Genomic DNA, 56,237 nt, shown 5'->3' with positions numbered 1-56,237 from the left:
CGGTCGAGAACTCGCGGCTCGAGTGGGACGAACTGACCGAAGGTGACCACGCGACGGTGCTCAAGACCTACAAGGCGCTCATCGCGTTGCGCCGCTCCCGCCCGGAGCTGGCCGACCCGCGGTTGAACAGGTTCGTGGTGGAACAGGACGGGGCGTGCTTCGTGCTGCACCGCGGGAGCACCCGCGTGGTGGTCAACCTCGGCACGACCCCCGTCCCGCTGCCTCAGGGGGACGTGGTGCTGACCTCCTCGGCGAACCCTTCGTCGCTGTCACCCGAGTCGTTCGCGGTCGTCGCGTCGACGTGATCCCACAGCACCTGGTCGGCCAGGTTGACCGGCCGTCCGAGGTGAGCGCGCACGAACGCCGCGACCAGCCGGTCGGCGGCGACGTGCAGCTTGATGTTGTGGTGCTGCGACATGTGCACCAGCAGCTGGAACGCCTGCTGGGGTGTGCAGGGTTTACGTGCGGCGATCAGGCCCGTGGCCTGCCCGATGACGGTCCGGGACACCAGGGCTTTGCGCAGCCCTGCCACCTCGGCCTCGAGGGCGGTGATTCTCGCGGACGACACCGCCGGCTCCTTTCGCGTCGTCATGCTCACAGCGGCATGCCGGTGTGACGACGGTGCTCTGGAGCTGTCTTGCGAAGGGCGGGCACACCCAGAGCAAGCCGTCACATCGGCTTGCGGCTGGGTTCTCAACCGCGAGTGATCACCTTATCAACTGTTTCGGACGGTGCTCGCCGGGTAACCAGTCCACGTAGCTGACCGACACTGAAGGAGCCTGATCCATGGGTGCCGACGACAAGTTCAGCAACAAGGCTGAAGAGATGAAGGGCCGCGCCAAGGAAGCTGTCGGCGACGCCACGGACAACGAGCAGTGGCAGGCCGAGGGCCGCGCCGAGCGCGCCAAGGCCGACATCAAGCAGGCGGGCGAGAAGGTCAAGGATGCCTTCCGCTCGGACAAGTAAGTCAGCCGACGCCGCCCAGTACGTCCCGGAAGGGGCGGACTGGGCGGCGTTGCGTTCTGCCTCGTGCGGCTGCCGCGGGTGTGACCTCTACAAGGACGCGTCACAGACGGTGTTCGGCGAGGGACCGGTGCCGGCGCGGCTCATGATGGTGGGGGAGCAGCCCGGCGACCGCGAGGACGTCGAGGGGCACGTGTTCGTGGGGCCGGCCGGGCGGTTGCTGGACAAGGCGTTGGCCGCGGCCGGGATCGACAGGTCGCAGGCGTACCTGACGAACGCGGTGAAGCACTTCAAGTTCACCGAACGCGGCAAGCGCAGGATTCACCAGCAGCCTCGGCGGGGCGAGGTGGTGGCGTGCTTCCCGTGGCTGCGCGAGGAGATCCGGGTCGTGCAGCCCCGGCTGGTGGTCGTGCTGGGGGCCGTGGCGGCGAAGGCGTTGCTGGGAGCGTCGTTCACGCTGACCACGCACCGCGGTGAGGTGCTGGAGCAGGACGGGCTGCGGGTCGGGGTGACCGTGCACCCGTCGGCGGTGCTGCGGGCCGAGAACCGTGACGAGGCTTACGACGAGTTCGTCAGGGACCTCAAGGCCTTGAAGAAAGCACTGTGAACAAAACCCCGTAGAACGGGACAACCCCCGGACGACTCCTGCGCGAGCAGGCCGAGCGGGACCAGCGCTCGAAATCCGGGGGTCGGGTGGCTGCCTGGGTTTGGCTGTGACATCAGCCCTGCGGCGTCACCGAGGGCGGTCCTAGCGGACAGCCACCTCACGAGTCCTGTAGCTATACAACTTTGGACCACCTCCTCTCTTGTGTACGACGAAACCTATGTCGTGATCGGCAGGGCTCGCAACGGAGTTTCGCCGAGAGCTTGACTTGCCTGTTTCGCGTAGAATCCACAGGCATGGTGCGCATCCCACTGACGTCGCTGGAACGGGAGCGCGGCAGGCGGCTCGGGCAGTTGCTGCGGGACGCCCGCGGCGAGGAGAGCATGGTCGAGATCGCGGCTCGCGCCGGGTTGTCCGCCGAGACCGTGCGCAAGATCGAGACGGGTCGTGCCCCCACGCCGTCGTTCTTCACCATCGCCGCACTCGCCGGCGCACTCGGCATTTCGCTGGACGCCATCAACGAGCTGCTGGCCCCGCAGAGCCGATCAGCCTAGGGCTCACACGATCGTGGTGTATTCGCTCGGACGAGTTATCTAAACCTCTTACCTCCCTTTTTCGGTCGTGTCCCGGTTGAATGACGAGGTCAGCGCACCGTCACCAAGTGACCGGCAGAGCTAGCGGTCCGCGCATGGCCATGCCGGTTCGCCATTCGACGTCACCAGCCAGGCGCAGGTCCGGAAAACGGCCGAGAATCGCCGTCAACGCCACCTGGAGGTCCATCCGCGCCAGCTGCGCGCCTATGCAGTGGTGCGGTCCGTGCCCGAACGTCAGGTGCCCCTTGGCGTTGCGCGTCACGTCGAACCGGTCGGGGTCGGGGAACTGGCGTGGATCACGGTTGGCGGCGTGCTTGGCGAGCAGCACCGGCTGGCCCGCGCGCACGGTGCCGCTGCTGAGCTCCACGTCCTCCAGCGCGTACCGGGGCAGGATGTCGGAGATCTCCTGGGCGGGAATCCAGCGCAGCAGTTCCTCGACGGCGGCGGGCATCAGTTCGGGGCGGGAGCGCAGCAGTGCGGCCTGGTCGGGGAACTGCAGGAGCGTGTACACCGAGTTGACGATGTGGCAGGCGGTCGAGTCGTACCCGGCGCCCAGCAGCAGCACCGTGAGCTGCACCAGTTCCTCGGCGGTGAGCCGGTCACCGTCCTCCTGCGCTACGACCAGAGCGCTGATCAGGTCGTCTTTTTGGTGCTCGCGGCGTTGATCGGCGAGCCCGGCGAGGTAGCCGGCGAGCTCTCCCAGTCGCGCGATCTTCTCGTCGTCGGTCATCGCCGTGACCGACATGAACGCGGCGGCGAGGTCCTGGAAGTGGTCGCGGTCGGCGTACGGCACGCCGAGCAGGTCGCAGATCATCAGTCCTGGCAACGGAATCGCGTACGCGGTGAGCAGGTCGGCCGGTGGCCCGGCCTTCTCGACGTCGTCCAGCAGCCGCGAGGCGAGCCTTTCGGCGTTCGTTCGAAGCTGCTCGACGCGGCGCATGGTGAACGCGTGGGCGAGCAACCGGCGCAGTCTGGTGTGCTCCGGCGGGTCGAGGTCGGTGAGGATGGCGCCCATGCGCTGCGGCCCCATCCGGGGCGTGTCGCGCACGGCGGCCTGCGCGAGGCTGAACCTCGGATCGCTGAGCGCCACGCGGACGTCGTCGTACCTGGTGAGCAGCCATCCCTCCTCGCCGTGGGGGAGTTGGACGCGGGCCAGCGGTTCGTCGTCACGCAGCCTGCCGTACGTCGGGTCGATCTCGAGCCCGTCCACCGGACCGAACGGGTAGGAACGCGCAATCATGAGCATCCTCCAGGGTTCGCGGCGCCTGCATCATAGGGCCGGTAAACGCTTTCATCCGAGGCTTGACTGGGCTTGACCGCATTTGACTGCGGTCCTACGCTGCGACCTGAGGTACACCTCCGATCTTTGGTTGCCGCCGCCGCGGACCTGAAAGGTGTTCTGTGGATCTGTCGCGGCGCGGACTGCTCGGTGGGGTTGTGGCTGGGGCGGCGCTCACGGCGTTGCCGGTGACTGGTGCGAACGCGGACCCGGACGGCACGACGAGGATCGACTGGGAGAGGTTCCTCGGCGAGCAGGACCTGGTGTGGCAGCGAATTCCACGTGCCTGGTACGAGGGTCCGTTCCTGGGCAACGGTTTCCTCGCCACCGCTGTCTACCGGGAGCCCGGAGCGAACGCGGTCCGGTTCACCGTCGACCACGCGGAGGTGCAGGACCACCGGCCCCAGTACGGCAACGAGTGGGGTGTGGCGCGGTTGCCGGTCGGGCGGCTGCAGCTGACTCCGGTCGGCAAGCTCACCGGCGTCGACCTGCGGCTCGAGCTCTGGAACGCAGAGCTGCGCGGCAAGATCATCACGGACCGGGGTGAACTCGCCATCAGGATGTTCGTGCACGCCGAGAAGTCGTTGCTGCACCTGGAAGTTCGTCCTTCTGCCGGTGAAGCCGCTTTCAGGCTGGAGTTCCAGGCACTCGACGCGGTGAGTCCGCGCACGATCCGTGAACCACCGCCCGCCGCGTTGCAGCCCAACCCCAAGCCCGTCACCCGAACCGAGAACGGGATCACGCTCGTCACCCAGGAGATGGTCGCAGGCGGCCAGACCGCCACGGCACATCGGACGCGGAAGTCCCACGGCCGCACGGAGTTCCTGCTGTCGGTCGACCACTCGTTCCCGGAACGCACCGCGGAGGCGACGGTCGAGGACACGATCGCCAAGGCGTCCCCGGCGCTGCGATCCGAGCACCAGCGGTGGTGGCATCGCTTCTACCGCAAGAGCTTCGTGTCCGTGCCGGACGCGTTGATGCAGAGCTTCTACTGGATCCAGCTGTACAAACTCGCGTCCGGCGCACGGGCCGAAGCACCGATCATGCCGACGACCGGGCCGTGGCTGGAGCCGACACCGTGGCCGTCGGTGTGGTTCAACCTCAACGCACAGCTCGAGTACTGGCCCGTGCACGCGTCGAACCACCTCGAACTGGACCCGATCCCGCGCACGATCTCCCAGAACCAGCAGATCCTCGTCGACGCGTTGCGGCCGGAGTTCCGCGCGGACTCGATGGGGTTGCGGCGCAGCACAGATCCGACCTTCTCCGACGCCGGGTTCGTCGGCTCGCCGCTGCACCCCTCGCCGGACCCGGAGATCGGGAACCTGCCGTGGCTGCTGCACAACGCTTGGCTGAGCTACCGGCACACCATGGACGAACGGATCCTGCGCGACACCGTCTTCCCGGTGCTGCGCCGGTCCACCAACTACTACCTGCACTTCCTGCGCAAGGGCAACGACGGCAAGCTGCACCTGCTGCCGACCTACTCGCCCGAGTACGGCGTCGCGCCGGACTGCAACTTCGACCTCGCGCTGCTGCGGTGGTCCTGCCGCACCCTGATCGAGTCGGCGAAGATCCTGAAGATCGACGACCCGTTGGCGGCGAGGTGGCGGGAGGTGCTCGACCAGCTCGTCGACCACCCGGTGGACGCGGGCGGGTTCATGATCGGCGCCGGGGTGCCGTTCGCGAAGTCGCACCGGCACTACTCGCACCTGCTCGCGGTGTACCCGTTGCACGAGGTGAACTGGGAGCAGCCCGAGAGCCGCGACCTCATCGAACGGTCGCTGCGGCACTGGCTGAGCTTCGAGGGGTCGTTGCGCGGCTTCACCTTCACCGGCGCGGCCTCGATCGCCGCCCAGATGACCCGCGGCGACGACGCGCTGAGGTACCTGCGCGAGTTCGTGGCCAGGTTCGCCCAGCCCAACACGATGTACTTCGAGGCGGGCCCGGTGATCGAGACTCCCTTGTCCGCCGCGAAGTCGTTGCAGGACATGCTGATCCAGAGCTGGGGAGGGCTGATCCGGATCTTCCCCGCGGTGCCGGCCGCCTGGCAGGACGTCACGATCCACGACACCCGCACCGAGGGCGCGTTCCTGGTCAGCGCGGTCAGGCGGGGTGGCAGGACGCGGTTCGTGCGGGTCCGCAGCGAAGCAGGTCAGCCGTGCCGCGTCCGCACGGGCATCGAAGGCCCGCTGACCGTCAGGGGATGTTCCCGGTGGAGCGTGCGGGACGGCGTGGTCGAGCTCGGGCTCGGGCGCGGTCAGGAAGCCCTGATCCACGCGAGGGGCGAGCGGGACTTCACCATCGCGCCGGTCCGGATCACCGAACCCGCCAGGCGCTGGGGCCTGCCCGCGTTGCCGCCCGGTGGCAGCGCGGTGCCCGTGGACCTCGGCGCCGCGCTCGACAACGACGGTCTGTCCAACGAGTTCACCAGCCGTGACGGCGACTTCGACGGCCTGGGCAACACCTACCCGGCCGCCCAGCTGCCGCAGACCGGTTCGGTCACCGACGACGGCGTCCTGTTCGAGTTCCACAACGGCGACGAGGCGAGCAAGAACAACGTGATCGCCGGCGGCCAGACGCTCGCCGTCCCGGCCGGCAGGTACGTGAAGCTGCACCTGCTCGCCGCCGCCGACACCGGCAACGTCGAGGCGGACGGCGCGCTGGGGTACGCCGACGGCCCGGTCCCGGTGAGGTTCCGGGTGACGGCGTGGCAGCAGCGCCCGCAGTTCGGCGAGTCGGAACCCGTTGCCACGACGTTGATGCACACCCCCGCCGGTCCGGTCGCCAAGCAGGTGTCGATCTTCCACCAGGTGGTCGACCTGGACGCCGCGAAGGAGCTCTCCGCCGTCACCTTGCCCAGGACGGGCGGGCCGCGCCTGCACGTCTTCGCGATCACCTTGGAGAAGCCGAAGTGAGATCACTGCTCACCGCGCTGGCGCTCGTCGCAGCGTCCGTGGTCGTACCCGCGTCACCTGCCATCGCCGCAGACCCGTCGTTGGCGCTCACACCGCCGATGGGGTTCAACAACTGGAACACCACCGGCTGCGACATCAACGAGCAGATGATCCGCGACATGGCGGACATCTTCGTGACCAAAGGGCTCAAGGAGGCGGGGTACCAGTACGTCAACGTCGACGACTGCTGGGCCGACGCCACTCGTGACCCCGCCACGGGCCGGTTGCGCAACCACCCGACCCGGTTCCCGAGCGGTATGAAGGCACTCGCGGACTACGTGCACGCCCGCGGACTGAAGTTCGGCATCTACACCAGCGCGGGCACGCAGACGTGTGCCAAGACGATGCCTGGGGCGCTGGACCACGAGGAGATCGACGCGCAGACGTTCGCGGACTGGGGCGTCGACTACCTCAAGTACGACAACTGCAACAACCAGGGCCGTCCCGCTCTGGAGCGCTACACGAAGATGCGGGACGCGCTGAAGAAGACCGGGCGGCCGATCGTCTACTCGATCTGCGAGTGGGGCCAGAACAAGCCGTGGGAGTGGGGCAAGGGCGTCGGCCACCTCTGGCGCACCACCGGCGACATCAACGACACCTGGTCGAAGACCGTCGAGATCCTCAAGCTGAACGCGCCATTGGACGCCTACGCCGGGCCGGGGCACTGGAACGACCCCGACATGCTGGAGGTCGGCAACGGCCGGCAGACCACGACCGAGTACAAGAGCCACTTCGCGCTGTGGTCGATCATGGCGGCTCCACTGCTGATCGGCGCGGACCTGCGCAAGATCTCGCAGGAGCACCTGGAGATCCTGCGCAACAAGGAGATCATCGCGATCAACCAGGACAAGCTCGGCGTTCAGGGCAAGGTGATCTCCCAGAAGGACGGGCAGTGGGTGTTCGTCAAGCCGTTGGCGAACGGCGACAAGGCGGTGGCGCTGTTCAACGAGTCAGAGGTGAACGCGACCATCTCGACCACGGCCCGGGAGATCGGACTGCCGCGCAGCATCGGCTACACCGTGCGGGACCTCGACCAGCACCGGAACTTCCAGTCGGCGGGCAAGATCTCGGCCGCGCTGCCGCCGCACGGCACCGCGATCTTCCGGGTGAAGGCCTCACAGGACTGGTACCGGTACGAGCCCGCTTTGGACACCTCGCTGGACGTCGCCGCGCAGATTCCCGGCATTCCGAGCACGATCACGCCGGCCGGTGAGCCGTTCGTGGCGACCGTGACGGCGACCAACCAGGCGCCGATCCCCGTCCTCAACGCGGCCGTGACCTTGACTGCGCCGGCGGGGTGGAAGGTCGAGCAGCTCTCGTCGGAACACGCGCCCGTTCTGCTGACTTCGCAGTCGGTGCAAGGGAAGTGGCGGGTCACGCCACCTGCTGGAGTGGCTCCGGGTGCGCACGTGTTGAACGGCTCGCTGGGAGTCACATGGGTGGGGCACGGACGCCTTGCCAGGCCGGTTGATGCTTCTGTGCTGGTGCCGGTCGCGCCGCCGTCCGGGGCTTCGTTGTGGGCCAGTGATGTTGTTTTCACGACCGAACGCAGTGGTTACGGCCCGGTCGAGCGCGACAGGTCGAACGGCGGCTACGTCGGTGGCGACGGAAAGACGTTGACCATCAACGGCAAGACGTACGAGAAGGGACTCGGCGCGCACGCCAACGCCGAGCTGATCCTCTACGTCGGCGGGCGCTGCACCTCGTTCTCGTCCGACGTCGGCATCGACGACGAACGCGACGTGAACCAGCAGGGTTCGGCGATCTTCGAGGTCTGGGCGGACGGCACGAAGGTCGCCGACAGCGGGCTGCGCACGTGGAAGGACGACGCGGTGACGCTGACGGGTTCGTTGACCGGCGCCAAGTTCCTGCGCCTGGTCGTCAACGACAGCGGTGACGGCGTCAGGTACGACCGCGGAGACTTCGCCGGCGCGAAGCTGACCTGCTGAGCGCGACCGCGGTGACGACGGCGACGAGCACGCCCGTGGACAGGATCTGGACGCGGGCCTGCTCGTCGCTCAGCATCAGCAGCATGATCGCGACGATGGCGGCGAACGCCAGCCAGGACAGGTACGGGTAGCCCCACATCCGCACCACCGGGTTGTTAGTGGTGCGGCGCAGGCGGATCTGGGAGATCGCGATGAACCCCCACACGACCAGAATGACCGAGCCGACGGCGTTGAGAAGCACGAGGAAGACCGTGTCCGGCCACAGGTAGTTGAGGACCACGGAGAAGAACCCGAACGCGGCCGACGCGAGCACGGCGTTGCGCGGGACGCCGTTCGTCTTGTCCAGCAGGGCTTTCGGCGCCTCGCCGCGTTCGGCGAGGGAGCAGAGCACGCGGGCGGCGCCGTAGAGGGTGGCGTTGATGGCGCTGAGAAGTGCCACGAAGATGACGACGTTCATGATCTGGCCGGCCGCGGGGATGCCGAGGCGGTCGAGGACTGCGACGTACGGGCTGGCGCCGACCTGGGAGTCGTTCCACGGCAACAGGGTCACGACCACGGCCATCGAGCCGAGGTAGAAGACGAGCAGGCGCGTGATGGACGTGCGGACTGCCTTCTTGATGGCCTGCTTCGGGTCTTCGGCGTCGGCTGCGGCGATCGTGACCACTTCGAGGCCGCCGAACGCGAACACCACGGTCATGAAGCCGGCCAGCACTCCGGACCAGCCGTTCGGCAGGAAGTCCTCGAGGTTGGTGACACCTGGGGATTCGATTCCGGGGAACACCCCCGCGATCGCTGCCGCGCCGAGTGCCAGGAAGAGGACGATGGCGGCGATTTTGAGGCCGGCGAACCAGAACTCGAACTCGCCGAAGTTGCGGACGTTGGTGAGGTTCACTCCGGTGAGGACTGACATGAAGATCAGGACCCAGGTCCATTGCGGGACTGCCGGGATCCAGCCTGCTGCGATTTTGGCTGCTGCGGTGGCTTCTACTGCCAGGACCACGCCTACTGCCGACCAGTAGAGCCAGCCGACCGTGAAGCCTGCCCACGGGCCGATCGCCTTTTCGGCGTGTACTGAGAAGGCGCCGCCGCTCGGGTGTTCGGCCGTCATCTCGCCGAGCATGCGCATGATGAGGAGGGCCAGCAGGCCGGCTGCTGTGAAGGAGATCAGGACTGCTGGGCCTGCGAGGGCAATGCCCGCGCCTGTTCCTACGAAGAGACCGGCGCCGATCACGCCGCCCAGAGCGATCATGGTGACGTGTCGGGGGTGTAGGTGGGTCACGCGGCTCCAGCCTCGTTCGAGTGTGCCTTTGGCTGGCCGATAGTGAGTTGATGGCGGGGCAGAGTCAAATCGTGTGATCGGAGTTACAACGCCACTTGGACTTGGTTCGGTGAGAGTGAGGGTGAGATCTGTGAGCTCGCCTGAAGGAGTGTTGCCGTCACTCGAGACGCTCTGTGGTGCGGTGGAGCGTTATTCGGAGTGGGGATGGCTGGTTCTGCGATCTGAGAATCGCGTTTTGCTGACCACTGATCATCAGGTGTCCGCTGTGGAGATGGCGGGTGGGGTCGGGGCGGAGGTGCGGACCTACCTCGGGTTGCGGATGCTGGGTGGGCCTGTGGTGGTGTTGCCCGGGGGCGCTGGGGGATTTGAGGGCTCTGGGCGGTGGATGTTTCTCACGTCTTCCGCTGATGAGGCTTCGCAGGTGAATCTGATTCGGTTGCGGGCGCGCGGGGCGTTGACCCATCGACTGGGGACCTTGGTGCCGCTGCCGCCTTCCCGGACAGACCGTGGTGGGGTGGGGTGGTTGGACTCGTCTCAGGAGTTCTCCGGGGAGAGGCCGTTCCTGCCTCCGTTCTCGGCTGTGGTGGCGGCTTTGAGGGCGGTTACCGAGACCAGGTGATGGATCTCCGCTCGGCGTGCGGTCCGCGGGTCGTCCCCTGGGGCGTTGGCGGCTTCCTGTTTCGTTTCCGTAGGTGTCTTGTTGCGTACGTGCGTGCCGGTGCGCAGGCGTGAGGTTCGGGTGGGTTGGTCCCGGCCCTTCGGCCTCGGCCTTGGAAACCAGGGATTTCCGCAGTGTTATGGGATGACTCCATGAACCCATTGGGTTACCTGTGGCTCGCCCGGTTGCGACGGAAATTCACTCCACAGGACGTCGGAGACGCTCTAGGTTTGTGAGGTCAGCCACCTCCACGGAAGGAGCCGGACATGGACCGCCACGACATTCTCGCGGACGAGGATGGCCACGTTCGCGGTTACGACTAGAGCGCTCCTCGGCCGCGCGAGGGAGCCGGTGGGCTCCCTCGCGGCTGGAGTGACTAACTTGCTCGTGCCAGTTGTTCGTTCATGATGAGAAATGCGCCCAGGCCGTGGAAGTCGTTCGTGTTTCGCGGGCGGGCGTAGTAGTAGTCGGCGTTGCCGACGTTGGTGCCCTCGGAGATGTCCTTGATGTTGGTCAGGCCGTCCGTGCCGATCGACGCCTTGGCCAGGACTCCCTGGTAGCCCTTGGCTGCCACCGGTTTGTAGGACGCGTCGATGTAGCCGCGCTCTACTGCCCGGGAGAGCATGAAGGTGTACATCGACGAGGCCGAGGTCTCGGTCCAGTTCTTGGAGTTCGAGCACTTGTCGACGATCTGGCACCAGCGGCCCGTCGCGGCGTCCTGGTAGCGCGTGTAGCCCGTGGCGAGGTGTTTGACGATCGCGATGAGGTCCGCCCTGCCGGTGTGGTCGCTGGGGAGGATCTCCAGGAGGTCCACGGCGGTCATGCCGAACCAGCCGATGGCTCGGGCCCAGTGTTCTGCCGAGTGCTTGCCCGGGTTCTTGGCCCAGGATTCCGAGCCGTCGGCGTCGTAGGCGTGCCAGAGGAGGCCGTCGTCTGATTTCAGGTGGGTGAAGTAGGCCTTCATGTTGCGGACGGCTTCGTCGTAGCCGTAGGGCTGGTTGTAGGCCTTGGCGTACATGGCGATGAAGGGTTGCGCCATGTAGACGCCGTCTGCCCAGAGTTGGCCCACCTTGCTGGTGGCGTGGAACATGCCGCCGTCCGAGGTGCGGGGGTAGGTGGTGAAGCGGGCGCGGAGCTTGTCGGCCGCCTTCTTGTACTTCTGCTGGCCCGTTTCCTGGTGCAGGAGGATGAAGAGGGTGGCGGAGCGCATGGCGTCGAGGTTGTTGAAGCTGTTGTCGATGGTGCCGTCCGCCTTGACGAAGCGGTCCACCCAGGCCTTGATGTAGTCGAGGTACTTCTTCTCGCCTGTGCGCTTGTAGACGAGGTACTGGCCGTAGAGGTAGAGGCCTCGGGTGTAGCCCCAGCCGCCGAGCTTGTCGGGGGTGAAGCGTTTCATGGTCGAGTCGACTACGGCTCTTGACCAGTCTGACGGGGGTGGGGCCGCGGTGGCGGTTGCCGGGGCCATCAGCGTCAGGGAGATGGCGATGACGCCTAGGAAGCGTGCTGTCCTCATTGCGTGCTCCTCCTGGTGCCTTGGGCGGCGGAGGCAGGACGAGCATTCCGCTTGGTCTGGACCTCTGTCAAGCTAACATCGGATGTTTCTGGTGCTTGCACGGATCACGAGCTTTGTCGGGAGTTCGCGGGACTCCGGCGGTGCGCCTTCCAGGCGGGCGGCCAGGAGGTCCACGGCGACCTTGCCGGCCTCTTCTGTTGGCATGGCGACTGTCGTGAGGGCTGGGGAGCACATGGCGGCGTAGATGATGTTGTCGAAGCCCGTCACGCTGATCTGGGCCGGGACCTTGATGTTCTGCTCTGCCAGGTGGCTCAGGACGCCCAGGGCCATGAGGTCGTTGTAGGCGATGAACGCCGTGGCGCCGGTTTTCAGGGCTTCTTGGGCGGCGGTGAGGCCGCCGGTGAAGTTCGGTTCGAACGGGCCCAGCATCGGGGCTCGGTCGCGGAGGCCCTGGAGTCTGCGCTGGTGCGACCACGCTGTCGCTGGGCCGCCCAGGTAGACGTAGTCCTTGTGGCCCAAGGACTCCAGGTGCGTGATGATCTGGTCCATGCCGGAGCCGCTGTCCATCAGGACGGACGAGACGCCTGGGACCGTGCGGTTGATGAGGACCAGTGGGGTGAGGTCCGCGAGTTCGGCGATCACCTCGTCGGACTGGAGTGGGGAGCAGAGGACCACGCCGTCCACCTGAGCCGCCATCGTGCGGACCAGTTCCGCCTCGGTTTCCGGGCCTTCCCTGCTGTCGCAGAAGAAGACCGAGGTGCCCGCCTCACCTGCCCGTGTCTGCACGCCGCGCAGGACTGCCGGGTAGAAGGGGTTTTCGAGGTCGGGCACCACGATGCCGAGGTTGCCGGTGCGGCCGGTGATCAGGCTCCTCGCGGCTCGGTTCGGCTGGTAGCCGAGGCCTGCCACGACGTCCAGCACGCGTTGTCTGGTCGTCTCCTTCACCAGGCCCGGCGCACTCAGCGCGCGCGAGACCGTGGAGACGGAGACCTGAGCCTGGCGAGCGACATCCCTGATGGTGACGGCCACTCGTGAATCATCTCAGCCCAGGTCCGCCCTGACCCATTCATCGGATGAGTGGGCTCACAGCTCCAGGCCGGTCAGCACCAGCACGCGCTGTTCCGTGAGGTCGTCCATGGCCGCGCGCAGGCCCTCGCGGCCGATGCCGGACTCCTTCACGCCGCCGTACGGCATCTGGTCCGCGCGGTAGCTCGGCACGTCGCCGACGATCACGCCGCCCACCTGGAGCCGTTGCGCGGCACGGAAAGCCAGTCGCACGTCGGTGGTGAACAGGCCCGCCTGCAGGCCGTACTTCGAGGCGTTGACGCGGTCGAAGGCCTCCTCGACGCTGTCCACCCGCGTGAGGGTGACGACGGGGCCGAACACCTCCTCGGCGTTCACCTTCGCGTCCTCCGGGACGTCGGTGAGCACGGTCGGCGCGTAGGTCAGGCCGTCGCGGGTGCCTCCGGTGAGCACGGTCGCGGACGACTCGCTGACCCACGCCTCGACGCGGGCCGCGGCGGCGTCGTTGATCAGCGGACCGACGTCGCCTGCCACGTCGAGCTTGTTCACGTGCTGCACCACGGCTTCCGCGACGGCGTCGTAGACGTCGGTGTGCACGTAGACGCGCTGCACCGAGATGCACGACTGGCCTGCCTGGTACATCGCGAACGTGGCGATGCGCTGCGCGGCGAACTCGACGTCCTGCCAGTCCGGGGCGACGATCGCGGCCGCGTTGCCGCCGAGCTCCAGCGTGACGTGCTTGCGCGGCACGCGTTCCTTGATGCCCCAGCCGACCGGGCCGGAACCGGTGAACGAGACCACCGGCAGCCGCGGGTCCTCGACGAGTTTTGCGGTGTCCTCATTGGACAGGTGCAGCACCGCCCACGCGCCCGCGGGGAGGTCCGTCTCGGCCAGCAGCTCGCCGAGCAGGAACGCGACCTTCGGGGTGGCGGGCGCGGGCTTCAGCACGATCGGTGCACCGACGGCGAGCGCAGGGGCGACCTTGTGCGCCACCAGGTTCAGCGGGAAGTTGAACGGCGCGATGCCCAGCACCGGACCGCGCGACACCCTGCGCACCAGGGCGAGACGGCCCTCGGCGGACGGGTCGGTGTCGAGGCGCTGCAGCTCGCCGGAGAACCGGCGGGCCTCCTCGGCGGCCCAGCGGAACGTGGAGATCGCGCGGGTCACCTCGACGCGCGCCCACTTCAGCGGCTTGCCCGAGTCGTCGTTGATGGCCTGCGCGAACTCCTCGGCGCGCTCGGCCAGGCGCCGCGACACGTGGTCCAGCGCGGCGGCACGGCGGTGTGCGGGCAGGGCGGCGAGTTCCGGGGCGACGGCGTGGGCCTTGGCGACGGCGTTCTCGACGTCTTCGGTGGTGTGAAAGGGAATCATGCGAGCAGGGCTCCTTCGAGCACGTCGAGGCCTTCGGCGAGCAGGTCGTCCGGGATGACCAGCGGGGGCAGCAGACGGATGACGTTGCCGTAAGTACCGCACGTCAGCACGACGACACCCTGATCGTGGCACGCCTTGGCGACGCGGGCGGCGACTTCGGGCGTGCGTTCGGTGAACTCGATCGCGAGCATCGCGCCGCGGCCGCGGATCTCCGCGATGATGTCGGTCTTCTCAGCGACGGCCTTCAGCCGGCCGACGACGGTCTCCTCGATGTGACGCGCACGAGCGTTCAGGTCGCGCTCGCGCATTGTGCGGATGGCGCCCAACGCAGCGGCACACGCCACGGGGTTGCCGCCGTAGGTGCCACCGAGCCCGCCCACGTGCACGGCGTCCATGATCTCGGCGCGGCCCGTCACGGCGGCGAGCGGCAGGCCGCCCGCGATGCCCTTGGCGGTCGTGATCAGGTCCGGCACGACGTTCTCGTGGTCGGAGGCGAACCACGAACCGGTGCGGCAGAAGCCGGTCTGGATCTCGTCGGCGACGAACAGCACGCCGCGCTCGCGGCACCACTGCGCGATCGCGGGCAGGAAACCGGGGGCGGGGGCGATGAAGCCGCCCTCGCCCTGGATCGGCTCGATCACGACCGCGGCGGTGTTGTCGCCGCCGACCTGCTTCTCGATGGCGGCGATCGCGTTGCGAGCAGCCTCGGCGCCGGTGAGGCCGTCGTGCAACGGGTAGGACGCCGCCACGCGGTACACCTCGGGCGCGAACGGCCCGAACTTGTGCTTGTACGGCATGTTCTTGGCGGTCAACGCCATCGTGAGGTTCGTGCGGCCGTGGTAGCCGTGGTCGAACACCACGACGGCCTGCCTGCCGGTGACGTGCCGGGCGATCTTGACCGCGTTCTCGACGGCCTCGGCGCCGGAGTTGAACAGCACCGAGCGCTTCTCGTGGTCGCCGGGCGTGAGCTGGTTCAGCTCCTCGCAGACCTCGAGGTAGCCCTCGTACGGCGTGATCATGAAGCAGGTGTGGCTGAACCTGTCGATCTGCGCGTGCACCGCCTCCGCCACGGCGGGCGCGGGGTTGCCGACGTTCGTGACGGCGATGCCGGAGCCGAGGTCGATGAGCTGGTTGCCGTCGACGTCGACCAGCAGGCCGTCGTCGGCGGAGTCGATGTACACGGGCAGCGTGCTGCCGACTCCCGCGGCGACGGCGGCCTTGCGCCGCGCCTGGAGTTCCAGCGATTTCGGGCCGGGGATCGCCGTTCGCAGTCGGGTCATGTGCTCAGCATGACCCTGGTCAACGCCCTGCGCAGTGTCTGAAATGGCGATCTGTGGTGCTTTGGTTGTACAAAGTGGCGCATGCCCATCACGCTGCACGAACTGGCGCGGACGCTGGCCCTGCCGGTGCTGGCGGGCGACCTGTCGAAGCCCGTCGGATGGGTGCACGGCACCGAGCTCGCGGACCCGACGCCGTTCCTGGAAGGCGGCGAGCTGCTGCTGACCACGGGCCTGAGGCCGCTGGACGACGACTACGTCGAACGGCTCGTGCGCGCCGGCGTGGTCGGGCTCGGCTTCGGCACGGGGCTGGGCCACGAGGTCGTGCCGCCCGCGTTGGTGCGAGCGGCTTCGAACGCCGGGCTCGGGCTGGTCGAGGTGCCGCGGGACGTGCCGTTCATCGCGATCAGCAAGGCCGTGTCGAAGGCCCTCGCCGCGGACGAGTACGCCGCGCTCACCAGGACCAGCGAGGCGCAGCGCGCACTCACGAGAGCCGCGGTCAGGTCGGGTGTCGGGGGAGTGGTGCGCAGGCTCGGCCAGTGGATCGACGGCTGGGTGGTGCTTCTCGACGCGTCCGGCAGTCCCGTCCACGCCCACAACCCGCGCCTGGTCCCGGACCTGACGGCCGAGCTCGCCCGGTTGAAGACCGCGGGCGGTCTGGGCAGCGTCGCGTTCGAGCTCGACGGCGTGCACGTGTTCCTGCAGGTCCTCGGCAGCCGCGCCCGAGGTGTCCTGGCGGTCGGAACCGCGAAGCCCGATCCGGGCATCGTCAACACCGCCGCGTCGCTGCTGGTCCTCGCGCTCGCCCAGAACGACGAAGCCACGGCGAGGGAACTGCGCACGTGCCAGTTCCGGTTGTTGCTGGCAGGTCTTCCGGTCGAAGGCCTGCCTGAGAGGTTCCGGGTGTTCCTCGCCGACTCTCCACCGGACGACGTCTTCTGGGCCGAGCACGAGGGCAGGATCGTGGTGCTGGCTCAGGAGTCCGATGGCTTCGCATCATCCGAAGTGGACATCAGCCAGGTCGCGCGGGGTTACCGCGAGGCCCAGCAGGCGCGGGCGGCGGGCATCCGGAAGTTCGAGGACTTCGCCGGGCACCTGCCGCTGCCGGAAGGGTTCGCGGACGCACTTCTGCGGCCGCTCGACACCGAAACCAGGGAGACGCTGCGGGTCTGGCTGGCCCACCACGGCGCGTGGGACCCGGCGTCGGCCGAGCTGGGCGTGCACCGGCACACCCTGCGCAACCGCGTGCGCAAGGCCGAGCAGGCCCTGAACCGGTCGCTGGACTCGCCCGGCCTGCGCGCGGAACTGTGGCTAGCCCTCCACAGCGAAGACCAGTGAGGCGGTGTAGCCGGACCCGACGTTGCCGGACATCGTCGCCATCTGGTGGTCGACGCCGTCGCGGAACACCATGTCCTGCTTCAACGACGTGCGCGCCATGTTCTGCACGCTCTGCGTGTACCCGGTCGTGCCGTAGACCTCCTTGCACGTGGTCTCCGGCAACGCGAGCTGCGAGGTCGTGATCTTGTTGCCCGCCTTGGTGGCCTCGGCGAGGCTCGGGTAGACCTCGAAGTGGATGTGCGGCCAGCGGCCCGAGTACGCGCCGGGGAAGACGCTCACGAACTTCAGCTTGCCGGACGCGTCGGCTTCCTGGACGCCGCGCAGGAAGTTCTCGTTCTTCACGCGGTCCGAGTACATCGAGTAGTCGCCGTTGATGTCGCAGTGCCACAGGTAGACGGCGGCGCCCGCGTACGGCTTTCCGTCCTCCTTCTGGACCGTCAGCTCAACGGTCAGCTGCACGCCCTCTGCCGTGCGCGTCGACGAGCCGAAGCTCGACCGGATGTCCTGGCGGACGATGCCGCTCTGGGTGAGGGCGTTCGGACCGTTGGAGCCGTCGCCGGGGTACGGGCCGGCGGTCTCCTCGGGGATGGCTTCCAGCGGGGAGCCGTCAGCTGTGGAGGTGCTTGGGGTCGTCGTGGTCGAGCTCGCGGTGGTGGTCGTCGACGGAGCGCAGGCCACGAGGGTGAGGCCTGCGCCGCCGAGCAGCGACAACGCCCGCCTGCGCCCGATGAGCGTGGCGAGGTCGAACTGGAGGCCGCGGTCGTGGTTGTCCGTCATGGGGACCAGATTGGGCCCGGTTCCTGTGAGGTGCCTGTGCGGCGCCTGTCAGGAAGCTAGCGGCAAATCGAATGTTGTGAACATCCGGATGTTCTGAGTATTTTGATGTCATGGCAACTCGGCACCTCTACGTGGTGCGGCACGGTGCGGCGGATCCGTTCGGCGAGCTGACCGAGATCGGGCAACGGCAGGTGGAACTGCTCGGTCAGCGACTGGCGGGCCTGCCGATCGACGCGGTGTGGCATTCGCCGCTGGCCAGGGCGGTGCGGTCCGCGGAGATCATCGGTGGGTGCCTGCCGGGCGTCGCGGTGGGGGAGGCGGCCGAGCTCGTCGACCACGTGCCGCACGTGCCGGACGAGATCCCTGCCGCCTGGGCGGGATTCTTCGACGGGTACGACGCCGAGGAGGCCGCCGCGGGCGCACGTGTCGCCGCGGCGCTGATCGATCGCTTCGCCCGCCCCGCCGACGTCGAGACCCACGAGGTGCTGGTCACCCACGCGTATCCGGTGGCGTGGCTGGTGCGGCACGCCCTCGACGCCCCACCTGCCCGGTGGCTCGGGCTGAACTGCGGCAACACGGCGCTCACGGTGATCGAGCACCGGTCCGGCACGGCCCCGTCGTTGGTGCTGTACAACGACATGGGCCACCTTCCGCCGGACCTGCGCTGGACGGGGTTCGGGCCCGGCGTGCGGCCCTGATCAGCGTCCAAGCACGGCGTGGGCGGCGCTGAGACGGTCGGCGTCAGCGCGCGGTGAACGGTCGCCCGCCACGTCGTCCGCCCAGCCCAGCAACCGCTGCAGGTGCGTGTCCGCCGTGCTCGTCACGACGCGAGGGCTGCCGAGGACGACCTCGCCGCTGGTGCCGTCGATCGTGATGAGGGTGCCTTCGTCGAGGGCGAGGCCGGAAACTCCTACGACAGCGGGCTTTCCCATCGCCCTGGCCACGACTGCGGCGTGGCTCGCAGGCCCGCCGCGCGCGGTGAGGATGCCGGTGGCGGCGGCCAGGCCGCGCATGTCGTGCGGTGACGTTTCCGGGCGCACCAGGACGACCGGGCCGTCCACGGCCATGCGGACCGCGGTGTCCGCTGTGGTCGCCACCCGGCCGGTCGCGACACCGGGGCACGCTCCGAGCCCTCTGGCCACCACGGCCTCGCCCGGTGCGATCCGGGGTGTGCGGACGTGCCGGAGGTGGTGCGGCGAGACCCTGAGCAGTGCTTCGCGCCGGTCGAGCACGCCTTCCTCGGCGAGGTCGGTCGCCACGCGAACCGCGGCGGTGCCACCGAACCGGCCCGGCCGGACCTGAAGCAGCCACAGCTCACCGGCCTCGTAGGTGAACTCGACGTAGCACGCGTCGCGGTAGTGCGCCTCGACCCGGCTCAGCGCGTCGAGCAGACCGGCCCACACCGCCGGCTCCCGGTCGGCCAGTTCCCGGAGGGGAAACGTCGAAGTGGAACCCGAGACGACGGCGTCTCCCCGGCGTCCGAAAAGGACGTCGCCGAACGGAACCTTCGCACCGGTGTTGGGATCACGGCTGAACGCGACCCCGGTACCGCTGTGCTCGTCGCGGTCGCCGAACACCATCCTCTGCACGACGGCGGCGGTGCCCAGATCGTGCGGGATGTCGTTCAGTTCCCGGTAGGTGCGTGCGCGTGGCGTGTTCCACGACGAGAACACGGTCTCCACCGCCGACCGCGCATCGTCCGCGGACGTGAGTTCCAGGTTGAGGATCGTGTTCATCATGCCCGGCATCGACACGGGTGCCCCGGAGCGAACGGACACGACATCGAAACCGGCGACGGCCGTCGCGAGCTCCTCGTCGAGCCCGTCGGGCAGGCGTCCGTCGTGCAGGAACGCGCGACAGGCCTCCGTGGTGACGACGAACGCCTCCGGCACCGGCAGTCCGAGCCGGTGCAGCACGACCAGGCCGTGAGCCTTGCCTCCCAGCACTTCCGCGGTCTCGTCGACCTCGGCGGAGAGCCGCCGGATCCACCTCATCGCGGAATTCCCAGCGTGGCGAGCAGATCTTCGTGCAGCTCCGCCCAGATGGCGTGGTACGACGAGGTGCTGTCGGCCAGCTCTTCCAGCTTCCCCGCCCTGGTGCGGTCGAGGGCTTCGGTCAGGCGGACGTGGTAGCGGCCGAACCGGGACAACGCGGCGGACAGCTCGGCGCAGACGACAGCGGCACGCCGGTGGAAGTCGGCGAACCTGTCGAGGACGCGGGCGTCGTAGGACAGGTCGCGGTGGTCGTTGGCGATCATGACACCGTCAGCGGGCCGCAGCTGCCACGCCGTGCAGAGGTCGAGCAGTTCCGGGTTGAGCACGAGGAAACCGTCGAACGCCGTGGTGAGGGCGGGACGGGCGGCGGCGGACTCCAGCTCGTCGGTGATCCTCTCGACGTCCGCCGCGCGGCCGGCGTCGGTCAGGCTCCACACCGCGAAGTCGGCGTTGCGCGTGGTGAGGCCGGCGACGGCGAGGTCGATCAGCTCGGACTCGACGTCCGGCTCGGTGAGACCCGTGGTCGCCGCCAGCCTGGTGAGCCCGGCCGTGCCGACGCAGCGCAGGGCGTGCAGCACCAGCAGATCCGGCCCGCTCACGGCGTGGCCTTCCGGGCACCCGACACCGCGTGGCCGGCACCGCGCCCACCGGAGCGGGCGACGATCAGGCCGTCCTGGACGCGCACCGCGACCTCGGTCTCGTCACCGGGGTCCGCGACGCCGAGCGCCGAGGCCACCAGCGCGTCGTCGTCGAGGACCACCCGGACGTGCTGCCAGCTCTCGAGTGCGAACACCCGCCGCAGACAGGCGACGAGGTCGGTGATCCTGAGCCGGACGAGGCGGCCGGTCTCGGCGGGATCGCCGGTGACGACCACGATCGTCACCGGCTCACCCGAGCGGACGGCTTCCTCCGCGGCGCCCAGCCGACCGGCTCCCAGCACCGCGACCAGGCCGTCGGAGGTGAGGTCGACCGGCCGGCCGGTGATCTGGTCGACGAGCCCTTCTGGTGCGTCCCAGGTGTCCGCACAGGGCTTCGCCGGGGTGACGAACGGCAGGTGCGGCGGAGCCCAGGTGTCCCCGAACTTGATGCCGGCGAGGTGCACGCACGCGTGGGTGACGTCGAAGGGATCACCGAACCCGGGCGCGATCTCGGCCCGGTGGCTCGCGCCCTCCAGCAGGGTGAGCGCCAGTTCGGCGAGCCGCACCCGGCGTGGTGGTTCGCCCGCTTCGAGTGCGAGGGCGAGCAGCAACCCCTCCAGCCGGGCGACCTGCGCCAGGACCTCGCGGGAGTGCTCGTCGTCGAGGACCCCGTCCAACGAGCGCAGCTGCAGGCGCCCACCCCACGCCGAGCCACCCAGCGGCAGCCGTTCGAGCCAGACCCTGGCGAAGTTCTCCAGGGCGTCGTCCAGCGACTCGGGCGGCGTCGGAGACTCTCCGCCACCAGCCTCGACCAGGTCGATCAGCACCGCCAGGTACAGCGCGCGTTTGCTCGGGAAGTTGGAGTACACCGCGCCACGGGTCAGCTCGGCCCGTTCCGCGATCCGGTCGACCTTCGCCAGGGCGTAGCCGCGCTCGGTGAACTCCGCCTTCGCCGCAGCCAGCACTGATGCTCGCGTGCGTTCCTGCTGTTGTGCTCGTGTCAGCCGAACCATGAACATCAGGATACTCACAAAATCCGGATGTTCTGAACATCTACTTCAGGGTGAGCAGCACGGTGCTGGAGCCGTGTCGGGGATTGAGCTTCAGCACCGTGCCGCCGAACGTGCCGGGCGTTGAGGAGACGGACGCCCAGCCCGTTGCTCTGCCGCGCAGCTCTTCGGCGGTCGACGCCGGCAGCGGCTTGCCGTCGATCACCACGCGTTTCACGTTGGCCGGCACCATCAGCTGCGACTGGGCGGGAGCGCCGGTGAGCCGGACGAGGAGGTGCTTGCCGGACGAGTGGACCCCGACGTTGCCGAACCTGCCGTCCGCCGTCGGTGACACGAGCCAGCCCGCGCGGTCCTCGCGATCCAGGTCGTTCACGCCCCACGGCTGTGACCACACGTCCGGCGTGCGGAAGTTGAACGGCATCGCGGAAGACGCCCGCAGGTACAGCGGGAACTCGTCCAAGGTGGTCTCCCGGGTGATGGTCCGCCCGCCGGTCACCCGAGCACCGGAGAACAGGTCGATCCACTCACCGCGCGGCAGCCACACGTCGACCGGGGTCGGCTTCCCCGCCGCGCCGTCGGTCTCGGCGCGGTCCGCGGTCACGGGAGCCGCGAGCAGGTCCGGCCCGACCATGAACTGCTGGTCCGCCTTCCACGCCTCGGCGTCGGCGGGATACCGGAACGCCATCGGCTGGGTGATCGGCGTGCCGTCCCGGTGCGCGCGGACGGCCTGCGCGTACAGGTACGGGAACAGTTCGTAGTGCAGCACCGCGGCACGCTTGAACCGGTCGAACGTCGCCGCGTCGTACACCCACGGCGTCGAGTTGCGGCCCGAACTGCCGACCTGGAACACCGGCGTCACGGCGGACTGCTGCGCCCACCGCACGAACAGCGACTCGGACGGGCCGCCACCGAGGTTGCGGTAGCCGCCGATGTCCGAGCCGTGCACCGGGTGGCCGGAGATCCACGAGTTGATCCCCCGGCGGGTCGTGAGCCGCAGGCCGTCGAAGCTCATGTCCGCGTCGGCCTGCCAGAACCCGTGCAGGAGCCCCGGCATCCCGTCGCCGCCCGCGCGGAACAACGTCGTGTAGTCGTCGCCGTACACCTTCCGCAGCGTCTTGACCACGGATTCGGCGTACAGCAACGGGTACTGGTTGTGGATCAACGTGCCGGGCCCGCCCGCGAACGTCGTCTCCTCGAAGTTGTGCTCCTCGCCCCGGTCGCCCTTGACGAAGTTCACGCCCATCCGGAACACGGCTTCGAGCTTCGCCTCGTAGTGAGCGCGCGCCACCGGGTTCGTGAGGTCGATGTCCCAGACGTTGGTGCGGTCGGACTGGGCGAACGAGCCGGCGGGGTAGTCGTGCGGGCACTCCTTGCCGTCCGACATCTTGTTCAGGAACGGCGCCACCCACACACCCATGTTCACGCCGCGAGAACGCATCCAGTCGATCGTGCCCTGCGCGTCCGGGTACATCGTCCGGTCGAACTTCAACGCGCCGATGCACGCGTAGGTCGGCCGCGCGCCGACCGGACCCTGCTCCCACGGGTTGTCCACCCACAAGGTCGACAGCGGGACACCCCGTGCCTGGAACTGCGTGACGTCCTCGACGACCTCGTCAGAGTGGTTGTACTTGTCCCGCCACTTCGTCAACGCGAACTGGCGCGCCGGTGGCAGGGTGGGTGTGCCGACGCGCTTGAAGTACGCCGAGTTCACCTGCTGCGGCGAACCCGCGTAGACCTCGTAGTCGAGCCGCGAGGTCTTGAAACACAGCTGGATCCGGTCCGGCACGCCGAACGTGACGGGGCAGGGCGCGGGCTTGTCCGCGCAGTGGTCGTCGGCGAGAGCGCCGGGGAACGCGGTCCTGCCGATCGCCTTCGTGTCCGCGTACACGCCGTAGCCCGCGCTGGAGATGAAGAACGTCGACGGCGCGCCGTTCTTGTTGCACTTGCCGAAGTTCGACGCTCCGACGAACACGGCCTTGTTCAGCAGCACGCGCCGTTGCAGGTCGACGAACATGGTGTGCGCGCCGCCGCCGAGGAAGTGCTCTTCCAACGACCCGGTGAGGTTCGCGGAAACCTGGGCCACGCCGAGAGAAGGCTCCAGCGTCCACCCGACCCGCAGGCCGCGCTCGGTCCGCGTCACGACAACAGAAGCGCTCCTGGATGTCTCGGTGGTCGCCACGACGTACCGCACACCACCCGGAACCCGTTTCTGCGCAATGACCTTCGTCAACGAGTGCTGCGTACCGTCCGCGAGCCGGTACGACGTCTCGCGCTGGCCCGTCAGCGTGCGGCGGCCGTCCTGGAAGTCCAGCGAGAACGGGTCGTTCACCGCCTTCCACGACAGGCCGGATCCCGCGAGAGCGACCGGCGCGCCGGCGGAGAGCCCGGCCGCGACCAGGAGAAGTGCCAGCAGGTACCTCATGCCGGCACCACCCCGTTGATCGTGGTGTTGCGGAACACCAGGCCGTCGGTGTGCTCGATCAGGTTCGGCGCGGTGATGCCGGTGAACGTCGAGTTGGTGATCCGTACGTTCCTGATGTGCTGCTGGGGAAAGCCCCGGAACGTCGCCGCGACCTTGCCGCCGTTGATCCGCATGCGGTCGATCGTCAGGTTGTCGATCCGCGGGAAGAAGCCTTTGGTGCCGCCGTTCTGGTAGTACATCGAGACGAACAGGACCTCCCGCTCCACGTTCTGGCCGAAGACGTTGCGCAGGTGCACGCCGTCGATCACACCCCCGCGGTCCTGGTTCGTCTTGACGTACAACGCGTGCTTGACCGGATATCGGCCGGGGTAGTCCGGCGCGTTGATCTCGCAGTCGCGGCAGAAGACCTTCCGCACACCACCGGACATCTCGCTGCCGATCGTGATCCCGCCCCAGCGGCCGGAGAACTTGCAGCGCTCCACCACGATGTGGGTGGACGGGATGCCGACCCGCCGTCCGTCGGCATCCCGTCCGCTCTTCACCACGACGCAGTCGTCGTTGGTGTTGAACTTGGAGTCGTGCACGTGCGCGTAGGAGGACGAGTCGAGGTCGACGCCGTCGCCCTGCGAGTTCGTCGAGTAGATCTCGATCCGCCGCACGGTGATGTTCTGCGAGAACACGAAGTGCAGCGACCACATGGCCGGGTTCTTGATCAGCACGTCCTCGACGAGCAGGTTCCGGCAGCGGAAGAACTGGATCATGTTCGGCCGCATGTTCTTGCCGACGCCCATGATGCGTTCCTCGACGGGGACGCCGTCCTCGCCCCACTGCCGCAGCAAGGCCGTCGAGCCGGCTCCCCAGCTCGCCCACTTGCCGCTGACGGCGTCCCCGTCGAGGGTGCCGCGACCGGTGATCGCGACGTTCTTCTGCTCGAACGCGTAGATGAACGGTTGGTAGTTGTGGCAGAGCGTGCCTTCCCAGCGGGTGAGCACGAGCGGCAGGTAGTCGTCGGGATCGGTGGAGAACTTGATCGTGGCGCCCTCGCTCACGTGCAGCTCCACATCGGACAACAGTCTGACTCCGCCGGTGAGGAACGTTCCCGGTGGAACGACTACACGTCCGCCGCCCGCGTTGTGGCACGTCGTGATCGCCTTGTGGAACGCCTCCGTGTTCTTGGTGATGCCGTCACTCTTCGCGCCGAACGCGGTGACGTCGTAGTCCTTCCTGCGGAACCGCGGCGGGCAGATGCGGGCCAGGATCAACGGGACCTCGCGCCACGGGTCCGGTGCGGCGGTCGCCACGCCCGCCGGGAGCAGGAGACCAGCGGCCGTCAGGCCCGACACGCGCGCGAAATCACGACGGGACAAGGACATCTCAGACCTTCTTCCCGTTGATGGTGACGTTCGTGAACGTGGTGCCGTCCGCGTTCTTCACGCTCGGCTTGGCCGTGGTCACGTTCGTGAACGTGCTGTTGGAGATCGCGACGTTCCTGATGTGCGACTCGCTCAGGCCGTCCAGCGTGACCGCTGTCTTCTTGACCCCGTTGACGGTGAAGCCGTCGGCGGTGATGTTCTGCACCTTCGGGTTCACGACCGGGCCGTAGCCGGGGCCGGTGAGGCTGTAGTTCAGCGTCACCATGATCGCCTCGCGGTCGACGTCGGTCGCCTTGATGCGCCGGGCGTGGATGTTCTCGACGGTGCCGCCGCGCCGCTTGTTCGTCTTGATGTACAGGACGTGGAACGGTTTGTACGACGAGCCCTTCTTCACCGTGCAGTCCTGGAAGAACACGTTGCGCACGCCGCCGGACATCTCGCTGCCGACCGTCAGCGCGCCCCAGCGGCCCTCGAACGAGCAGTTCTCGATGACGATGTTCTCGCTCGCCACCCCCACGCGCCGGCCGTCGGCGTCACGGCCAGCCTTGATCGCGATGCCGTCGTCGCCGCAGTCGAACCGGCACCCGGTGATGTGGACGTACTGCGAGGACTCGGGGTCGCAGCCGTCGACCATGCCGCCGCGGCTGTAGACGAAGATGCCGCGGATCGTCACGTTCGTGCACAGCACGGGGTGGACGTTCCACATCGCCGAGTTCCGCAGCTGCACGCCCTCGACGAGGACGTTCCTGCACTCGTACAGCGTGATCATGTTCGGCTTGAGGTAGTGACCCATGCCGAACTTCCGGTCCGTCACGGGCTTGTTGTCGACTGCCTGCTTCTGCAGCTGCTCCCAGTCGGGCTGCCGCTTGCCGTCGTAGTCGAACCACGGACCGGACGGGCCCTGGCCGTCGATCAGGCCGGGGCCGGTGATCGCGATGTTCTCGGCCTTGCGGGCGTAGATGAACGACGAGAAGTTCATGCACTCGATGCCCTGCCACCGCGTGTAGACCAGCGGGAAGTCCTTGGGATCGGTCGAGAACCTGATGGTCGCACCCTCGGACACGACGAGGTTCACGTTGCTCAGCAGGGTGATCGCGCCGGTGAGGAAGACGCCCTTCGGCACGACGACCTGGCCACCGCCCGCCGCGTTGCACGCCTCGACGGCCTTCCGGAACGCCTCGGTGTTCTTCGTCTTGCCGTCGCCCTTGGCGCCGTAGGCGGTGATGTCGAACCTGGCGCTGGGAAACGCCGGCGGAACGATCTTCGCGAGGATCACCGGCACCTGGTCCCACGGCGACGGCTCCGAGGCCGACGCGGACGGGAACGAGCCGGACAACATCGTGACACCCGCGGTGGCACCGGCGACTTTGAGGAAGTCGCGGCGGCTGGTCTCCATCGGCCGTCCTTTCGCACGCATGCGTTGCTGCAACTGCGGCGGCGGCGACGATGAGAAGGTCTGTAAACCTTTTCAACCGATGTCTACACCTCTTTCCGGCCCCGCGTCAACGGCTGCCCGAAGTCGGCATACTGGCTTGCGTGCTCGGATTGCGTCCGGCGGAACTCGCGGTCTACGAGGCGCTCGTCGACTCGTACCAACTAGGTGTGACGGAGCTCTGTCTTGCCACCGAACTGGCTGAGCGGCCCGTGCGCGCCGCGCTGAAGTCCCTGACCGAGCTGGGGTTCGTCCACCAGGTCAACGGGCTGCACACCGCCGTCGCCCCGGACGTCGCGCTGGCGACGTACTTCCTGCACCGGGAGGACGACCTGCGCCGGGACCGGTTGCTGGCCGGTGAGCTGCAGGTCAGGTACGAACGGGCGGCGGGCGTGCGGGCCCCGGCGGACCTCGTCGAGGTGGTGCACGGGGCCGAGGCGATCTCGCGGCGGGTCGACCAGGTGATGCGCACGGCCAGGCGCGAGGTCTGCTTCGTGGACAAGCCCCCGTACGCCAAGGCGCCCACGGCGTTGCACCCGGTGGAGGAGGAGCTGCTGGGTCGCGGAGTGCGGTTCCGGGGCATCTACGAGCGCCAGGCGCTGGAGATGCACGACCTGCGCGCAGACCTGGAAATGGGGCTGTCGCTGGGGGAGGAGGCGCGGGTCGTCGCCGTCGCACCGACGAAGATGATCCTCGCGGACGCCCACCTGGGGCTGATCCCGTTGCACAGCACCGAGACCACGCTGGAGAGCGCGGTGATCGTGCACCGGTCCGCGCTGCTGGACTCGCTCGGGGCGTTGTTCGCGCGGTTGTGGGAGGACGCCGTGCCGCTGTCGCTGCCGGGCCAGCCCACCTCGAACGAGATCTCGATCGCGGACGCGCGGCTGCTCGCCCTGCTGGCCACCGGGCTCCCGGACCGCAGCATCGCGAAGCAGCTGGGGCTCAGTTATCGGACCTTTCAGCGGCGGCTGCACCGGCTGATGGACGAGCTGGGCGCGCAGACCCGTTTTCAGGCGGGCCTGCGCGCCGCGGCTCGAGGCGCGGGGTCCCTACTACCCCCGCCCCAGGACAGGACTCAGCCGCCGGAGTGAGTCCGGAAGGCCTTCTGCATGGTCTGCGTGACCGTGTTCCCCGCGCCGTCCCTCGCCTCCGTGCGCAGCCACACGTCGCCGCTGGGCTTGTCGATGGTGACCTGCCAGCGGTCCCCGTTCGGTTGAATCGCCGCCGGCCGCCACGTCTTGCCTTCATCCACCGACCACTGCACCTTCACCAGGGTGATGGGGGTGCTGCTGGACGCGTGCACGTGGTAGACGAACGTCTTGCCCGCCGGAGCGGAGTTCGTCAGGTCGAGCGGCAGGTCGTGGTGGAGCCGGATGAGCGGCTGGAACTGGCACGTCGCTTGGCCGGCGTGGCACGAGTAGCCGCGCGGGGGCGGGTTCTGCGACCGGTACGACTGGAACGTCCAGACCGTCTCGGTGCGCGGGGCGAGGGTGAACAACACCGGGTTGACCGCGCCCGTGATGGCTCCCGGAGTGTGGGTCTCGACCGCTTCCAGGCGGTAGGTCGCCTTCTCGGGCGCCATCTGGAAGGTGGGGTAGTACGCGAGCGGCTCCTGGTTCGCCGGGATCTCGCTGTTGTCCCGGAACAGCCGGATCTTGGTCGTCGTGAAGAACTTGCTGTTCTGATAGGGGTTCGTGTAATGGCCAGGGCTGTCATCGGCCCACTGCAGTGCCGGGACGAACGTGTCGCCTGCCCGGCAGTTGGAGCAGAGCTGCCGCCACGCGCCGTTGGCGGCCGGGTAGCGGGCCGGGTGGTCGGCCTGCAGCTCGATCGCGGTGCTGTGCATCGGGCCGGCGAACCACCGTTCGGTGGCGGGAGCGGCACCGGCTCGGAACACGTTCTCCTGGAACATGGTCATGACCGCGCGCTGGCCCTTGGTGTCCGTTCCGCTCAGCGTCACATGTCGCTTCCAGACGATACGGTCGTCGCCTGGACCGATGTACTCCGTCCACGCGGCGGGCGGGGTGAACGTGGTGCCGCGCAGGACCTGCGTCTGCCACAGGTCGGTCGGGAACGGGTACCAGGTCTTCTGCACGGACAGGCCGGGCTTGTCGGCGTGGTAGGAGGTCTTGCGCTCGATGAGCTTGGCTTGGTCGACCGTGGTGCGGTGGTTCTCCGGGATGCCGTTGGCGTCCAGGAAGCTCAGGTTGTACACCGCCTCCGGGCTGGGCCTGACGCTCAACTTCACCACGGCCTGCTTCGCGACGAACTCGCCGTCGGCGTTGCTCAGGCTCAACGACGGCAGCGCGGTGCTCGACAGTCCCGTGAGCGGAAGAGCGTCCGGTGCGTCCACATAGGACAAGATCGCCTTCTTGCCCGCCTGTGCCGCAGCGGTTGCGGCGGCGTTCGCGGCCTTCACCATGTTGGCGGGGGTGTCGGGCCTGATCTTCGTGAGCGCCGTGTCGCCGCCGATGGTCAGGTCTCGGTCGCCTGACCACTTCGCGGACAGCGTCCCGACGTCGCCGTCGGCCTGGAGCGTCCGGCCTCCCGAGACGGCGGTAACCGTCGCGGCCTGCAGGGTCACGTTGTCCTGCAGGGAGATCGCGCCTCGTTTCGCGGCGGCAGCAGGAGTGGTCCGGATCTCCCAGGGAGCTGAGCCGAGCGAGGCGTAGGTCTCCGTGATCAGCGGTGCCCGTTCGCCTGCGGCGGGTACTACGCGGCGCATGGTGACGGTCCGGTCACGTTGCTCGGTCCGGACCGGTGGCACGACCTCGACCGGCACGGTCTTGCGCGCGTCGAGTGCGACGGACGAGGCGTTGGAGACGGTGAGCTCCGGGGCCGCGAGCATGGACAGGCGACGGGTTCCCGCGGTGTTCTCGGTCGCCCACGTCACCAGCGAGTAGCGGCCGCTCGGCACGTTCGCGAGACCTTCGCCGTTCACGACGTCGAAGTAGTAGCTGAGGGTCTCGTCGAAGGGGTCGTTGACGTCGTCGCCGCCGTTGGAGTCGTCGATCAGCTGGCCGAGCGCGGGTGCCGGTGGCCGGCCTGCCGTGTCACGGACCTGCACCGACACCGGGAACGTCTGCGGCGCTTCGTACACGCTGACCGCGGTGCGCAAGGTGGTTCCCGCGCCGGTGGCCGTGACCGTTCCGCCGTACACGCCGGCCGGGCCCACCTCGGGGTCGAGGGTCAGCGTGGCGGAGGCCTTGGCCCTGGGCGGGATCGTAATCTGAGCCGGGCTGAGCTTGAACCCGGTGGTGGACTTCCCGTCCCAGCCCTTGATCGTCGCGGTGAGGTCGAGGGTGAGTGCGGCGTCGGAGTCGTTGACGTACTGCAGTTCCCTGGTGAGCACGTTGTCGGCGCCACGTCCGTACCGGCCGAAACACGCCGACGCGGTGGCGACGGCCTTCTGCGTGATCGCCCTCGCCACGTCGAGACGGCCAGCACCCTGCTCGTACCAGGGCATACCGACGTCGGTGGCGCTGGTGACGAGTGCGTTCTTCAACGTTTCCGCGGACCAGTCGGGATGCTGCTGGGCGAGCAACGCGGCGGCGCCCGCGACGTGCGGGGTGGCCATCGACGTGCCCGACGCGGCGGTGTAGCGGTCGTTGACCGGCGCGCCCATCGAGGTGTTCGCCGCACGGGCGGCCACGACGCCGACGCCCGGTGCGTTGATCTCGGGCTTCACATGGGCGTCGCCGATGCGCGGGCCGGTGCTGCTGAAGGGCGCCAGCTTGTTCTGCCGGTCGACCGCGCCGACGGTGAGGGCGGAGGCCGCGACGCCGGGAGAGGTGACCGAGTGACCAGCCGGGCCGTTGTTGCCCGCCGCCACCACGAACAGCACTCCGGTCTCGGCGGAGAGCCGGTCGACCAGTGCGCTGAGATCGTCGGTGCCGTCCGTGACATCGCCGCCGAGGCTGAGGTTGACGATCTTCGCCCCGGACCGGGCCGCCCACTCGATGCCGGCCATCACCTGAGAGGAGTCGGCTTCACCGGAGCCGTTGAACACCTTGGCGATCACGAGTTGCGCGCCGGGGGCGACACCTTTGTACCTGCCGTCGGAACCCTGACCGCTGCCCGCCACGGTCGCGGCGACGTGCGTGCCGTGGCCGTGCCGGTCGACGACGTCCGGCTCGTCGGAGAAGTTCTCCGTCGCGGTGATCTTCCCGGCGACGTCCGGGTGGTTGGCGTCGACACCGGTGTCGACGACGGCCACCGTGACTCCGGTGCCGTCCAGGCCTGCCTTCCACGCTTCGGGAGTGCCGATCTGTTTGGTGGTCTGGTCGAGGGCGACGTGGATCGGGCGGTCGTACTTCACCCGCACGCCCGACTTCACGCTCATGTCCAACGAGCGCCAGAACTCCTGTGCCTTGGCCTTCTCCACCCGGATCCCGGACGCGTTGAGGCTGCTGATCCGAGTGTGGGCGCTGGCCGAGAAGCCACCGGTCATCAGGACCGGAACCGTGGCCGTGCGGTCGTCGGACTGGCCGGTGCGCACGAGCTCGGTGACGTTGAACAGGGCACGTTCCACGGTGCCGGACGTGACGGCGCCGAGCGCGTCCGACGGGTAGACGTGCAGACCCTTTGCCGTCGTGATGGTGTGGAAGATCGGTTGCTCGCCGTCCCTCGGCGCGGCGTGGATCTGGGCGGTCCTGCGCCCGTCCGATCGTTCGGTGTAGTCGACGACGTCACCGGTGATGAGCGTGATCCGGTGCGAAGCCTCGGATGTCTGCGCCTGCGGTGGTGGCGACGGCGCGGCGGACGCGTGTGGTGCGACCAGTGTTGCCGCGGCGATGGCGAGTGCCAGAACTTGTCGAAACACGGCGCCCTCCTCGGTGATCAGTCACATGAGGATGAGGGGCCAGAAAACGTTGGGAAACAGGGAGAAGCGGCGGTTAGTCGCCGTTGGCGACATCGCGCCACACGCGAACGTGCCCAGGCCGTCGAGGGGCGACGGCCTGGGCACTTCGATGCACCCGCTTGACGGTCAGAGCGAGTTGATCAGAAGGTCCGCTCCTGCAGCGAGAAGTCACGCTGGTTGTTGTTCGTGTCCTGGTTCAGCAGGTTGCGGGTGTTGGAACCGGCGAGCTGCGCGGTGCGCTGGTTCTCGGGCTGCGCGTGAACGCCTTCCTTGGCAGCGACGACCGCGGACGAGAACGCCACACCGTCGATCTTGAACGCGTTGGGAGCGGCCGTGCCGAAGATCGCGACACCACCGTGCACCGGGATGCCTTCCTCGCCCATGAACCGCACCGGAAGAACGTTGGGGGTGGTGACGGTGCCGGAGAACTCGGCGCCGGTCAGCACGAGGCTGCTTCCGACGTTGTTCGCGGGCTGCAGCACGATCGACTCACCGGTCAGGTCGACCAGCGGGATCGTCTGGATCACTTCGTTGCGCTGGTTGTAGATCTTGAGAACCCAGTTGACCAGGTCGATTTGCTCGGGCGTGGTGTTGATGATTTCGATGGCCTCGTCGAGCGCCCCGTTCGGGCCCATCGTGGAGACCTCGTTGATCAGCACTGCCGGCAGCTGCATGACCTCGGGAGAGTCGGTCTCCTCGGCGGCCGACGCCATTCCAGCGAACGCGATGGTGCTCGCGATCGCCAGCGCAGCAGCTCCGCTCAGCAGTCGACGCATTGTCCTGTCCCTTCGAGAAAGTGAATTCGGGGTATTTCTCGTAGCGGCCGGTCTGGTCGAGGGGAACGACCTGTCTTGCCGCTGGGACTGACTTTGCTCGCATTCGTTCGGACTCGAAAGGGGCCATTAACGATTGGTTACATATTTTTTTCGCCGGGAGAAGGAATGCGGCACGTGAAGTCGTCGGCGTTGTGATCCGTGTCGTGGGAGTCCGCGTCACGGCCGAGCGATGAATCGGCACACGGGGTCGCAGGGCCCGCTTCCCGGCACGGTGACGAGGAGCTCAGGCCCACGCTGTCGGTGTGCGCTCCGTACCGGTTCCTGGCGATTACGCCGGTTCCGTCCACGGTGTCCACCACGAGTCCGTTCGGGACGGTTCCGCTGAACGCGGAGCCGACTATCACGAAGTATTCACCCGGTGGCAGGACGGTGTTGGGTGAGATGGTGGCGAGGATTCGCGCAGTGCCGCCGGAGCACGACTGGACCGTCCATCCTCCGACGTCTGCGGTAGTGGAGCCGGTGTTGCGCAGTTCGACGAATCCCGAGGGGCCGAGTGAGATCTCGTTCACTTTGACCGGGGAAACCCCCGGCGAGCTGCCGAACGTGCTACCGGCGAGTAGCAAAAACGTTGCGACGGAGTTTCCGAAGGCTGTCACGTCACGCAGTCTGGCCCCCTGTGCGCGGACGCACAGGGGGCCAAAGGTCCTTCCTGCCTGGGACTTGTGGGAGGGCGGCGCCCACGGCGGCCGTCGGGCACCGCCCTCCGGCGGGCGGGCAGACCCCTGCCGTCTGCCCGCACTCCGCTAGTGAGAGTGGTCCTCTGTCTTGGCCCTGCGGCATTCCCGTTCGATCACCGCGGCACGGTCGACCTCGGCGTGCGGCACATCGAGCGCCGCGCTGATCCAGGCACGCCAGTAGGGGCCGGGAATGCGTTTACCGCGCTCCCATCTCGACACTTCTTCACGGGTGACGCTGTCGTTTTGTGAGATCTCGCACAACAGGTCCGCGAGTTCGCGCTGGGTGAGGCCCTGCTCTCGCCGCGCCTGTGGAATCAAGGCGGTAATCGGCGGGGTGTCCTGGTGCTCGTGGGCTTGACGGACTGCCTTGAGCACGGTTCTGCTCCGTTTCAGTGAGATGGCGGGTGCGTCATCCACCCTGCCGCAAAGTTCAGATCTTCGTGCCGTGCATTGCGGTGATACCGACGGTCGTTGAAAGTTCAGATACCGATGGAATCGCTCGATCGGATGTTTGGGTGAAACGCAGCTGGTCCAATGGGGTGTGCGTGCCGACATTTCGAGCGTTTCGCTAGTGTGACTGCACCGTGATCGTTGCTGCAGCAATGACCGGGATGAGAAGGTGAGGAAAATGCTGTCGACGGTCGAAGTGGTGCAGGTGTTCCTGGCGCGACTCGCGGCACAGGACGCACCCGGCATCGCGCGGTTGTGCGCACCGACCGTGGAATGGGAGGCGCCCGACCCGAACGGCGCCCGGTGGGCGCTCGGCCCGCGCACCCGCCGCGAGGTCGAGTCCCAGTTCCTGACCTTGTTCGCCACGTTCGGCCTGGAGCAGCTGTCGGTGCGCCAGGTGATCGCAGACGGAGGAGACGCGGCTGTGATCGGTTCGGCGCGCTGGCGGGTCCGCGCCACGGAGGAACCCGTCGAAACGCGTTTCGTGGCGGTGCTTTCGGTGCACCTGGGAGAGATCGAGCAGTACTGGCAGATGCCGGACACCCTCGCCTCGGCGGTCGCGACCGGCGCTGCGACACGGACCGGATGATGGACTCCAAACGTGCGAGATCGGCACACACGCGGACGAAACTGCTGAAGGCGGCGGCCGAGGTGTTCGACCGGGAAGGCTTCTCCCGATCGAGTCTGACGGCCGTGTGTGCGCGGGCCGACGTGTCGAAAGGTGCGTTGTATTGCCACTTCCGCTCGAAGGAGGCACTCGGCGTCGCGATCATCGAGGAGCAGTCGCTGCTGTGGCACCGGTTGCGCGACGAGCAGCTCGCCGTCGAGGAGTCGCCGACGCAGGCGTTGATCGCGATGTCGTTCGAGTTCGTCAGCAGGCTGGAGACCGATCTCACCGTGCGGGTGAGCGCGAAGCTGTTGCGGGAGGCCGTCTTCTTCGACGTCGCGGCGGCCGCGCAGGTGATCGGCTGGGTCGCTGTGGTGCGGGAGCTGCTGTCGCTGGCACGGGAACGCGGCGAGCTGCGGGCCGAGGTGAACGTGCGGCACGCGGCGGAGCAGATCGTCTCCGAGCTGCTCGGGCTGCAGTTCGTGGCGCAGGCGTTGAGCGGCGGCACCGACCTGCGCACCCGGCTCGCCAGGGTCTGGAAAGCGTCCTCCGGTTGCCTGGTGGTGGCTCCCGTCTACGAGAAGCTGCGTTTCGAGTGACTCACCCGAATGGCCCGCCACCGTCTGGATGACGGGGCGGCGGACGGCCGCAGTTCTCGCACGACTGAAACGGAACTAGGCCCTGGTGCGAGAGATCGAACGGGAGACGTCGCAGTTTGATCTTCCACGCACCCGGGTAGCCGGAATTCCACGTGACCGGTTAGGTTGCTGCGCAACGAGCGGAGGCCGATGAGCGCACCTTGGGACGGCGACCTGACCGGAGCGGTCGTCGACGACCGGTTCGTGATCGGTTCACTTCTCGGGTCCGGCGGCATGGCCGAGGTCTACCGCGCGTACGACCGCACGACGACGTCCTCGGTCGCGATCAAGGTCTTCACCGGTCCGGGCCTGCCCGACGACGAGCTCCGCCTGCAACGCGAGGCGGCGATGCTCGCGTCGCTGGAGTGCCCCGGCCTCATCCCGGTGTACGCGTCGGGCACGGTGTCGCGCCGCCCGTACTTCGTGATGCGCGAGATCACCGGCGGCACCCTGCGCCAGCGCATGCGCGAGCCGCTGCCACCCCGGTTCGTGGCGCGGATCGGCGGCCAGATCGCCGCGGTCCTCGACCACGTGCACGGCCTCGGCGTGGTGCACCGCGACATCAAGCCGTCCAACATCCTGCTCGACGACGAGGAGAAGCAGGCGTACCTGGCGGACTTCGGTCTCGCCCTGGTCGCCGAGGTGACGCGGGTGACGACGTCCGGCGTGCTGGTCGGCACCGCGGGCTACCTGGCACCGGAACAGGTGCGCGGCGCGGACGTGGGCCCCGCGGCGGACGTCTACTCGCTGGGCCTGGTGCTGCTCGAGTGCCTGACCGGCCGCAGCGAGTACCCCGGCGGCGACGCCGAGGCCGCGCTGGCCCGACTGGCCCGCTCGCCGCGCATCCCGGTCGACCTGCCGCTGGCCTGGGTGTCGCTGCTGTCCGCGATGACGGACATGGACCCGGCCCGCAGGCCCACGGCAGCGCAGTGCGCACGATCTCTGGAGACGGCCCACGAAGCGAGCAGGGGCCTTCCGGCCCTGCTGCCGGACGCCGCCGTGGAGTCACCTCCCGAGGTGCCGAAGCAGCACAAGGGCAAGCGTTTGGCGATCGCCGCCGCAGCCGTCACCGTGACCGCGGTGGCCGTGGCGGTGGCGAACTTCGGCGGTGGCGGCAAGGAGTCGCCCGCCGCGGACCAGCCCGTGGTGCCGGACCCGCACACCCAGGTCGTCACGGTGGGGGCTTCGACGGTGACGGTGGTGCAGACCCCGGACGGGCCGGGAGCGCCGCAGCCAGGTGCTCCACTGACCACGACCACGACGGCTGGGCCGACGGAGACGACGTCGACCGAGGTCGAGGAACCGGTGGAGGACCCGGCCACGACGACCAAGAAGAAGAAGGACCGGCCGAGGTCATCGGACGTGCCGACGCCTTCGACGGCTCCCGACTCACCCGCTCCCAAGCCCTAGTGTCCTGCGCCGGAGATCCGTGATCTGAGTCATGTTTGGCGCGAAAAGCACGTTCGGGCGATCTAGCGGCCCCGACGTCCCGTTCGCGCCATACGGCTCCCTTGAGCGAACGAGGAGCCAAGGCCATCTAGCGGCCCGAACGTGCTTTTCGCGCCAAAACAACAGGACACCACTTTGGCGGTTGATTTACGACGCGGGACACTAGGCCTTCGGGTCCGTCACCACCGCGAACGGCAGGTCCGCCAGCTCCGCCCGCAGCGTGTCCAGGTCCGGGTACACCGCCGACGCCCCGCGGTCGACCAGCTCGTCCTCGCCGAACCCGCCCGTCAGCAGCCCGACCGACGGCAGCCCTGCCCGGCCGGCCGCCTCGCAGTCCCACACCGAGTCGCCGATGACGACGGCGCGGTCGGACTTCACCTCGCGCAGCGCCACCTCGATCAGGTCCGGGGCGGGCTTGCTGTCCTCCACGTCGTCGGACGACGTCCAGGCGATGTCACCGGGGTCGATCAGCTTGAGGTAGTGCTCGACGTGCTTGCGCTTGCCCGAGCTGGCGAGCACGACGGAGAGTCCCAGGTCGGTTGCCGCGCGGACCAGGCGGTGCGCGCCTTCCAGGGGCTGGATCTCGTCCAGCATCTCGTCGAAGCAGCGCTCCCACGCGTCCCGCACCGCGTCGCCGTGGTCGCGTTCCACCTTGTCGCCGGCCACGGCGGCCACCAGCCTGTCGCCGCCCATGCCGATCGAGCGGTGCACGCGCCACGCGGGCACGGTGACGTCGACGCTGCGGAACGCGCGCAGCCAGGCCACCGTGTGGTGGTAGTTGGTGTCGACCAGGGTGCCGTCCACGTCGAGGACCACGGTGTTGCTCATGAAACCAGGTTTGCCCGCGGGTCTACCTCGGCAAACCCACCAGCTCGCGCGTCTCCTGCAGCGTCGCCACCTCGCGCCGCAGCACGCCGTCGAGCCACTGCGCGTCCGACATCCACGACTGGTTCGTGTTCAGGCAGACGTGCACGGAGGAGCGGTAGACCGACAGTGCGATGCCCACGGCGTGTCCAGGGGCGACCGGCGCCACCGGGTACATCTCGCACAGGCCCGCGCCGTCGAGCGACAGCGGTATGGACGGCAGCGGAACCGACGTGACCAGCGTGTCGAACAGCAGCGGGGCGCAGCGGCCCATGACCGGCGCGGCCAGGCGGTGCACCAGCGGGGGGACCTTGTCCGCGAGCAGCGGCAACGCGCCGGCGCCTCGGTCGGGGCCCGCCGCCTTCGCCGACTCCATCTGCTCCCGGACGTTGCGCAGGCGTTCGGCCGGGTCGGGCTCGCCCACGGGCAGCGAGACCAGGAATCCGGAGATCTGGTTGCCGGCGCCCGCGTCACCGGAGCGTGAGCGCTGGTTAACCGGGATCAGTGCCCGCACGACCGACTCGGGTCCCGCGCTGCCGTGCGCGGAAAGCCAGTGCCGCAAAGCACCCGTGACGAGCGCGAGCAGGACGTCGTTGACCGTGCCGCCGTGTGCGCGCCGGATTCGGTGCACGTCAGCGAGATCCAGTCGCGACATCACCACGCGGCGTGGCCGGGTTGACGAGGTGAGCACCGGCGAGTTCAGCGTCGGTGGCCGGGTGTTCATCAGCACCGACGAGGCGATGTCGATCGTGTCCTTGATCTCCCGCAGCGACGGGATGATCGACCTGGCAGCCTGCGCCGGAACGTCCGGAATGGACAGCCGGGACGCGTCGAACAACTGAAGTCCCAGGCCAACGGCCTTCATGCCGTCGCACAACGAGTGGTGCAGCTTGGCGACGACCGCGAACCGGCCGCCCGCGAGCCCGGTGATGACGTGCAGCTCCCACGGTGGGCGCGCGAGGTCCAGCGGCTGCGCCATGAGGTGGGAGACCAGCGTGGCGAAGCGGTCACGGCCGCGCACGTGGTGCGTGAAGACGTGGTCCTCTGGCGCGAAGCCGGGGTCCTCCACCCAGCGCGCACCGCCCAGCAACGACGTGCGGGCGCGCTGGCGCAGGCGCGGAATCTCCTGCGCCCGTTCGCACAGCACGGCGGCGATGCGCGCGGGATGCACCGGAGTGGACGGTGCGAACGTCGCGACGGCGCCGAGGTGCAACGGGTTCGCGTTGCCCTCCATGGCGAGGAAGGCGATGTCAAGGGGGGAGAGGTGGTCCGTCATAGGTGTGCAAGGCAACCAGCTTCGCGTGTCGTGCGCATTGCGATGAGATGGCGGCGACTCTCTAACGCCCCAAGTACACTCGAACGGTGGTACCGCTGTGACTCGTGTGGGTGCGAACCAGGTCACACAACAGGTTCACCATCACGATTCCGAAGCCGGACAGACCGGTGAACGAAGGCGGGAAACCTTCACCGGAGTCGCTCACCTCGCACACGACGGTGTCGCCCTCACGCCACATGCGCAGAATTCCACGCCCCGACGCGTGCAGGATGCTGTTCGTCGCGAGCTCGTTCACCGCGAGCACGAGGTCGTCGACTTGTTCGCGCCGCAACCAGTTCGCGTACGCCGTCACGAGCTTGCGCATGTGCGCGAGTGTGCCGACCGAGAACGTGTGCTCCTCCGCCGACGCGGGCGGCGGCGGCAACGGCACGTTGTAGATGTCGGCGAGACCGGACGGGTCGGTGTACCACTCGCTCGCGACCCGTTTGGCCCCGTCGATCACGACGGGGTGGGTGCGCCGCGCGTCCTCGAGCACGTGGTCCGGCAACGCCGCCGCGTCGTACGCGCAGAGGATGACGCCCCGCCTGCCCTCGAACGCCGTGTTGACCAACGCCTCGTGCTGGACGCACGCCGGGTACTCGAGCTCGGTGCGGCCGGGCCAGATCGGTTCGCCGACCATGCGGAACCGGCCCTGCGTGCTCGCGCTGAACGCCATCAGCACACCGGGGATGATCCGGCCGGGGTTGCGCCCGGCCTCGGTCATGTCGATGAAGTGGACCTGGTCCGCCTGACCGCCCAGTCGTTCGCGCAGCAGGCCGATGCCCAGCTCCGGCACCGCCACGAGCACGGGCTCACCGGCGCTCACGCCGTCCGCGACGAATCTGGCCGTGCCGGCGAGGAAGTCGTCCTCGTCCCGGTAGAACAGGGCCTCGTGTGCGAACGGAGCAACGGAGTTCATCGGCTTCCCGGTGCGGTCGGTGGCAGGGCAGATCCCTCATTCTGCTCCCCGTAACAGTGTTTCGGCGGGGGCCAGGCCGGTGGTTGTTGCCGAACATGGAGCGAACACGCGCTCAACACCGCAGAAGCTCGCGGATCCGGTGTGGATTCGGCGTGCGGGTGGGGAAAACCCCAGGCAGACTCCCCGGTTGTCGGGGCCCTGCGAGGAGGTGACGCCGTGATCGGGCACTACGCGCTGACCGGGCCGGAGGATGCTCCGGTGCTGGTGCTCGGCAACGCGCTCGGCACGACCACCCAGATGTGGCGCGACTTCTCCCTGCCCTTCCGGTTGCTGCGCTTCGACCACCGCGGTCACGGCGGCAGCGCACCGGTGGAAGGTCCGTGCACCATCGAGGATCTGGCGCGCGACGTGGTGGAGCTGTTGGACCACTTGGGACTGCGCCAGGTGTACTACTGCGGCACGTCCCTCGGCGGCATGCTGGGCATGTGGCTCGCCGCGCACACCGACCGGATCTCCCGGCTGGCGCTCATGTGCACGACCGCGTGGTACCCGGACAAGTCCGTGTGGGACGAGCGGATCGCGGTGCTGCGCGCGCAGGGCATGGAGCCTCTGGCGGACGCGATCGTCTCGCGCTGGTTCACGCCCGCGTTCTCGCCGGCCGTGGTCGCGCGGTTCCGCGAGGACCTGCTCGAGGTCGACGTGCCGTCGTACATCGCCTGCGCCCAGGCGATCCGGGACATGGACCTGCGGCTCGACCTCGCGAAGATCGACGCGCCGACCGTGGTGATCGCGGCGGCGCAGGACCACGCGACGCCTCCCGAGTGCGCCCGGCACATCGCGGACGAGCTGTCCGGCTCGGAGCTCTACATCGTCGGGGACGCGGCGCACCTGGCGGTCGTCGAGGCTCCTAGAACGATCTCGGTGATCCTCGACGACCACTTCGGCAACGACTAGACCTTCTCCAACGGCTTGTGCGGCTCCGGCGGCAGCTCCACCCGGATCTCGTCGCCGGGACGCACCACGCCACCCACCAGCACGACGGACATGATTCCCGCGCGCCGGACCAGCTCGCCGTCCGGTGCCTTGCCCACGACCTCCTTGAGCAGACCCTTCGAGAACCCGTCGATCTGCAGGCACGGGTTGCGCAGCCCGGTCACCTCGACCACGGCCTCGGAACCCAGGTGCAGCAACGTTCCCGTGGGCAGGCCGAGCAGGTCGACGCCCCGCGTGGTGACGTTCTCGCCGATCTCACCGGGCTCGACCTCGAAACCCTTGTCCCGCAGCTCGTCGAAGAGCTCGGCGTGCATCAGGTGCACCTGGCGCAGGTTCGGCTGGGTCGGGTCCTGCGCGACCCGCGACCGGTGCTTCACCGTGACGCCCTGGTGGACGTCGCCCTCGACGCCGAGACCGGCGAGCAGCGTGATGCTCTCCCGCACGGGCTTGGTGAACGTGTACTCCTCGCTGCGGCTGACCGCTGTCACAACCCCCATGTCACCGATTGTGCACGATCAACCGGAGCGCCCCGGCTGCTCCGTTCGGCGTAGCGGTACCGGGAAGAGCTTGCAATCTTCTTGATCGGACGGCACCTGCGGCGATGTGCGCCGCCGTGGAAACGCTCCCACGAACTTCCGGAAAGAGTCTTGACTAAAGCTCACGTCAGGCTGTTGACTCCGTCACACCTCAGCGGAACCGGTACCGAAACCGGTTTCAGAGGCGGCGGAAAGGAAGTTCGGCATGCGTGTCACGATCGCGGAGGTCGCCCAACGCGCCCAGGTGTCCAAAGCGACCGTGTCACGCGTGCTGAACGGCAAGCCGGACGTCGACGCCTCCACCGCGCAGCGGGTTCGCAAGGTCATCGACGAGATCGGGTACGTGCCCAGCGCGCGTGCCGTCGGCCTGGCACGGGGCCGCACCCGCACGGTCGCGATGCTCGCGCCATCGCTGACCTGGCCGTGGATGGGTGAGGTCCTGCAGGGCATCGTCGACACGCTCGAGGCCGACGGGTACGGGCTGCTGCTCTACACGCTGAACCGCGGGCCCGAGTCGCTGAACCAGTTCGCGAACCACGTGTCCGCCAACGCGTTCGACGGGTTGCTGGTGGTCGAGCCGCCGGACGCCCTGCACTACATCTCCACGCTCTACCGGGCCGGGCTGCCGGTCGTCATGATCGACGATCGCGGCTCGCACCCGGAGTTCCCTTCGGTGACGACGACGAACCGGCAGGGAGGCGCGGATGTCGCACGGCATCTCGTCGCGGCCGGTCGCCGCAGGTTCGCCGTCGTCACCGGACCACCGCACTTCGGGTGCACGCAGGCGAGGCTGGACGGGTTCCGGCTCGCTTTGGCGGAAGCGGGCCTGACGCTGCACCCGGACCTCGTGGTCGACGGCGACTTCACCACGGAAGGTGGTGAGGTCGCCGTCGACAAGCTCGTTGCCAGTGGCATCCCGTTCGACGCCGTGTTCGCGCAGAACGACCTCTCGGCGGTCGGGGTGCTGCGGGCGCTGCGTGAAGCAGGCAGGACCGTCCCCGGCGACGTGTCCGTGGTCGGCTTCGACGACGTCCCGGTCGCGGGACACACCGAACCCCGGCTGACGACGATCCGCCAGCCGCTGCAGGAGATGGGCGCCGCCGCCGCGCGGATGCTGCTCTCCACGCTCGAGGGACAGCCGATGCCCGACCACCCGCTGGTGCTGCCCACCTCGTTGATCGTGCGCGAATCCGCGCCCTGACCCACCACAACTGAACGGACACGCCAGGCCGGCACGCGGTCTGGCGAGTTCGCCGTGCCGTGTACGAGAGCGCTCTCATACACCGTCGTATCGGGAGATACCCCATGCGCAGAACAATCATCGTCGCGTTGGCCCTGGCGCTCGCGGCGACAGGTTGCTCCTCCGGTGGTGCCACGAAGGCTGCCGGGGTGTTGACCGTGGGCATGCCCAACGGACCGCTGACCGAGAACCACAACCCGTTCCTGCCCACGTCGGCGGCGGGTTCGCTCGGCTACCGCTACGTGATCTACGAGCCACTCGCGTTCGTGAACAACACGCGGCCCGCCCAGGAGCCCGTGCCGTGGCTCGCGACGAAGTGGGACTGGGCGGACAACTACAAGAAGATCACCTTCACGATCCGGGAGAACGTGAAGTGGTCCGACGGCAAGCCGCTCACGGCCGCTGACGTCGCCTTCTCGTACGAGATCCTCAAGAAGTGGCCGGCGCTCAACAACCGCGACTCGCTCAAGGTCGAGACCGCGACGGCGACGCCGGACGGCAAGGTCGAGGTCACGTTCGGCTCGCCGCAGTTCGTGAACCGCAACAAGGTCATCAGCGCGATGGTGGTGCCCCAGCACATCTGGAGCACCGTGCAGGACCCGACGACCTACACCAACCCGAACCCGGTCGGCACCGGCCCGTACCAGGTGAAGTCGTTCACTTCGCAGACCGTCACGGTGGCGCGGCGGGCGGAGTACTGGCAGGAACTGCCGAAGGTCCCGGAGATCCAGTACACCTCGTACAACGACAACACGGCGCAGACCACCGCGCTGGCGTCGGGCGCGAGCCAGTGGTCGTACGTCTTCATTCCCGACTACCAAAAGCTCTACGTCGACAAGGACCCGAAGAACCACAAGCTGTGGTTCCCGGCCGGTCTCGGCATCCACGGCCTGTGGCTGAACACGACCGTGGCGCCGTTCGACAACGCCGCTCTGCGCGCGGCGATGAGCGACGTGATCGACCGCGAGGCGATCTTCGTCAAGGGTGAGGCGAAGCTCTTCCCGAAGCTCGAGTCGAAGACCGGCATGCCGCTGCCCGCCGGTGACTCCTTCCTCGCGCCCGAGTACAAGGACGCGAAGTTCAAGATCGACGTCGACGGTGCGAAGCAGAAGCTGACCGCGGCCGGCTTCAAGTTCGAGGGCGACGTGCTCAAGGCGCCCGACGGCAAGCCCGTCACGATCGAGCTCACCAACCCGTCCGGCTGGTCCGACTACCTGACGGTGCTCGACATCATCAAGGGCGACCTGAAGAAGATCGGCATCGAGGCGACCGTGCGCACGCAGACCGCGGACGCGTGGACGACCGACTTCGCCAACGGCGCGTTCCAGGGCTCCCTGCGCTGGACCAACACCGGCGCCACGCCGTACGAGATGTACCAGAACATCATGGACGGCGCGGAGATCAAGCCGATCGGGCAGACCGCGGCGGTCAACTTCGGCCGCTACAACAACCCCGAGGCCACGGCCGCGCTCGCCGAGTACGCGAACGCCGCCGACGACGCGGGACGGGCCAAGAGCCTCGCGGTGCTGCAGAAGATCATGGTCGAGCAGGTGCCGATGATCCCGACCTCCGCCGGTCCGATCGGTGCGGAGTACAGCACGAAGAGCTGGGTCGGCTGGCCGTCGGAGGAGGACCCGTACGGTCCGCCGCAGGCCACCCTGCCGAACGCGCTGCAGATCGTCATGAAGCTGAAGCCGGCCGCCTGACATGCCTGTTCTTGAACCCGCTGGGATCGCGCTGGAAGCAAAGGGTCTGGTGAAGACCTACAAGCGCGTGCGCGCGGTGCAGGACGTCTCGATCGTCCTGCGCCGCGGGCGCGTGACCGCCCTCGTCGGCGAATCGGGATCCGGGAAGTCGACGGTGGCGAAGCTGCTGGCGCGGCTGGTGGAGCCCACCGAGGGGGAGATCCTGCTCGACGGCAGGAAGGTGCGACGGGTCCGGGAGTACCGGCGCAAGGTCCAGATGGTGTTCCAGGACCCGTTCGCATCGCTCAACCCGATCCACACGATCCGCTACCACCTGACCCGGCCGTTGAAGATCCACAAGCGGCCGGAGACTGTGGAGCAGCTGCTGGAACGGGTGAACCTGCCCGCCGACTTCGCCTCGCGGTATCCGCACGAGCTGTCGGGTGGTCAGCGGCAGCGCGTGGCGATCGCGCGAGCGCTTGCGGCCCACCCCGAGGTGCTGCTCGCCGACGAACCGGTGTCCATGTTGGACGTCTCGATCCGGCTCGGTGTGCTGAACCTGTTGCTGGACCTCAAGGAACGGCTCAAGCTCGCGGTCCTCTACATCACGCACGACATCGCGTCGGCGCGCTACTTCGCGGACGAGACGTTCGTGATGTACGGCGGGCAGATCGTCGAGGGCGGCGACAGCGAGACCGTGACGCAGCGGCCGGCGCACCCGTACACGCAGCTGCTGATCGAGTCCGCGCCCGATCCGGAACGGTCGGTGGTCGCGCTGGACGCTCCGCCGGAGGAGGTCGCGGCGGTGTCCACGGGCTGCCGGTTCGCGCCCCGCTGCCCGAAGGTGCAGTCGCGCTGCTGGACCGAGGCGCCGCCGCGCACCGAGGTCGACTCGTACGGCCACTGGGCGGCCTGCTGGTTGTACGTGGAGGCGGCGGCATGACTTTCCTGTTGCGCCGCGCCGCCTTCTACCTGGTCACGCTGTGGGCGGCGATCACGGCGAACTTCCTGCTGCCGCGCCTGCTGCCGGGTGACCCGGTGCAGGCGATGATCACCAAGCTCGGCGGGCGGCTGAACAGCGACGCGATGGCGTCGCTGTACATCCTGTTCGGCCTGGACGAGAAGAAGTCGATCTGGGCGCAGTACGTCGACTACTGGGGTGCGTTGCTGCGCGGCGACCTCGGGCTGTCGTTCACGTTCTTCCCGACGCCGGTGGCCGACGTGCTGTCGCAGTCGTTGCCGTGGACGCTCGGGCTGGTCGGCGTGACCACGATCATCGCGTTCCTGCTGGGCACCCTGATGGGCGTCTACGCGGGGTGGAAGCGCGGTTCGTGGATGGACTCGCTGATCCCGGTGACGACGTTCCTGTCGTCGATCCCGTACTTCTGGCTCGGGCTGATCGCGATCTCGGTGTTCTCCGTGACGTTCCCGCTGCTGCCCGCGTCCGGCGGGTACGCGGCCGGGCTCGTGCCGGAGTGGTCCGGCGAGTTCATCGGCAGCGTCCTGGAACACGCGGTCCTGCCCGGCATCACGATCGTCGTGAGCTCGGTGGCCGGCTGGATCCTGGGCATGCGCAACATGATGGTGACCGTCACGGCCGAGGACTACGTGCTGGTCGCACGCGCCAAGGGCCTGTCGCAGCGGCGGATCATGTTCGCCTACGCCGCCCGCAACGCCGTCCTGCCGTCGATCTCCGGTTTCGCGCTGTCGCTGGGCTTCATCGTCGGCGGCGCGCTGCTGGTGGAGATGGTGTTCTCCTACCCGGGCCTCGGCTACGTGCTGTTCCAGGGCATCGGAGCGAAGGACTACCCGTTGATGCAGGGCGTGTTCCTGGTGATCACACTGGCCGTGCTGGTGGCGAACCTGCTCGCGGACGTCGGCTACCTGCTGCTCGACCCGCGCACGCGACGGGAGGGCTGACCCCGATGAACTTCAAGACCAGGCTGGGCCTCGGGATTCTGGCCTTCTTCACGCTGATCGCGGTCATCGGCTCGTGGATCGCGCCGTACGACCCGTCCGCGATGAGCGACGACCTGTTGTCGCCGCCGTCGGGCGCGCACTGGTTCGGCACCACCATGACCGGGCAGGACATCTTCTCCCAGGTGCTCGTCGGCACCAGGGGAGTGATGGTCGTCGGACTGGTCTGCGGGGTGCTGGCCACGTTCCTGTCGATCCTGGTCGGCGTGACGGCCGGGTTCCTCGGCGGTGCGGCCGACGAGGCGTTGTCCATGCTGTCCAACGTCTTCCTGGTGATCCCGGCGCTGCCGCTGATCATCATCGTGGCCTCGATGCTGCCGTCGGCCGACACCGTGCTGATCGCGGCGGTGATCTCGCTGACCGCGTGGGCGTGGGGTGCTCGGGTGCTGCGCGCGCAGACGATGTCGTTGCGGCGCCGCGACTTCGTGGAGGCGGCGCGGGCGTCCGGCGAACGGACGTGGCGCATCATCGTCTTCGAGGTGCTGCCGAACCTCATGGCCGTCATCGCGTCCGGGTTCGTCGGCACGGTGATCTTCGCGGTCATGCTCCAGATCACCCTGTCGTTCGTCGGGGTCGTGTCGCTGTCGACCTGGAACTGGGGCACGATCCTGTTCTGGGCGCAGAGCAACCAGGCGCTCGGCCAGGGCGCGTGGTGGTGGTTCGTCCCCGCCGGCCTCTGCATCGCGTTGCTGGGCACTGCGCTCGCTTTGATCAACTTCGGGATCGACGAGTACGCGAATCCCCGGCTGCGGAAGGTGCGCGCATGAGTCCGGTGCTGGAGATCCGCGATCTCTCGGTCGACTACGGCTCGCTGCGGGCCGTGCACAACGTCTCGCTCACCTTGAACGCCGGCGAGGTGCTCGGCCTGGCGGGGGAGAGCGGCAGCGGCAAGTCCACTTTGGCCTACGCCGCGACCCGCCTGCTCCAGCCACCGGGGCGGGTGCCGTCCGGTGAGGTGTTGTTCAAGGGCCACGACCTGCTCTCGTTGACCGAGAAACAGCTCCAGGTGCTGCGCTGGAACGAGATCGCGATCGTGTTCCAGGGCGCCATGAACGCGCTGAACCCGGTGATCTCGGTCGGCACGCAGATCGACGACGTGCTGCGCACCCACCGGCCGTCGATGTCGCGGCCGGAGCGGGCGGCTCGCGGCCGTGAGCTGCTGTCGCTGGTGGGCATTCCGGTCGACCGGCTGTCGTCGTACCCGCACCAGCTCTCCGGCGGCATGCGGCAGCGCGTGATGATCGCGATGGCCCTCGCGCTCGAACCCGAGATCGTGATCATGGACGAGCCGACCACCGCGCTGGACGTGGTGGTGCAGCGGCAGATCCTCGGTCAGATGATGCGACTCCGGGAGACCCTGGGCTTCTCGATCGTCTTCATCACGCACGACATCTCGCTGCTGGTCGAGTTCTCCGACCGCATCGCGATCATGTACGGCGGCCGGGTCGTCGAGGAGGCGCCGGCGTCGGAGATCTACCGCGCGGCGAAACACCCGTACAGCCAGGGACTGCTGTCGTCGTTCCCGGCGCTGCGCGGCCCGCGGCGTGAGCTCCGGGGCATTCCCGGATCGCCACCGGACCTGCGTTCGATGCCGACGGGGTGCCCGTTCCACCCGCGTTGTCCTTCCGCGATGGACGTGTGCGGGGAGCGGATGCCTTCGCTGGAGCCGGTCGAGGAACGGCGTCGCGTCGCCTGCTGGTTGGAGGGTTTGCATGTCTGAGCTGACCCTGCCGAGCGACTTCTTCTGGGGCGTCGCGACGTCGGCGTACCAGATCGAGGGCGCGCACGACGAGGACGGCAGGACTCTGTCCATTTGGGACATGTTCTCCCGCAGGCCCGGTGCGGTCGCCAACGGGGAGAACGGTGATGTCGCCTGCGATCACTACCACCGGATGCCCGACGACGTCGCGCTGATCGCCGGGCTGGGGGTGGACAAGTACCGGTTCTCGGTGTCCTGGCCTCGGGTGCAGCCGGGCGGTCGCGGGTCGGTCAACGCGAAGGGGATCGACTTCTACTCGCGGCTCGTCGACGAGCTGCTGGAGAAGGGGGTTGATCCGTGGTTGACGCTGTACCACTGGGATCTGCCGCAGGAGCTGGAGGACGCCGGCGGGTGGCCTTTCCGGGACACCGCCTACCGGTTCGCCGAGTACGCGGGTCTGGTGCACGACGCGCTGGGCGACCGGGTGCCCACCTGGACGACGTTGAACGAGCCGTGGTGCTCGGCGATGCTCGGGTACGACACCGGCCGGCACGCTCCTGGGCGCCGGAACTTCGGCGAGGCGATGCGGGCGGTGCACCACCTGTTGCTGGGGCACGGCCTTGCGGCGCAAGAGCTCCGGTCGCGCGGTGCGGCGTCGGTCGGCATCACGTTGAACATGGGCACGCACTCCGCCGCCTCGGACGACCCGCGGGACGTGGACGCGGCTCGGCGGGCGGACGGGCTGGGGACGCGGATCTACCTGGATCCGCTGGTGCACGGGCGTTATCCGGCGGACGTGCTCGACGACATCGCTGCGCGCGGGGTTGAGTTGCCCGTTCTCGCCGGTGATCTGGAGATCATTTCGACGCCGCTGGACGTGGTGGGGGTCAACTACTACACCTCGCACGTGCACAAGGCGACCGAGGTGGTGCCGCAGGGGTTGCCGGTCACCGCCATGGGCTGGGAGATCGTGCCGTCCGGGTTCACGGACCTGCTGGTGCGGTTGCAGCGGGACTACGGCGTGCCGATGGTGATCACGGAGAACGGGGCGGCGTTCGACGACCTGGACGTCGTGGACGGGTACGTCGCCGACGCCGATCGCGTCGACTACCTGGAGTCGCACATCGCGGCCGTCGCCTCGGCGGTTCGGGCCGGTGCGGACGTGCGCGGGTATCTGGCGTGGTCGTTGATGGACAACTTCGAGTGGGGCTACGGGTACGCCAAGCGGTTCGGGATCGTGCGGGTCGACTACGAGACCCAGGTGCGGACGGTCAAGCAGAGCGGACAGTGGTACCGCGACCTGATCACGCGATCGCGAACAGCAGGGCGGCCGTGACGGCCTCGACCCAGAAGTAGAACCAGACCGGGTAGAACGCGGTGGCCGTGTCGGCGAGCCGCGACACCAACCGGCCGAGCGCCATGCCGGCCAGCGCCGCCGCGACCGTGACGACGGCGCCCGTGCGGATGCCGCCGACGTCGAACGCGGCCGCGGTCAGCACTGCGGCGATCGCGAGGCCGAAGCCGCCGTAGACCGCGCGGATCTCCGACCGGCTCTCCGGCGCGTCCACGACGATGCGGAACGGCCTGGCGAGCGCGGCGGGGGCGGCGAGCGCGTAGCCGCCCATCGCGAGGAAGAACGTGCCGGCGAGGACGATGATCGTGGTCTGCACGCGTGGAATCATCGGCGGCGTGGACCAGGCACCGCTTCCGGAAACGTGCTGCGCGCAGGAGCGGGCGACGATCTGGATCTGGCCGGGCCAGGCCGCCTACCTGGGGCCTTCACTCCAGCTGGACCCGCACTCCGGCGCCGTGCACTGCTTCGCGCTGGGCGTCGACGCACCGTTCACGCTGGTGGACAGCGCCGGGGAGCGGCGGGTCCGCAGCGCCCTCGTCCCGGCGAGGACGCGGCACCAGATCGTGTCGGAGGGCGGCCGGATGCTGTTCCTCTACCTCGACCCCGCTTCGACCGACGACCGGATCCGCGCCGCGCTCGCGACCCTGCTGGCCGACCCCGCGCTGAGCGCGCCGCAGGTCGCGGCCGAGATCAACCTCTCGACGTCGAGGTTCCTGCACCTCTTCTCGGCGGAGTCGGGCACGAGCTTCCGCCGCTACCGCCTGTGGGCGCGGATGCTCCGGGTCGCGGGCGCGCTGAACCGAGGTGCCGACCTGACCAGTGCGTCCGCCGAGGCGGGGTTCGCCTCGCCGAGCCACTTCAGCGACACCTTCCACGACCTGTTCGGGCTGACCGCGAGCGCGTTGTTGGGCCGTCGGGCCCGCTTGGTCGTGCTCGACACCGACTCGAACGGCGCTCCAGCGGCGTAGATCACGCCCGAACGCACTAGCTAAGGTATGCCTTAGTTAAGTTAGGGTTGCTTTACGCCGCCCTGGTGCTCGGAGAGGATCGCGATGGAACCGGTGTTGGACCTGGCCGGCATCGGCTTTGGGCCGTCGAACCTCGCTCTCGCGATCGCGGTCGAGGAGCACGCGCTGCCCGTTCGCGCGCGGTTCTTCGAGAGGCAGGCCCGGTTCGGGTGGCACCGCGGGATGTTGCTCGAGGACGCGACCATGCAGGTCTCGTTCCTCAAGGACCTGGTCACGTTGCGCAACCCCACGAGCACCTTCAGCTTCCTCTGCTACCTGCGCGAGCGGGGGCGGTTGATCGACTTCGTCAACCACAAGAACCTCTTCCCGCTGCGCAGGGAGTTCCACGACTACTTCGAGTGGGCGGCGGAGCGGGTCTCGCACCACGTGTCGTACGGCGCCGAGGTCGGCGCGATCGGTGTCCGCGGTGACGGGTTCGAGTTCGCCGCCGGCACCGAGGTGGTCAGGGCGCGCAACCTGGTGCTCGCGACGGGGCTCGAGGCGAACCTGCCGGACGGCGTCGCTCCCGGTGAGCGGATCTGGCACAACAAGGACCTGCTCCACGGCGTGGAGACCCTCGAGGACGTGCGGCAGGTCGTCGTGGTCGGCGCCGGGCAGAGCGCGGCGGAGACAGTGGCCTTTTTCCACGAACGGTTTCCGGGGGCCGTGGTGCACGGCGTCTTCGCGCGGTACGGGTACAGCCCAGCCGACGACAGCTCGTTCGCGAACCGGATCTTCGACCCCGCCGCGGTGGACGACTTCTACGCCGCGCCGGAGGAGGTCAAGCGCAAGCTGATGGGCTACCACGCCAACACGAACTACGGCGTGGTCGACCAGGACCTGATCGAGGAGCTGTACCGGCGCGTCTACCGGGAGAAGGTGCTCGGGCAGCAGAGGTTGTTGCTGCACAAGACGTCTCGGCTCACGGATGTGCGGTCGGACGGCTCGTGTGTGATCGAGTCGCTCGCGGACGGTTCGCGGGTGCCGGTCGACGCCGACGTCGTCGTGTACGCGACCGGGTACCGGCCGGCGGACCCGGCGCGGTTGCTCGGGGAGCTCGCCGATGAGTGCGAGCGCGACGAGCACGGCCGGTTGAAGGTGACCCGCGACTACCGCCTGGTCACGAACGAAGACGTCCGCGGTGGGATTTATCTGCAGGGCGGTACGGAGCACACGCACGGCATCACGTCTTCGCTGCTGTCGAACACGGCCGTGCGGGTTGGCGAGATTCTCGACTCGATCCTGCGACGGCCGGTGGCCGTGGCGGAGGCGATGTCGCAGCTCGAAGCAGTCAAGTGAGGAGAGGGCCTGTCATGACCAACCCGTTCGAGGATCCGCAGGGACGTTTCTTCGTGCTGGTCAACGAGGAGCAGCAGCACTCGCTGTGGCCGACGTTCGCTGAGGTGCCCGCCGGGTGGACGAAGGTCTTCGGCGAGGAGAGCCGCGACGCGTGCCTGGCGTACGTCGAGGAGAACTGGACCGATCTGCGGCCGGCCTCTATCCGGTGAGGTAGTCCTCGAACGTCCGCTTGCCGACCGCGCGGTCCGGGGTGAGGTTCCCGCCCGCGCGGTAGGCGCGGTACGTCGCTCCCGGCACCTTCAACGGCAGCAGCCCGCGGGTCTTTCCCGTTGCGGTCAGGTAGATGCGGGCGAAGTCGATCGCCTCGCGAATCTCGGGTCCGCCCATCTCCGGGGCGATGCCCGCGGGCGCGGCCTGGGCCAGCGCGGCCAGTTCCAGGCCGACCTCTGCCTCGTCGATCGGCTGGAAGCGGAAGCCCGGCACCGGCATGAGCGGCAGTTTCGACGCGTTGTCGAACATCCTGCGCAGCAACGAGTGGAACTGCGTGGCGCGCAGGATCGTGTGCGGCACACCGGAAGAGATGATCAGACGCTCGGTCGCGTGCTTCTGCTTGTAGTAGGGCAGAGGGACCTCGTTGCAGCCGACGATCGAGATGTACACGAGGTGTGCCGGCCTGGCGGCGAGCACGGCGCGTGCCATGGCGACCTCGTGCCGGAACGACGTTGCGCAGTGCACCACGACGTCTGCTCGGAGTGCGCCCAGACCTTTGCCGCGCAACAGATCCGTGCCGGTCGAGCGGGAGACCGGGCGGGCGCCGGGCAGCGCGGCCACCACGTGCCTGCCCAGGGAACCGGTGCCTCCGGTGACGACGAAGCTCATGCACTCACCCTGGCACGGTAGTAGTGAGCCAGCACGACGGTCCCCGTCACGGCGGCGATCGCGCTGACCACCAGACCGACCTGGGTCAGGCCGCTCATCCCGCTGCCCTCACCGAGCAGCTTGATGCCGATCCACGCGGCGACGATCGGGTTGACCACGGTCTGTCCCGCCACGACGAGGTCGGGCGGGCCGGCGGCGTAGCCGAGCTGGATGAACCACGCGCCGGTCAGGAACGCGACGACGAGGCCCAGCAGTGAGATCCACTCGATCTCCGGCAGCGTGGTCGTGACGTCCCTGACCAGCACGGCGACCAGTCCGTACGCGATGCCGGCGCCCACCGCGAGTGCGAGCGCCCTGACGGCGTCCGAGGTGAAGGTGGCCACGACGACGCACACCAGCACGCCCGCGACCACGAGCTGTCCTGCCTGCAAGGCCACCTTCGGCGACACGTCGGTCGGCACCGCGGAGCCCGCCGTGATCGACACGAACACCACGATCCCGGCCGTCGCCACCAGCACCGCCGACGCGAGCAGACCGCTGAACCGCCGGGCCCGCGCCACCGCGATGATCGGGATCGCCAGCGCGTTCAGCGGCGCGACCACCGACACCGGTGCCAGGGCCAGCGCGACGATCTGCAGGATCGCGCACGCGAACAGCACCAGGAACCCGAAGACCCAGAGGCGTGACGACATCAGGCGGTACGCGGAAGTCAGCTTCAGGTCGCTCAGCTCCCGCACCCCGGCGTGCTGCCACATCGCACCGAGCGCGCTGCACCCGGCCGCGAGCACCGCGCACAGGATCGCGATCCCGACCACGTGCGCATCCTACGCCGACACTGCTATGGTTCATTACATGAGTAACGAACCCAGGAAGTGAACCGTGTTCGACGACCGGAGCCCGATCTACCGCCAGATCGCCGACCGGATCAAGGCGGACGTGCTCAGCGGGGTGTTGAAGGCGGACGAGCAGGTCATGTCGACCAACCAGTACGCCGCCTACTACCGGATCAACCCGGCCACGGCGGCGAAGGCGTTCCAGCAGCTGGTGGACGAACAGGTGCTCTACAAGAAGAGGGGGATCGGGATGTTCGTGAGCACGCAGGCTCGCGACATGCTGCGGGCACAGGGCAGGGAGAGCTTCTTCGGCGAGGTCGTGGACCCGATGGTCGCGGAGGCACGCGCCATCGGCATTCCGCTCGCCGACGTCATCCGTCGCATCGAGCAGCACCAGCAGGGGGACATGTGATGCGCGTCGACGTGCAGGGCTTAACGGTTCGTTATGGCGCCGTCACGGCCGTGGACGACATGAGCTTCTCGTTGTCCGGCAACAAGATCTACGGACTGCTCGGCCGCAACGGCTCGGGCAAGACCAGCCTGATGTCGGCACTGGCCGGCTACCGCAAGCCTTCAGGATCCGTTCAGCTCGACGGCGAACCGGTGTTCGAGAACGCCGCCGCGATGCGCAAGGTCTGCCTGGTCCGGCACACGGCCGACGCGGCGGACAAGAGCGACAAGGTCTCGTACGTCCTCGAGTACGGCGCGGCCTGGCGCGACACGTGGGACAACCCGTACGCGTTGGAACTGGTCGAGCTGTTCAAGATCCCGTTGAAGAGCAAGGTCAGCGAACTCTCACTGGGCCAGCGATCCGCACTCGGCGTGGTGATCGGCCTGGCCAGCCGCTCGCCGCTGACGATGCTCGACGAGTCGCACCTGGGCATGGACACGCCTACCAGATACGCGTTCTACGACGCGCTGCTCACCGACTTCATGGCGCACCCGCGAACCATCATCATCTCCACCCACCTGATCGAGGAACTGGCCTCACTGCTGGAAGAAGTGGTGATCATCGACGGGGGCCGCCTGGTGCTGCAGGAGGAGGCCGACGTGCTGCGGTCGCGCGGAACCGAGGTCACCGGAAACGCTGCCGACGTGGACGAGTTCACCGCGGGTCTGACCGTGCTCAGCTCGAAGTCGTTGGGGCGCAGCAAGTCTGCGATGGTGTACGGAGGGCTGGACGACAGGCAGCTCGTGCGGGCGCGTCAGCTCGGGCTGGAGTTGGGGCCGATCGCGTTGCAGGACCTGTTCGTGCACCTCACCGAACCGGTCGGGGGTAAGCGGTGAAGGTCTTCCGGCATCTGGTTCGTACGTTGGTGGCGTTCTGTGCTGTGGTTGCGGCTTGTGCCTTCGTGTTGGTTGTCGTGCTTACGTTCGTGGTTTCGGGCTTTCGGGACGTGACGATCAGCGGGTGGAACGTGTTGGGGTCTCAGGTCGCGCGCTGGTTCGTGTTCTGGGCCGGGATCTACGTGATCCACAACGCGTTGCCTGTCGCTGTTGCGCATGGGCGGACGCGGCGTGAGTTTCTTGCTGCTGGGGTTGGTTTTTCGGTTGTGCTGGCGTTTGTTCTGAGCTTGATCGTGTGGGTAGGGTTCTTGGTTGAGGGTGTTGTGTACTCGGCCATGGGGTGGACGGCGGATGCGCACGGGTCTGTTGTCGCTTACTTCCTGTTGTTCCTGGTGTGGTGCGTGGTGGGAATGTTCTGTGCGGCGGCTTTCGATCGGTTCGGTGCTGCGGGGGTGTTCTCGGTGCCGGTGGGGTTGGGGCTTGTGATGGTCACGACTGCGGGGATTCCTGGTTCGGGGAACTTGCCGTTCCTGCCCGACTTGCCGTCGTTGATGGGAGCTGGGTGGCATCTGGTGTCGGTCGGGGCGTTCTTGGGTGCGGTGGTGGGGACTTGGGTGGTTGCCTGGGACATGCCAGTTCGGACGCGGACGTCTTGAGTGTGAGGCGGGGTCGTCCTGTGCGGGTCGGCTTGGGGTGGTTCGGCGCGGGTTCCAGCGGAGTGGTCGCCTGCCGTATGTCGTGTCGCCTTGCGTTGGTGGCGCGTGGGTCGTATGACGAGCCGGGTCATTTCATCGCCGCTTCGCGACGATTGCGATTGGGGCTTGACTTCGGGGCCCTTGCGAGGCGCTCATCGGCCTTGAAAAGCCGGGCAATAAGAGCCCGGCCGATCCAACCAGCGTAGCACCTCGCTCCCAAAGTCAAGCCCCAATCGCAAGCGTGCGTGGTTGCGCTGGGTTGTTCGGCTTTCGTCATTACCGCTTGCCCGCGTTCGCATTACCCTGTCCGGCTCGGCTTCGCCATCGCGGTCGATGGGGGTGCTTGGTTTCGCCATTGCCAGCGTTGCTGCGGGAGATTCGGCTTGCCTACGCCATTCCCGTTTACCTTCGGCTTCGACATCGGGTTCGGGCGATTAGCTGCGCTAGATGTGACCCTGCGGGATTGACTCACCGGGTTGCTGCCCCGCAGGTTACCTTCGCGGGTTGACCTCACTAGTTTCCTTCGAGAGATTGTCCCCGCGGGTTACGTTCGCGGAATTGCCCCCACGCGGCAGGAGTAGCGCGCTGCACGGGTAGCGCAACAGGAGGAAGAAACGGCCACCGCCCACGCAGCCGCCGGTCAGTCAGCGTTGGCGCGGGTGCCTCGTCGCGGTCAGGCTTTGGCGGCTCGCGGGCACGTTGTCCGGCCTGGGCGTCGCCGCGTACGAGGCGCCTGGAGGCACCTGGCCGTGACCAAGGCAGCATTCATCAGGCCGTCTCGCCGTGGCCAGGACGGGTCTTCACCAGCCTGCCTACCCGCAGCCAGGCGGCCTTCATCAGCACCGCCTCCCCCGTAGCCTGGCGGCCTTCATCGACACCGCGTGGCCGTGGTCAGGCGGTGTTGATCAGGTTGCGTCTGGGTCTTTGTTGCGGGTCGAGCCAGGCCGGTGGGTAGAACGTCGGGAGGCCGTTGACCAGGCTGACTTCCCACTTGCTCTGGTGGATGAGGGTGTGGTGGTGGCGGCAGAGCAGGACGGCGTTGTCGACGGAGGTGTCGCCGCCGTTGGCCCAGTGGCGGATGTGGTGGGCGTCGCACTGTCTGGGTGGTCTGCCGCAGCCGGGGAAGGCGCAGCCTCGATCCCTGGTGACCAGGATCCGGCGGATTGCGGCCGGGAAGGTGCGGGTCTTGCGGCCGATGTCGAGCGGCTGGCCTGCGCCGCCCAGGACCATGGGGATGATGCCCGCGTTGCAGGCCAGTTGACGGGCCTGGTCGGCAGGGATGTGGTCGCCGTTGTCGAGGGTGGCGTGGCCGACCCTGTTGGCGAGGTCGTCGTAGGACATGGTCAGAGTGAGGGTGACTGGTTCGCCGCCGTGTTCGGGGAGTTGGTCGGCGCGCAGCATCAGGTTGACCAGCTCGGCGAGGGCGTCGCCTTCGCGTTGCTCGCGGCTGCGCAGGTCCGGGCCCTCGTCCGAAGTCTGCGGGCGGGGCTTGGCCAAGGGGTCGATCAGTGCCTCGTACTTGGCGCCGGTGACCTTGTCGAGCTTGGCGCGGATCTCCAGCCGTCCGTTCTTCCAGCGCATCCTGTGCTCGTTGCCGGGCGGCGCGGGCTCGGTGTCACCGGGTGCTGGGTCGTTCTGGTAGAGGCGGTAGAGCAGGTCTTCGCCGAACTTGCGCACTTCGTTGGGT

52 protein-coding genes (1 of these 52 running past the window's edge) are annotated in these 56,237 nt (G+C 68.2%); 26 read left to right on the top strand and 26 right to left on the bottom strand.

Translation table 11 applies throughout. The annotated features are described in order from the left end of the window. On the top strand, window positions 1–305 hold the 3' end of the coding sequence (treZ, locus tag ACFOWZ_RS06135; protein ID WP_382370013.1) for a malto-oligosyltrehalose trehalohydrolase. It extends 1,378 nt beyond the left edge of the window; 305 of the gene's 1,683 nt are visible here — the last part of the coding sequence; its start codon lies beyond the left edge, outside the window; the stop codon is at window positions 303–305. Here the strand turns inward: treZ and ACFOWZ_RS06130 are convergent. Beyond that, complete coding sequence (locus tag ACFOWZ_RS06130) at window positions 224–568, bottom strand: ANTAR domain-containing protein (protein ID WP_382370011.1); 345 nt, start codon at window positions 566–568, stop codon at window positions 224–226. The two genes, treZ and ACFOWZ_RS06130, sit on opposite strands and share 82 nt — an antisense overlap. A 218-nt stretch (window positions 569–786) precedes the next feature. On the opposite strand from ACFOWZ_RS06130, the gene ACFOWZ_RS06125 reads away from it, so the two are divergent. The 3 genes from ACFOWZ_RS06125 to ACFOWZ_RS06115 all read left to right on the top strand — a co-directional run bounded on the left by ACFOWZ_RS06125 (window position 787) and on the right by ACFOWZ_RS06115 (window position 2,121). Next, window positions 787–966 carry a CsbD family protein gene (locus ACFOWZ_RS06125; RefSeq protein WP_030473283.1) on the top strand — a complete coding sequence of 60 codons (180 nt, stop codon included), beginning with the start codon at window positions 787–789 and terminating at the stop codon, window positions 964–966. Continuing rightward, a complete protein-coding gene (locus tag ACFOWZ_RS06120) occupies window positions 944–1,570 on the top strand; it encodes a UdgX family uracil-DNA binding protein (protein WP_382370009.1) in 627 nt (208 codons plus the stop codon). Before ACFOWZ_RS06125 ends, ACFOWZ_RS06120 begins: the two co-directional genes overlap by 23 nt. Before the next feature lie 293 nt (window positions 1,571–1,863). Next, entirely contained in the window at window positions 1,864–2,121 is a 258-nt protein-coding gene (locus ACFOWZ_RS06115) for a helix-turn-helix domain-containing protein (protein ID WP_030473285.1), read from the top strand. Between the two features lie 100 nt (window positions 2,122–2,221). Here ACFOWZ_RS06115 and ACFOWZ_RS06110 read toward each other — a convergent pair whose 3' ends face one another. Then, window positions 2,222–3,400 (bottom strand): cytochrome P450, encoded by a 1,179-nt coding sequence (locus tag ACFOWZ_RS06110; protein ID WP_382370006.1) that lies wholly within the window; start codon window positions 3,398–3,400, stop codon window positions 2,222–2,224. 161 nt (window positions 3,401–3,561) lie between these two features. On the opposite strand from ACFOWZ_RS06110, the gene ACFOWZ_RS06105 reads away from it, so the two are divergent. Then, entirely contained in the window at window positions 3,562–6,357 is a 2,796-nt protein-coding gene (locus tag ACFOWZ_RS06105) for a glycosyl hydrolase family 95 catalytic domain-containing protein (protein WP_382370004.1), read from the top strand. Further along, on the top strand, window positions 6,354–8,345 hold the full coding sequence (locus ACFOWZ_RS06100; RefSeq protein ID WP_382370002.1) for an NPCBM/NEW2 domain-containing protein: 1,992 nt from the start codon (window positions 6,354–6,356) through the stop codon (window positions 8,343–8,345). The genes ACFOWZ_RS06105 and ACFOWZ_RS06100 overlap by 4 nt, the downstream gene beginning before the upstream one ends. Here ACFOWZ_RS06100 and ACFOWZ_RS06095 read toward each other — a convergent pair. The 5 genes from ACFOWZ_RS06095 to gabT form a co-directional block, all read right to left on the bottom strand. After that, entirely contained in the window at window positions 8,299–9,624 is a 1,326-nt protein-coding gene (locus ACFOWZ_RS06095; protein ID WP_382370000.1) for an amino acid permease, read from the bottom strand. The two genes, ACFOWZ_RS06100 and ACFOWZ_RS06095, sit on opposite strands and share 47 nt — an antisense overlap. Before the next feature lie 1,034 nt (window positions 9,625–10,658). Beyond that, complete coding sequence (locus tag ACFOWZ_RS06090) at window positions 10,659–11,795, bottom strand: glycoside hydrolase family 88/105 protein (protein ID WP_382369998.1); 1,137 nt, start codon at window positions 11,793–11,795, stop codon at window positions 10,659–10,661. Between the two features lie 72 nt (window positions 11,796–11,867). Continuing rightward, a complete protein-coding gene (locus tag ACFOWZ_RS06085; RefSeq protein ID WP_382369996.1) occupies window positions 11,868–12,824 on the bottom strand; it encodes a LacI family DNA-binding transcriptional regulator in 957 nt (318 codons plus the stop codon). Between the two features lie 54 nt (window positions 12,825–12,878). Next, entirely contained in the window at window positions 12,879–14,291 is a 1,413-nt protein-coding gene (locus tag ACFOWZ_RS06080; protein WP_382369994.1) for an aldehyde dehydrogenase family protein, read from the bottom strand. Then, a complete protein-coding gene (gene gabT, locus ACFOWZ_RS06075; protein ID WP_382369992.1) occupies window positions 14,186–15,469 on the bottom strand; it encodes a 4-aminobutyrate--2-oxoglutarate transaminase in 1,284 nt (427 codons plus the stop codon). The genes ACFOWZ_RS06080 and gabT overlap by 106 nt, the downstream gene beginning before the upstream one ends. 81 nt (window positions 15,470–15,550) lie before the next feature. Between gabT and ACFOWZ_RS06070 the strand changes: the two genes are divergently transcribed. Next, entirely contained in the window at window positions 15,551–16,804 is a 1,254-nt protein-coding gene (locus ACFOWZ_RS06070) for a PucR family transcriptional regulator (protein ID WP_382369990.1), read from the top strand. Here the strand turns inward: ACFOWZ_RS06070 and ACFOWZ_RS06065 are convergent. After that, window positions 16,778–17,581, bottom strand: coding sequence for a dioxygenase family protein (locus ACFOWZ_RS06065; RefSeq protein ID WP_382369988.1), 804 nt, complete (start codon window positions 17,579–17,581; stop codon window positions 16,778–16,780). The genes ACFOWZ_RS06070 and ACFOWZ_RS06065 overlap by 27 nt on opposite strands. 110 nt (window positions 17,582–17,691) lie before the next feature. Between ACFOWZ_RS06065 and ACFOWZ_RS06060 the strand changes: the two genes are divergently transcribed. Next, window positions 17,692–18,279 (top strand): histidine phosphatase family protein, encoded by a 588-nt coding sequence (locus ACFOWZ_RS06060; RefSeq protein ID WP_382369986.1) that lies wholly within the window; start codon window positions 17,692–17,694, stop codon window positions 18,277–18,279. Here ACFOWZ_RS06060 and ACFOWZ_RS06055 read toward each other — a convergent pair whose 3' ends face one another. The 6 genes from ACFOWZ_RS06055 to ACFOWZ_RS06030 are packed head-to-tail and all read right to left on the bottom strand — an operon-like array spanning window position 18,280 to window position 26,414. Beyond that, window positions 18,280–19,575: a PEP/pyruvate-binding domain-containing protein gene (locus ACFOWZ_RS06055; RefSeq protein WP_382369984.1), complete on the bottom strand. Its 1,296-nt coding sequence runs from the start codon at window positions 19,573–19,575 to the stop codon at window positions 18,280–18,282. Next, window positions 19,572–20,174 (bottom strand): transcriptional regulator, encoded by a 603-nt coding sequence (locus ACFOWZ_RS06050; RefSeq protein WP_382369982.1) that lies wholly within the window; start codon window positions 20,172–20,174, stop codon window positions 19,572–19,574. Before ACFOWZ_RS06050 ends, ACFOWZ_RS06055 begins: the two co-directional genes overlap by 4 nt. After that, window positions 20,171–21,226, bottom strand: coding sequence for a TetR family transcriptional regulator (locus tag ACFOWZ_RS06045; protein ID WP_382369980.1), 1,056 nt, complete (start codon window positions 21,224–21,226; stop codon window positions 20,171–20,173). Before ACFOWZ_RS06045 ends, ACFOWZ_RS06050 begins: the two co-directional genes overlap by 4 nt. Window positions 21,227–21,266: 40 nt before the next feature. Beyond that, on the bottom strand, window positions 21,267–23,645 hold the full coding sequence (locus tag ACFOWZ_RS06040) for a TIM-barrel domain-containing protein (RefSeq protein ID WP_382369978.1): 2,379 nt from the start codon (window positions 23,643–23,645) through the stop codon (window positions 21,267–21,269). Further along, on the bottom strand, window positions 23,642–25,018 hold the full coding sequence (locus ACFOWZ_RS06035) for a glycoside hydrolase family 28 protein (protein WP_382369976.1): 1,377 nt from the start codon (window positions 25,016–25,018) through the stop codon (window positions 23,642–23,644). Before ACFOWZ_RS06035 ends, ACFOWZ_RS06040 begins: the two co-directional genes overlap by 4 nt. Window position 25,019: 1 nt before the next feature. Next, window positions 25,020–26,414 carry a glycosyl hydrolase family 28 protein gene (locus ACFOWZ_RS06030; RefSeq protein WP_382369974.1) on the bottom strand — a complete coding sequence of 465 codons (1,395 nt, stop codon included), beginning with the start codon at window positions 26,412–26,414 and terminating at the stop codon, window positions 25,020–25,022. A 140-nt stretch (window positions 26,415–26,554) separates the two neighbouring features. Between ACFOWZ_RS06030 and ACFOWZ_RS06025 the strand changes: the two genes are divergently transcribed. Continuing rightward, window positions 26,555–27,541, top strand: coding sequence for a helix-turn-helix domain-containing protein (locus ACFOWZ_RS06025; RefSeq protein WP_382369972.1), 987 nt, complete (start codon window positions 26,555–26,557; stop codon window positions 27,539–27,541). Here ACFOWZ_RS06025 and ACFOWZ_RS06020 read toward each other — a convergent pair. The 4 genes from ACFOWZ_RS06020 to ACFOWZ_RS06005 all read right to left on the bottom strand — a co-directional run bounded on the left by ACFOWZ_RS06020 (window position 27,526) and on the right by ACFOWZ_RS06005 (window position 33,199). After that, on the bottom strand, window positions 27,526–31,272 hold the full coding sequence (locus tag ACFOWZ_RS06020) for a S8 family serine peptidase (RefSeq protein WP_382369970.1): 3,747 nt from the start codon (window positions 31,270–31,272) through the stop codon (window positions 27,526–27,528). The two genes, ACFOWZ_RS06025 and ACFOWZ_RS06020, sit on opposite strands and share 16 nt — an antisense overlap. Before the next feature lie 179 nt (window positions 31,273–31,451). Continuing rightward, on the bottom strand, window positions 31,452–32,087 hold the full coding sequence (locus ACFOWZ_RS06015) for a lamin tail domain-containing protein (protein ID WP_382369968.1): 636 nt from the start codon (window positions 32,085–32,087) through the stop codon (window positions 31,452–31,454). A gap of 137 nt (window positions 32,088–32,224) precedes the next feature. After that, a complete protein-coding gene (locus ACFOWZ_RS06010; protein WP_382369966.1) occupies window positions 32,225–32,743 on the bottom strand; it encodes a lamin tail domain-containing protein in 519 nt (172 codons plus the stop codon). Between the two features lie 147 nt (window positions 32,744–32,890). Next, window positions 32,891–33,199 (bottom strand): helix-turn-helix transcriptional regulator, encoded by a 309-nt coding sequence (locus ACFOWZ_RS06005; RefSeq protein ID WP_035914049.1) that lies wholly within the window; start codon window positions 33,197–33,199, stop codon window positions 32,891–32,893. 253 nt (window positions 33,200–33,452) lie between these two features. On the opposite strand from ACFOWZ_RS06005, the gene ACFOWZ_RS06000 reads away from it, so the two are divergent. From ACFOWZ_RS06000 to ACFOWZ_RS05990, 3 genes are all read left to right on the top strand, one after another. Further along, window positions 33,453–33,863: a nuclear transport factor 2 family protein gene (locus ACFOWZ_RS06000; RefSeq protein WP_382369964.1), complete on the top strand. Its 411-nt coding sequence runs from the start codon at window positions 33,453–33,455 to the stop codon at window positions 33,861–33,863. Continuing rightward, a complete protein-coding gene (locus ACFOWZ_RS05995) occupies window positions 33,863–34,480 on the top strand; it encodes a ScbR family autoregulator-binding transcription factor (protein WP_382369962.1) in 618 nt (205 codons plus the stop codon). Before ACFOWZ_RS06000 ends, ACFOWZ_RS05995 begins: the two co-directional genes overlap by 1 nt. 189 nt (window positions 34,481–34,669) lie before the next feature. Next, window positions 34,670–35,929 (top strand): serine/threonine-protein kinase, encoded by a 1,260-nt coding sequence (locus ACFOWZ_RS05990; protein WP_382369960.1) that lies wholly within the window; start codon window positions 34,670–34,672, stop codon window positions 35,927–35,929. A gap of 201 nt (window positions 35,930–36,130) precedes the next feature. Here the strand turns inward: ACFOWZ_RS05990 and ACFOWZ_RS05985 are convergent, their stop codons facing one another. The 3 genes from ACFOWZ_RS05985 to ACFOWZ_RS05975 form a co-directional block, all read right to left on the bottom strand. Further along, complete coding sequence (locus ACFOWZ_RS05985) at window positions 36,131–36,796, bottom strand: HAD family hydrolase (RefSeq protein ID WP_382369958.1); 666 nt, start codon at window positions 36,794–36,796, stop codon at window positions 36,131–36,133. A 22-nt stretch (window positions 36,797–36,818) separates the two neighbouring features. Beyond that, a complete protein-coding gene (locus ACFOWZ_RS05980; RefSeq protein ID WP_382369957.1) occupies window positions 36,819–38,108 on the bottom strand; it encodes a wax ester/triacylglycerol synthase family O-acyltransferase in 1,290 nt (429 codons plus the stop codon). Between the two features lie 61 nt (window positions 38,109–38,169). Further along, the gene (locus tag ACFOWZ_RS05975; protein ID WP_382369956.1) at window positions 38,170–39,066 is read right to left on the bottom strand and encodes an anti-sigma factor RsbA family regulatory protein; all 897 of its coding nucleotides are present in this window, start codon (window positions 39,064–39,066) and stop codon (window positions 38,170–38,172) included. Between the two features lie 216 nt (window positions 39,067–39,282). Here ACFOWZ_RS05975 and ACFOWZ_RS05970 point away from each other — a divergent pair, with 216 nt between their 5' ends. Continuing rightward, window positions 39,283–40,020, top strand: coding sequence for an alpha/beta fold hydrolase (locus tag ACFOWZ_RS05970; RefSeq protein ID WP_382369954.1), 738 nt, complete (start codon window positions 39,283–39,285; stop codon window positions 40,018–40,020). Here ACFOWZ_RS05970 and ACFOWZ_RS05965 read toward each other — a convergent pair. Beyond that, entirely contained in the window at window positions 40,017–40,556 is a 540-nt protein-coding gene (locus tag ACFOWZ_RS05965) for an MOSC domain-containing protein (protein WP_382369952.1), read from the bottom strand. The genes ACFOWZ_RS05970 and ACFOWZ_RS05965 overlap by 4 nt on opposite strands. A gap of 244 nt (window positions 40,557–40,800) precedes the next feature. Here ACFOWZ_RS05965 and ACFOWZ_RS05960 point away from each other — a divergent pair, with 244 nt between their 5' ends. From ACFOWZ_RS05960 to ACFOWZ_RS05930, 7 genes are all read left to right on the top strand, one after another. Further along, window positions 40,801–41,796, top strand: coding sequence for a LacI family DNA-binding transcriptional regulator (locus tag ACFOWZ_RS05960; RefSeq protein WP_030474275.1), 996 nt, complete (start codon window positions 40,801–40,803; stop codon window positions 41,794–41,796). A gap of 104 nt (window positions 41,797–41,900) precedes the next feature. After that, entirely contained in the window at window positions 41,901–43,541 is a 1,641-nt protein-coding gene (locus tag ACFOWZ_RS05955) for an ABC transporter substrate-binding protein (RefSeq protein WP_382369950.1), read from the top strand. Window position 43,542: 1 nt separating this feature from the next. Continuing rightward, a complete protein-coding gene (locus ACFOWZ_RS05950) occupies window positions 43,543–44,463 on the top strand; it encodes an ABC transporter ATP-binding protein (RefSeq protein ID WP_382369948.1) in 921 nt (306 codons plus the stop codon). Further along, entirely contained in the window at window positions 44,460–45,440 is a 981-nt protein-coding gene (locus ACFOWZ_RS05945) for an ABC transporter permease (protein WP_382369946.1), read from the top strand. Before ACFOWZ_RS05950 ends, ACFOWZ_RS05945 begins: the two co-directional genes overlap by 4 nt. Window positions 45,441–45,445: 5 nt before the next feature. Then, a complete protein-coding gene (locus tag ACFOWZ_RS05940) occupies window positions 45,446–46,264 on the top strand; it encodes an ABC transporter permease (RefSeq protein WP_382369944.1) in 819 nt (272 codons plus the stop codon). Then, complete coding sequence (locus ACFOWZ_RS05935; protein WP_382369942.1) at window positions 46,261–47,217, top strand: ABC transporter ATP-binding protein; 957 nt, start codon at window positions 46,261–46,263, stop codon at window positions 47,215–47,217. The genes ACFOWZ_RS05940 and ACFOWZ_RS05935 overlap by 4 nt, the downstream gene beginning before the upstream one ends. Continuing rightward, window positions 47,210–48,532, top strand: a complete 1,323-nt coding sequence (locus ACFOWZ_RS05930) for a GH1 family beta-glucosidase (RefSeq protein ID WP_382369940.1) — start codon at window positions 47,210–47,212, stop codon at window positions 48,530–48,532. Before ACFOWZ_RS05935 ends, ACFOWZ_RS05930 begins: the two co-directional genes overlap by 8 nt. Here ACFOWZ_RS05930 and ACFOWZ_RS05925 read toward each other — a convergent pair. Further along, window positions 48,501–48,866, bottom strand: coding sequence for a DUF4345 family protein (locus ACFOWZ_RS05925; RefSeq protein WP_382369938.1), 366 nt, complete (start codon window positions 48,864–48,866; stop codon window positions 48,501–48,503). The genes ACFOWZ_RS05930 and ACFOWZ_RS05925 overlap by 32 nt on opposite strands. Before the next feature lie 19 nt (window positions 48,867–48,885). On the opposite strand from ACFOWZ_RS05925, the gene ACFOWZ_RS05920 reads away from it, so the two are divergent. The 3 genes from ACFOWZ_RS05920 (at window position 48,886) to ACFOWZ_RS05910 (ending at window position 51,065) form a co-directional block, all read left to right on the top strand. Next, entirely contained in the window at window positions 48,886–49,518 is a 633-nt protein-coding gene (locus ACFOWZ_RS05920; RefSeq protein WP_382369936.1) for a helix-turn-helix domain-containing protein, read from the top strand. 84 nt (window positions 49,519–49,602) lie between these two features. After that, complete coding sequence (locus ACFOWZ_RS05915) at window positions 49,603–50,856, top strand: lysine N(6)-hydroxylase/L-ornithine N(5)-oxygenase family protein (protein WP_382369934.1); 1,254 nt, start codon at window positions 49,603–49,605, stop codon at window positions 50,854–50,856. Window positions 50,857–50,870: 14 nt separating this feature from the next. After that, the gene (locus tag ACFOWZ_RS05910; protein ID WP_030474268.1) at window positions 50,871–51,065 is read left to right on the top strand and encodes an MbtH family protein; all 195 of its coding nucleotides are present in this window, start codon (window positions 50,871–50,873) and stop codon (window positions 51,063–51,065) included. Here the strand turns inward: ACFOWZ_RS05910 and ACFOWZ_RS05905 are convergent. Together ACFOWZ_RS05905 and ACFOWZ_RS05900 are read right to left on the bottom strand one after the other, a co-directional pair. After that, the gene (locus tag ACFOWZ_RS05905; RefSeq protein ID WP_382369932.1) at window positions 51,055–51,735 is read right to left on the bottom strand and encodes an SDR family oxidoreductase; all 681 of its coding nucleotides are present in this window, start codon (window positions 51,733–51,735) and stop codon (window positions 51,055–51,057) included. The two genes, ACFOWZ_RS05910 and ACFOWZ_RS05905, sit on opposite strands and share 11 nt — an antisense overlap. Continuing rightward, window positions 51,732–52,550 carry a hypothetical protein gene (locus ACFOWZ_RS05900; RefSeq protein WP_382369930.1) on the bottom strand — a complete coding sequence of 273 codons (819 nt, stop codon included), beginning with the start codon at window positions 52,548–52,550 and terminating at the stop codon, window positions 51,732–51,734. Before ACFOWZ_RS05900 ends, ACFOWZ_RS05905 begins: the two co-directional genes overlap by 4 nt. Before the next feature lie 64 nt (window positions 52,551–52,614). Between ACFOWZ_RS05900 and ACFOWZ_RS05895 the strand changes: the two genes are divergently transcribed. Genes ACFOWZ_RS05895 through ACFOWZ_RS05885 form a run of 3 tightly spaced genes read left to right on the top strand, consistent with a single transcriptional unit; the run spans window position 52,615 to window position 54,511 of the window. Further along, the gene (locus ACFOWZ_RS05895) at window positions 52,615–52,980 is read left to right on the top strand and encodes a GntR family transcriptional regulator (protein WP_382369928.1); all 366 of its coding nucleotides are present in this window, start codon (window positions 52,615–52,617) and stop codon (window positions 52,978–52,980) included. Further along, window positions 52,980–53,855, top strand: a complete 876-nt coding sequence (locus tag ACFOWZ_RS05890; RefSeq protein WP_382369926.1) for an ATP-binding cassette domain-containing protein — start codon at window positions 52,980–52,982, stop codon at window positions 53,853–53,855. The genes ACFOWZ_RS05895 and ACFOWZ_RS05890 overlap by 1 nt, the downstream gene beginning before the upstream one ends. Continuing rightward, complete coding sequence (locus tag ACFOWZ_RS05885; RefSeq protein ID WP_382369924.1) at window positions 53,852–54,511, top strand: hypothetical protein; 660 nt, start codon at window positions 53,852–53,854, stop codon at window positions 54,509–54,511. Before ACFOWZ_RS05890 ends, ACFOWZ_RS05885 begins: the two co-directional genes overlap by 4 nt. A 930-nt stretch (window positions 54,512–55,441) precedes the next feature. On the opposite strand, the gene ACFOWZ_RS05880 is transcribed toward ACFOWZ_RS05885, so the two are convergent. Further along, a partial coding sequence (locus ACFOWZ_RS05880; protein ID WP_382369922.1) for an HNH endonuclease signature motif containing protein occupies window positions 55,442–56,237 on the bottom strand: 796 nt, incomplete at its 5' end.

Origin of the sequence: Lentzea rhizosphaerae (genome assembly GCF_042649515.1) — a bacterium.
GTDB lineage: Bacteria > Actinomycetota > Actinomycetes > Mycobacteriales > Pseudonocardiaceae > Lentzea > Lentzea aerocolonigenes.
Note: the sequence above shows the minus strand (reverse complement) of the source record. Positions and strands in the feature narration are given on the sequence as shown.

Bases quoted from the DNA above. Each gene is read 5' to 3' on its own strand.
- ACFOWZ_RS06125 (WP_030473283.1), top strand. From the start codon at position 787: ATGGGTGCCGACGACAAGTTCAGCAACAAGGCTGAAGAGATGAAGGGC.
- ACFOWZ_RS06120 (WP_382370009.1), top strand. From the start codon at position 944: ATGCCTTCCGCTCGGACAAGTAAGTCAGCCGACGCCGCCCAGTACGTC.
- ACFOWZ_RS06115 (WP_030473285.1), top strand. From the start codon at position 1,864: ATGGTGCGCATCCCACTGACGTCGCTGGAACGGGAGCGCGGCAGGCGG.
- ACFOWZ_RS06110 (WP_382370006.1), bottom strand. From the start codon at position 3,400: ATGATTGCGCGTTCCTACCCGTTCGGTCCGGTGGACGGGCTCGAGATC.
- ACFOWZ_RS06090 (WP_382369998.1), bottom strand. From the start codon at position 11,795: ATGAGGACAGCACGCTTCCTAGGCGTCATCGCCATCTCCCTGACGCTG.
- gabT (WP_382369992.1), bottom strand. From the start codon at position 15,469: ATGACCCGACTGCGAACGGCGATCCCCGGCCCGAAATCGCTGGAACTC.
- ACFOWZ_RS06070 (WP_382369990.1), top strand. From the start codon at position 15,551: ATGCCCATCACGCTGCACGAACTGGCGCGGACGCTGGCCCTGCCGGTG.
- ACFOWZ_RS06065 (WP_382369988.1), bottom strand. From the start codon at position 17,581: ATGACGGACAACCACGACCGCGGCCTCCAGTTCGACCTCGCCACGCTC.
- ACFOWZ_RS06060 (WP_382369986.1), top strand. From the start codon at position 17,692: ATGGCAACTCGGCACCTCTACGTGGTGCGGCACGGTGCGGCGGATCCG.
- ACFOWZ_RS06055 (WP_382369984.1), bottom strand. From the start codon at position 19,575: ATGAGGTGGATCCGGCGGCTCTCCGCCGAGGTCGACGAGACCGCGGAA.
- ACFOWZ_RS06045 (WP_382369980.1), bottom strand. From the start codon at position 21,226: ATGGTTCGGCTGACACGAGCACAACAGCAGGAACGCACGCGAGCATCA.
- ACFOWZ_RS06040 (WP_382369978.1), bottom strand. From the start codon at position 23,645: ATGAGGTACCTGCTGGCACTTCTCCTGGTCGCGGCCGGGCTCTCCGCC.
- ACFOWZ_RS06035 (WP_382369976.1), bottom strand. From the start codon at position 25,018: ATGTCCTTGTCCCGTCGTGATTTCGCGCGCGTGTCGGGCCTGACGGCC.
- ACFOWZ_RS06030 (WP_382369974.1), bottom strand. From the start codon at position 26,414: ATGGAGACCAGCCGCCGCGACTTCCTCAAAGTCGCCGGTGCCACCGCG.
- ACFOWZ_RS06015 (WP_382369968.1), bottom strand. From the start codon at position 32,087: ATGCGTCGACTGCTGAGCGGAGCTGCTGCGCTGGCGATCGCGAGCACC.
- ACFOWZ_RS06000 (WP_382369964.1), top strand. From the start codon at position 33,453: ATGCTGTCGACGGTCGAAGTGGTGCAGGTGTTCCTGGCGCGACTCGCG.
- ACFOWZ_RS05995 (WP_382369962.1), top strand. From the start codon at position 33,863: ATGGACTCCAAACGTGCGAGATCGGCACACACGCGGACGAAACTGCTG.
- ACFOWZ_RS05990 (WP_382369960.1), top strand. From the start codon at position 34,670: ATGAGCGCACCTTGGGACGGCGACCTGACCGGAGCGGTCGTCGACGAC.
- ACFOWZ_RS05985 (WP_382369958.1), bottom strand. From the start codon at position 36,796: ATGAGCAACACCGTGGTCCTCGACGTGGACGGCACCCTGGTCGACACC.
- ACFOWZ_RS05980 (WP_382369957.1), bottom strand. From the start codon at position 38,108: ATGACGGACCACCTCTCCCCCCTTGACATCGCCTTCCTCGCCATGGAG.
- ACFOWZ_RS05975 (WP_382369956.1), bottom strand. From the start codon at position 39,066: ATGAACTCCGTTGCTCCGTTCGCACACGAGGCCCTGTTCTACCGGGAC.
- ACFOWZ_RS05965 (WP_382369952.1), bottom strand. From the start codon at position 40,556: ATGGGGGTTGTGACAGCGGTCAGCCGCAGCGAGGAGTACACGTTCACC.
- ACFOWZ_RS05960 (WP_030474275.1), top strand. From the start codon at position 40,801: ATGCGTGTCACGATCGCGGAGGTCGCCCAACGCGCCCAGGTGTCCAAA.
- ACFOWZ_RS05955 (WP_382369950.1), top strand. From the start codon at position 41,901: ATGCGCAGAACAATCATCGTCGCGTTGGCCCTGGCGCTCGCGGCGACA.
- ACFOWZ_RS05950 (WP_382369948.1), top strand. From the start codon at position 43,543: ATGCCTGTTCTTGAACCCGCTGGGATCGCGCTGGAAGCAAAGGGTCTG.
- ACFOWZ_RS05945 (WP_382369946.1), top strand. From the start codon at position 44,460: ATGACTTTCCTGTTGCGCCGCGCCGCCTTCTACCTGGTCACGCTGTGG.
- ACFOWZ_RS05940 (WP_382369944.1), top strand. From the start codon at position 45,446: ATGAACTTCAAGACCAGGCTGGGCCTCGGGATTCTGGCCTTCTTCACG.
- ACFOWZ_RS05935 (WP_382369942.1), top strand. From the start codon at position 46,261: ATGAGTCCGGTGCTGGAGATCCGCGATCTCTCGGTCGACTACGGCTCG.
- ACFOWZ_RS05930 (WP_382369940.1), top strand. From the start codon at position 47,210: ATGTCTGAGCTGACCCTGCCGAGCGACTTCTTCTGGGGCGTCGCGACG.
- ACFOWZ_RS05915 (WP_382369934.1), top strand. From the start codon at position 49,603: ATGGAACCGGTGTTGGACCTGGCCGGCATCGGCTTTGGGCCGTCGAAC.
- ACFOWZ_RS05910 (WP_030474268.1), top strand. From the start codon at position 50,871: ATGACCAACCCGTTCGAGGATCCGCAGGGACGTTTCTTCGTGCTGGTC.
- ACFOWZ_RS05905 (WP_382369932.1), bottom strand. From the start codon at position 51,735: ATGAGCTTCGTCGTCACCGGAGGCACCGGTTCCCTGGGCAGGCACGTG.
- ACFOWZ_RS05890 (WP_382369926.1), top strand. From the start codon at position 52,980: ATGCGCGTCGACGTGCAGGGCTTAACGGTTCGTTATGGCGCCGTCACG.